Source organism: Adlercreutzia sp., from assembly GCF_056795635.1.
This window is the reverse complement of the sequence record NZ_JBQIIT010000002.1, coordinates 226,688-283,419: the sequence shown is the minus strand read 5'-3', so window position 1 is coordinate 283,419 and position 56,732 is coordinate 226,688. Positions and strand designations below refer to the sequence as shown.

The following is a 56,732-nucleotide window of genomic DNA, read 5'->3' as shown; positions in this document are numbered from 1 at the left end:
GTGGTCAATGCCCTGCGCATGCGCCCCGACCGCATCATCGTGGGGGAGTGTCGCTCCGAGGAGGCCATCGACATGCTGCAGGCCATGAACACGGGGCATGAGGGCTCGCTCACCACGCTGCACGCGAACTCGCCCCGCGAGGCGGTGGATCGTCTCGTGACCATGGTGCGCTTCGGGGTCGATCTGCCCCTCGATGCCATCGAGGCTCAGATCGGCAACGCCTTCGATCTCGTGGTGCAGACGGCCCGGCGTCCCGGTGGCGAGCGATGCGTCTCGGAGATCGCCTCCATGGCCTTCGACTTCGAACGGCGCCGGTGCGCGCTGACGCCGCTCTACCGGCGGGAGGCAGGCCGGTCTGAGGGCCGGTGGCTTGGGTGGCCGTCCTGGATCGACGAGCTCGCCTGGACGGGTATTGCCGATAAGAAGGAGGTGAAGGCATGGATCCGCTCACTGGATATACGGTTGTCGGCGTAGCGGCTTCGGGCGCGGCGGGCTTTCTGCTCGGGCGCGACTGGCTCGAGCGCAGGGATCGGCGCCTGCGGGCCCGGGTGCTGCTCGCGGGCGATGACGCGGGGCCGGCCTCGCGGCTGGAATGGCGTTTGCGCCATGGTGTCTCGCCGTTTAGGCCCCTGGCCCGAGGGCTCTTGCGCCACGGGACACCGGCCCGGTGGGTCGACGGCGCCGTGGCCCTTTGCCGAGCGCGTGGTATCGACGCTGAGCCCGAGGCGGTGGCGTCGTGCGCTTTGGCCTCTGCCGCAGGATCGGTGGCTCTGGGATGGGCCCTGACCGGCTCTCCGGTTTTCGGGGCGGCCGTGGCCGGAGGCGCCGCGGTCGTTGCGGGCGGTATCGCTCGGGCCGATGCCGAACGGCGTCAGAATGCCCTGCGCGACGAGGTGCCCGATGCCCTCCGATCGCTCGGCGTGTGCTTTCGGGCCGGGCTCTCGCTCATGCAGACCCTGCGGCAGACGGGCACCGAGATGAAGGGCCCGCTGGGAGCACTGTTCCTCTCCTCGGCGCGCATTTTGGAGACGGGCGGCGTGGCGAGCGAGGCCCTCGCGGTCTTCCGCCGCCGCACCGATGTGCCAGAGCTGGCCTTCGTGGCCGTCGCCCTCGATGTGCAGCACACCTGCGGCGGCAGCCTCGCCCCCGTGCTCGACGCCGCTCGGGAATCGGTGGAGGGGGAGATCGAGCTGGCGCGTTCGTTGCGGGTCCAAACGGCCCAGGCGAAGCTCTCGGCCCGTATCGTCACGGCGATGCCCTTTGTGCTCGTCGCGCTGTTCTCCCTCATGAGCCCGGGCTTTTTGGGGCCGTTTGTGGAAAGCGTCCCCGGCATGGCTCTGCTGGCCATGGCCCTGGTCATGCAAGCGGCCGGGGTACTCATGGTTCAACGGATGCTCGATGTAGACGGGAGGTGAGGTTTGTGGATTGGATCAACGGGGTCTATGGGGCCGGTGCGCTGCTCTCGGCCGGGGCGGTCGGCTGGTGTTTGTGGCGGTGTGGGTGCACCTGGCAGCGCCGCGTCCGCCATCGGGCCGCTGTCCGTCCGGACGACAGCCAGCCCGCGCGCCGCGAGGAGCGGGGGAGGTCCGAGCCCGTGGACGAGCGCATCGTCGCCTATGCGGCGCATCTGTCGCAGCGCATGGGCAGCCCGCTCGCTGTGCCCTGGGCGCCGGCATTCCTGCGCGGCCGCCCCTCCGCCCAGAACGCCGCGATTGCCGGCATGGCAGGGCGCCTGACCGATGGGGGCTGCTGGGAGGCTCGGGTGCGCCTGGCCGTCGGGGGCCTGCTGGCGGGATTGCTGGTCGGCGGCGCGATCTCGCTTGAGCTGGGCTGCTGCTTGGCAGCCGCCGGAGCGCTGGCGGGGTGGCAGGCGCTGCCCTGGGCCCTGCGCCATCGTGCTCGCAGCCGGGCCGAGGCCATGGAGCGCGATCTCTCCGAGATGCTCGACGTGGTGGCCCTCGGCATGCGCAGCGGCATGTCCTTCGACCGCAGCCTCGAGCTGTACACGGGGCATTTCCGCACGATGCTCGCCGATGCCCTCGCCGATGCCCACCGCCAGTGGTCCTGCGGCCTGGCATCGCGCGACGAGGCCCTGCGCGCCGTTGCCGCCTCCTATGACTCGCCGCTCTTCGGGCGGGTGGTGGAGAACGTCGTTCGCTCCCTGCGGTTCGGCGCCACGCTGGCGGACAACTTGGAGGACGCGGCGCGGGAGGCCCGTAGCGGGTACAAGGCCCGCAAGCAGGAGCAGGTGGCGAAGGCCCCGGTGAAGATGATGGTGCCCACGGGCGTGCTCATCTTGCCGGCCATGCTCATACTCGTGCTCGGCCCCGTGCTGCTGGAACTGGCGGGAGGCTTCTGATGGGCCCCCGCGACAATGAACGACATGATGGTAAACGACATACCAAGAGAAGGGACATGACCGATGAAACTATGGAATACCGCGACGCATCGCATGGGGCATCTCAAGAGAACGGTGGACGAGGGAACGCGGGCCCTGTGTGCGAGCTTGCACGGGAAGCTGGCGAGTACCCGGGGCCAGGGCACCACAGAGTACGCCATCCTCGTCGGTGTGCTGGTGGTTATCGCCATCCTCGCCATCACGCTGTTCCGCCCCAAGCTGCAGGAGCTGTGGGATGCCATCGCCAGCGGCATCAACGGCCTCTGATCGGGGAGGCGGGCCAGGGCACTGTGGAGTACGCCGTGGTGACCGCTGGTGTGGTCTGCGTGATCGTCGCCCTGGGGGCTCTCTGGCGCATCCTGTCCGCGGGGCTCGTCGTCGATCACGCGCTCATGGCCGCCTCCCATCATCTGGAAGGGGCCCTCGGATGGGCGTTCGATATCTTCAGCTATTAGGGCGCGCTCTGGCGTGGACGACGGCCTTCGTGCGATTCGGCTCCGCTGCGCCGGGTCACGGTCGGGAGGGTCGCCCTGGTCGCCGGGAGGATGGCCAGGCTACCGTGGAGGCCGCCTTCGCGTTGCCGGTGCTGTTTCTGCTCGTGCTTCTGCTCGTACAGCCGGGCATCGTGCTCTACGACCGCATGGTCATGGCCTCGGCGGCCGCCGAGGGGTGTCGGCTGCTCGCCACCGGGGCTGGAGACGAGGCGGCGGCCGTGGCCCTCGTCAAGCGGCATCTCGGCTCTGTCCCCGAGCAGGACAACTTCCATGTGCACCGCTCCGGCTGCACCTGGGAGGTGATCTGCGAGGGAGGGGGTGCGGCGGATCGGTCACGGGTGACGGTGCGCACTGAGGTGCGGCCGCTTCCCCTGCTGGATATGGGGGCGGCTCTGCTCGGGCTGGTCAACGAGCGCGGGAATCTGGTGGTGGAAGTGACGGCCGAGGCGCCCACGCGGGCGTCGTGGGCCCAGCGGTCACTGGGCGGTGCGAGCCCAGAGGAGAAGGCAGGTGCATGGTGCGATGAAGGTTGACCGATTGATGCGGGACGAGGAGGGCTTCACCACGGCCGGCATGGCCGTGGCCCTGCTCGTATCGCTGACCCTGCTGTTCTCGGCCGCCCAGGTGTACCGGGTGAACACGCGGGCAGCCGAGATCCAGGATGTGGCCGATGCCGCGGCCCTGGCTGCCGAGAACCAGGTGGCGGAGTTCATGGTGGCGGTGCGCGTCGTTGACGGGGCGGTGCTCTCCATGACGCTGCTGGGGACAGCCTCCTACGGCCTGGGTACTGTGGCTCTGTGCATGCCGCCCACAGCCGAGCTGGGAGCCCAACTCATTTCAGCGGGCCAGAAGGTGCTCAATGCCCGGGATGCCCTCGCCGAGAGGGCGGCGTCCGCCCTCGACGGCCTGCAGCGCGCCCTGCCCTTCATGGCCGCCGCCAGTGCGGCATCGGTGGGCCGCGCCAACGGAGAAGGTCGGGACAGCGCCTACTATGCCGTGGCGCTGCTCCTTCCCTCGGAGGGGGCGCCCATCGCCGTGGGGACGAACGGTGCCGAGGCGGCTCTGGAACAGGAGGTGCAGGAGGGGCAGGACGGCCTGGCCGAGGCGGCGGCCCGGGCCGAGGAGGCGGCGCGGGCTGCAGAGGAGGCTAAGGAGCGTGGTTTTCGGCGGGATTGCGGTGATGCGCCGGACTATTGCATGTACGAGCGGGCCCAGCACCTTGCCGGGTTGGAGGGGGCCGCGAACCCCCATTACACGTCGGTCGATGCCTGGTCGTTCTCCGTGGCCCTCGAACGGGCCCGGGCCTATTACGCCGCGCGTCTGCGCACCGAGGCGCCCGAGGGCCCCTCGGTGGATGAGAAGGCCCAGTCCGCGCTGCGGCGCATGTTCTACCGCTATGCGGTCACGGTCGTGCGCCAGGCCTGCGATGAGGCCGGAGAGGGCGACGAGGTTGTCTTCCCGCGCCTGCCCCGCAATACCGAGCAGATGCGCGAGACGACGCTGTACACCGACCCGGCCTATCCGGTGACCACCGATGGCGAGTTGCCCGTCATGCACGCCTGGGAGGGCTGTCCCGAAGCCGGTCTCGTGGACTACTACGGGTCGGTGCGGACTCTCGAAGAGGGCACCTTTGCCGAGTGTCCCGCCTGTCGCTTCACGGCATCGTCTCTGGGAGCGGTGGCTGCGGCCTCCACGGCCATCGAGAATGGCTTCGAGTACCACTACGATGCCGTGGCCCAGGCCGCTGAAGATTACGAGCGGGCCCGGCGCGAGGCCGAGCCGCTGACTGAGGCTGTGCGCGACAAGGCCCAAAGTATCTTCGATCAGGTTCTCGAGGCCGTGCGCGGGGCTGCGTCCATGCGCATCGAAGCGCGCCCTCCCGGGGCGGCGGGGTGCATCGCTTTGGTGGTGTCCCCGGGTGAGGGGAGCTCGGTCCCGTGGGGCGGCTCCTTCGTCGCGGGAAACGGTCTAGGGTCCCGGGCGGCCGTGGCGGCGGCAACGCTCATCGAGGACGGCGACGAGGGAGCCTCGGTGGTGGGGGATCTGCTCGACGGCCTTGGCGGCGACGGGTCCGCTGCGATCGGTGCGGGGCGCATCGTGCTCGACTGCTGGTCCTCTCTGCTTGGGGCCTATGGCGCCGGACAGGCAGCTCTTATAGAGGGTGTGGAGCGGGCCTTAGACGGGCTACCGCTGGTAGGGTCGTCGGGCCTCGGGCCGTGGGCGGCCGAGGTGCTGGGCGATGGTCTGGCGGCCGTGGGCCTCCAGCCGGCCGACACGGCGCCGCTCAAGCCGGTCCTGGTCGATTCTGGCGCGGTGGCTTCCGCCGATGACAGTCCGCTTTCCGTGCGCTATCTGGCCGTGCGCGAGGAGATGCTCGGAAGCGCCCCCTCGTCCGGCAACGTGTTCGGTTCTTTGGCGGATCGAATCGAGCGGGAGGCCTTCGACCGTCTCGACGGGCTTGAGATCGAGATAGCTTGCATCGAGCTGCCCATCGTCGGCCTCTCGCTGCCTCTGACCGTGGCTCTGCCGCCGGTCGTGACCGAGGGCGCTCAAGGCCTTGTCGAACGGGCTGTAGACGTGGTGCGCTCGGCAGCGGCCACCCTTGGCCTCGATGGATCATGGGAGTAGGGAGATGCCGTGGGCAGGATGCATTTGAGGGAGGAGAAGGGGCAGGCGACGGTGGAGCTGGCGGTCATGCTACCAGTGGCCATCATCGTCGCGGTGGTGGTCGTGAACGCGCTCACGTTCTTCGGAACCTGCGCCTCCTTCGATCGGGTGGCACGACAGACAGTATGCGCGTGGGCCGCCGCGCCCGCGGCCGGAGAGGATGCGGGCGACGTGGCGGCCCTGGTGGCCGACGAGTTGGAGGAGCGCTTCGCGGAACCTCATACGGCCGTTTCGGTGAGGGTTGAGACCGCCTCGGCGGGATTGATGCGCTTCACGGCCCGCATCGAGTACTTCCCGACGCTCTTCGGTCTCGGTTTGCGTAGCGAGGTGTTCGGCGTAGCGCTCCCGCCTCTGGTTCACGAGGTTGATTTGGTGGTCGATGCCTACAAGCCGGGCATCTTGTTCTAAGGAAGGTGATGGCATGACAACGCAAGTCAGGCGACTGCTGAGAGCCACGGGGTTTCTCGGTGCCGTGTTTCTGATCTTGGCGGTCGCCGCAGTCGTATCGGCGCCGGCGGCTTCCGACGGGACCTCCCTGCTCTCTGGCCGCGCCTTCGCCGACGAGGTGATCGCCCGTGTGGCCGCCGGCACGGCCGAGGGCGCGGCGGCCTCTCGCGATGATGCGGACTCGCTCGGGCCGATAGACGACGACCTGGGCCGTCAGGCCGCCGATGCGCCGCCGTGGTTCGAGCAGGAGGTGCTCTCCCTGGCCGAAGCCTACGATCTACGGGCTCTGGACGACTGGTCCGTAGTGGGCTTCACGATGGCGGGGGAGGTGGCGACGGTTCGGCAGTGGGCCGTCGCCTCGTTGGAAGAGCGCGGTTGGGCGCTCGTGGAGACGGGCGAGGGCGCGACTCTCGCCGGTATCAAGGAAGGAGGGACGTGTCCATGGCTCTTGCTCAGTTGCACGCCCGTAGGCGACGAGGTATGCATCGTCGTCCAGGTTCCAGCTCCGTAGGCGATGGGGCGCCTGCACCCTTCGGCGGCATATGGGTCGTGGCCGCCAGCCCGCTCATGCGCTTGCGTGGCTTAGCGGGGCGGGCGCCCGATCGGACGGTGATGGCGCTGCCCCGTTGTCGCGATGTGCATACGCTTACCATGCGCCACCCTCTCGACATTGCCTTCGTCGATCGCGCGGGCCGGGTAATCGAGGTGCACCGGCTCGTGCTGCCCGGCACCCGCCTGCGCAGCGATCGGGCCTTCGGGGCCATTGAACGCTTCGCCCGGCCCGGCCCCTGGTTCATGCGCGGCGACAGCGTTGAAATTCCCGGTTGCAAGAGAAGCGGCCCTCGATGGGCCGCAGAACGGAGGTGGCGATGAAGATCTGCCCCACCTGTAAGAGCAAGTTGTTCGACGACATGGATACCTGCTTCGGGTGCATGTACCGCTTCGGCACTGATCCCGAGCGGGAGCGGGAGGCCGAAGCCCTCTCGTGGCCGCCCTCCCTGGAGGATGTCAACGAGGGGGCGGTGTTCGAGGAGACAGTGCCCTGGCCGGCGGCCTCCGGGCCTGTGCTCTGCCCCGCCGCGCCGCCGGTTTCTCCGCCAGGAGATGCGGTTCGGGGCGAGCGCGTCATGGGGGTGCCCGGTCTCGTGCTCCGTGTGCTCGCCGGCGACGGCGCTCCCGGCGCCCCGCTGCTCACCATAACGATCGAGCCGGCCTGAGGGGCCGGCTCGCAGAGGCCGTTTGCAGGGGGGCGTTGCTGGGGAGCACTCTTGAGAGGGGGCCTAGCGTGTCATCTCGTCGAAGAGCTGCTCCGCCTCGCGGGTCAGGCGCTCCTGGATGGCGAGGTAGGCGTCCAGGAGGCGGTCGCCGTCCTCGGTCAAGGTGGATCCATGGGCGCCGTCGCGCACGAGGAGCTGGATGCCCAGCGTACCCTCGGTGTCCTTGATGACGCGCCATGCCTTGCTATAGGCCATGCGCATAGCCTTGGCGGCGGCGTTGAGCGAGCCGTGCTCTCTCACTCCGAGGCAGAGCTTCGCGATGCCCGGGCCGAACGCCGATTTCTCCTCCGCATCGGGGTTGGATACGGTGAGGCGCACGACGGGGGTGAGCGATTGCAGCTGGCCCATGACTATCTCCCGTTCTGGATGGCTATCGCCGGCAGAAAGCCTCGGCCGCTGCCTCGATAGCCTCCACGTCGTTGTCGATCACGTCGGTAAATCGTACCTCCATGGTGTCGAGGTTGGCAAGTCCTGCCGGGATATCGCACCGGCCCGTTTCCTCGGCGATGCGCTCGTTGAGCTGACAGCCCGTCAGCGATGCCACCTCGGCGGGCAGGGCCTCTCCTGGAGCCATGCCATGGAGGGCGCGATACACGTTGTCGCCGAACTTCGCCCAGTGGGCAGTCGAGGCGATGAGCACCGGGTTCTCGCCGCGCAAGTTCTGGGCGGCGGCGTAGGCCACGGCCGTGTGGGGATCCAGCAGGTAGCCGTGCTCGTCGAGTACCTCCTTGATGGTGGCGAGGCACTGGGCGTTGTCGATGGAATCGGCGCTGAAGTTCTCGCGGACGCGGGCGAAGGTGTCGCTGTCCACGCGGAAGCAGCGCTTCTCGTTCAGGTCGGCCATCCACCGGCCGATGGCCTCGCCGTCGCGGCCCGTGAGCTCGAACAGCTGGCGCTCGAGGTTGGAGGACACGAGAATGTCCATGGAGGGGGAGGCGGTGAGGATGAACGCGCGGTCGGAGATGTCGTAGGTGCCCGTGTTGATGAAGTCGGTCAGCACGCGATTGTCGTTGCTCGCGCAGAGCAGCATGCCGATGGGCGTGCCGATCTGCTTGGCGTACCATGCCGCGAGGATGTTGCCGAAGTTGCCCGTGGGCACGCAGACGTCGATCTCGTCGCCGGCCTCAATCTTGCCGGAGGCCACGAGCTCGGCGTAGCTGGAGATGTAGTACACCACCTGGGGCAGCAGGCGTCCCCAGTTGATGGAGTTGGCGCTGGACAGGGCGACGGCATCTTCGGCGAGCAGCTTCTCGGCGAAGGCCTCGTCGGAGAAGGTGCGCTTAACGCCGGTCTGGCAGTCGTCAAAATTGCCGCGCACGGCCCAGACGCGCACGTTGTCGCCGGTGGTGGTGACCATCTGCTTGCGCTGGATATCGCTCACGCCGCCATCGGGGAACAACACGCCGATGGAGGTACCGTCGACGCCCTTGAAGCCCTCGAGGGCCGCCTTGCCCGTGTCGCCGGAGGTGGCCACGAGGATCATGAAGTCGTGGTCGAGCTTGCCGGCTTCGCGTAGGGCGCTCGCGCTGGCGGAGAAGAAGTGGGGCAGGCACTGGAGCGCCATGTCCTTGAAGGCGCTCGTAGGGCCGTGCCACAGCTCGAGGATGTGGGTGTTCTCGTCGAGGGAGGTGATGGGGCAGACGGCCTCGTCGTCGAAGTTGTCGCCATAGGCGCGACCCATCAGCTCATCGATGACCTCATCGGGCAGATCGATGTTGAAGGCCTTGTATACGGCGGCAGCGCGCTCGGCGTAGGGCAACTCGGCCAGGGCCGCGATCTCGGCCACCGACAGCGAAGGCAGCTCTTGGGGCACGTACAGGCCTCCACCGGCCGCCAGGCCGTTCACGACGGCTTCGGTGAAGGGAACCGGCTCCCCGGCCGCTCCGCGCGTGTCCACGTACAGGTTCTGGCCGAACGAGGCGGCCCGGTCGATGCATTGTGCCATGACTCATCCTTCTCTGAAAGACGTTAACAGGGTCAAGAATACCATGGGGCGGACCGCCGTAGCGCAGCCGTGAGGTGAACGATGGGCAAATAGGGAGGAAAGAGGATGTCGCCCTCGGGACAGCGCAGTTTGCTGCGGCTCTCTTCCCAGGGCGTCTTTGTCATCGGCTGGTGCGGGCCGGCGAAGCTCTGCGTCCGGGCCTTCTCTTCGGGGGGGTGCCGGCAACGGGACTCGGCCGCTGCGCAGTGCGGAAGCGTCTCAGGATGGCCGCTTGCCCCGACAAGTCGCGCCGCTGGCCCAGAAGTATGCAAAAGCTAACTTTATAGGTTTACAAAGGCTAACTTTATTCTACAATATGTTGTTGCATGTAGCTAACATTGATAGGAGACGTTATGAGCCAAGCAATGGTCGCGGAAAGCGCTTGCTGTAAGACCGGGAGTGCCGGAGCAGCGTGCCAGCCGATGCCGCTCGCCTTTTTGCGCAGCGGCGATACGGCGAACGTCGTCCGCGTGCGCGGAAAGGGCGAGGTGCATCACCATCTCGAGAACCTGGGGTTCGTCGAGGGCGCGGCTGTGTCCGTCGTTTCCGAGCAGGCGGGGAACTTCATCGTGCAGATCAAGGGGGCAAGCGTCGCCCTCGATCGTAGCGTGGCATCGAAGATCATCGTCGCTTGAGGCAGCATGGCTGGTGAGGCGCTTGCGGTTGAGGGCTGTCCCGGGCCTTGGCTGCTGCATCTCCTGTCGCGACCGTTTCAGAGGAACACAGAAAGGAAGGACTATGGCAGAGGATAAGACCCTACGCGATGTGGCCGTGGGCCAATCGGCCACCGTGCGTCGCCTGGTGGGCGAGGGTGCCGTGAAGCGCCGCATCATGGATATGGGCATCACGAAGGGCACGGAGGTGCTCGTGCGCAAGGTGGCCCCCCTGGGCGATCCCATCGAGGTAACTGTGCGCGGTTTCGAGCTGTCGCTGCGCAAAGACGAGGCGGAAAACGTGCTCGTCGCCTAAGGGAGATCGCATTCCTCCCTCTCGCGCCTCGGGCGCATTTTTTCTCCCCAGTAGTTAACTAGAACTAACTTTATTGTCCCGCGGGTGCCCGGGAGAGCGCCGCGGAAAGGACGCGGGACGACGTCATTAGGAGAAGGAAAGGCTGACCATGGCAATCAACATCGCCCTTGCCGGGAACCCCAACTGCGGCAAGACGACCATGTTCAACGATCTGACCGGCGCGAACCAGTATGTGGGAAACTGGCCCGGTGTGACTGTTGAGAAGAAGGAGGGCCCCTGGCGGCACGACAAATCGGTGACCATTACCGACCTGCCGGGCGTGTACTCGCTCTCGCCCTACACCCCCGAGGAGATCGTCACCCGCGACTATCTCATGAGCGGCAAGCCCGATGTGGTGGTGAACCTGGTGGACGCCACCAACCTCGAGCGCAACCTCTACCTCACCACCCAGATCATCGACCTGGGCATTCCGGTGGTCATCGCCCTGAACATGATGGATCTCGTGGAGAAGAACGGCGATACCATCGACGTAGCCGGCCTCTCTGCCCGCCTGGGCTGCCCCATCGTGGAGACGTCCGCTCTCAAGGGCCGCGGCACCGCTGAGGTCATCGAGGCCGCCCGCGCGGCCGCCGCGGCCGGTGCTGCTCCTGCGACCACCCTGCGCTTTTCCAACGACGTGGAGGAGGGCCTGGCGCACATCGCCGCCATCGCCGGGGACCGTATCGCTGGCCGCCATGGCCGCTGGTACGCTATCAAGCTCTTCGAAGGCGAGCAGCTCACCGTGGACAAGCTGAATCTGCCGGCCGCCGAGATCGCCTCCATCGCCGCCATCCGCGACGCGGTGGAAGACGCCGAGGACGACGACGCCGAGTCCATCATCACCAACGAGCGCTACGATGGCATCACTGCCGTTTGCGACGCCTGCGTGAAGAAGTCGCCGAGGGCCATGACCACCACCCAGAAGATCGACCGTGTGGCCACCAATCGCGTCCTCGGCATTCCGATCTTCGTCGTCATCATGTTCCTCGTGTACTACATCTCGGTGTCCACCGTGGGCACGCTCGTGACCGATTGGGCCAACGACGGCCTGTTCGGCGACGGCTGGCTCTACACCGGCACCGAGCAGTACGACGCGGCCGTCGAGGAGTTCGAGGGCATCTTGGAAACCGCCGAGGGCAGCGCTGCCTTCGAGGCCGGCGAGCTGGAAGAGCCCGACCCGGCCGACTACGGCCTCTACCACGTGGGCGTGCCCGTGGTGGTGGGCGGCTGGCTTGAGTCCGTCGGCGCGGCACCGTGGGTGCAATCGCTCGTGCTCGACGGCATCATTGCCGGCGTGGGTGCCGTCATCGGCTTCGTTCCGCAGCTGATCGTGCTGTTCATCCTGCTCGGCTTCTTGGAGGGCTGCGGATATATGGCCCGTGTCGCCTTCATCATGGACCGCATCTTCCGGCGCTTCGGCCTGTCCGGCAAGTCCTTCATCCCCATGCTCATCGCCTCGGGCTGCGGTGTGCCCGCGGTCATGGCCACCAAGACCATCGAGAACGAGAAGGACCGCCGCATGACCATCATGACCACCACGATGATCCCCTGCGGCGCGAAGCTGCCCATCATCGCGCTCGTGTTCGGCGCGCTCGCCGGCGGCGACTACGAGGCCACCTGGTGGGTCGCCCCGGTGTTCTACTTCCTGGGCCTGGCTGCCATCATCCTGTCCTGCATCATCTTGAAGAAGTTCCGCGCCTTTGCCGGCGAGGTGGCCCCCTTCATCATGGAGCTGCCCCAGTACCATCTGCCCACGGTGAAGAACGTGCTTCTGTCCATGTGGGAGCGCGTGCGCAGCTACGTGGTGAAGGCCGGTACCATCATCTTCCTGTCCTCTATGGTCATCTGGTTCCTGCTGAACTTCGGTTTCTACGAGGGCGCCTTTGGCCTGCTCGATTCCGAGATGGACGATTACATCCAGTACAGCCTCATGGCCGGTCTGGGCAACCTGCTCGCCTGGATCTTCGCGCCGCTCGGCTTCGGCAACTGGGAGTCCGCCGTCACCTCCATCACGGGGCTGGTGGCCAAGGAGAACGTCGTGGCCACCGTGGGTGTCATTACGAGCCTTGGCGAAGTGGGCGAGGCCGATCCCAGCCTGTGGGCGTCGTTTGCCGCCATGCTCGGCGGCAGCAGCGCCGCTATCGTGGCCTTCTGCGCCTTCAACCTCTTGTGCGCCCCCTGCTTCGCCGCCATCGGCACCATCCGCCGCCAGATGATGTCCGCGAAGTGGACCTGGGCCGCCATCGGCTACATGACCGCCTTCGCCTGGTGCGTGGGCCTCATGCTCTATCAGTTTGTCGGCTTGGCCACCGGCGAAGTCGCCTTCAACCCCTTCACGGTCCTGGCCGTTGCCGTGGCCGCGGGCACGCTCTTCCTGCTGTTCCGCCCTGTCGCCAAGCCAGGCGCGGCCGCGCTGAAGACAGCGGCCGACAACGCCTAAACGTCCGTTTCCCGCCAGGTGCCCGCGCCATCCCACGCTGTGGAAGTGGTCGCGGCGCCTGCCGGGGCGGCATGATCGCAAAGGATTCGCCATGCAAGAACTCATTCTCAATGGACCCACCATCGCCGTTCTGATCGTCATCGCGGCCCTCGCGGTGCTCGCCATCCGCCGCATGACTCGTCGCGGTCTGTGCGATTGCGGCGACCGGTGCGAGGGAGGCTGCCACGGCTGCGACGGATGCGCGGCAGCGGAATCGATGGCGGCCGCCATAGGGGAGGCGGTGCGGAAGGGGTAAGTGACGCGGGGTCGCGCGGCCCGGGGCTGCGGCCGGCGCCACGGACTGCGGGACCGCACGCAGACGGGGAAGCACGGCTCCCCTCGCAGGTCAAGCAACCGCTGGCAAACCGTTGGCGAAAACAATGTGAACGAGGCTCGGAACTCTGTGTCCGAGCCTCGTTTTTTGCCGGGGGCCGTGATACCATGACATGACGTATCTGATAAGGAGAGCGCTGTGGTGAAGACATCCATGTCCCACGAGGACTACCTCGAGGCCATCGTCATGCTGGGAGGCACGACGGATGTCCCCGTGCGCTCGGTGGACGTGGCCAACAAGCTGGGTGTCTCCAAGGCCTCGGTGAACAAGGCCATCTCCGCCCTGAAGGAGCAGCAGCTCGTCATCCAGCCCCATTACGGCGATATCACCCTGACCGAGGAGGGCTACGCCTACGGTCGTTCGGTCCTCGGCCGCCATCGCATGCTCTTCGACTTCCTCACCCAGGCCGTGGGCATCCCGCCGGATGTGGCCGAGGACGAGGCCTGCCAGATGGAGCATGCCATCAGCGACGAATCCTTCAAGAAATGGGAGGCCTTCGTCAAGGGCCTCAACTTGTAAACGGCCCCAGCGCCCGACCGACCCATCCGCTTTCGACTGACTACCCGCCCCAGAAACGAACCCCGGCAGCGAAAGGAAGTTCCGCCCCCGTGCCACGCCAGGCCAACATCGTCTCCTTCGACGCAGCGCGCCGCGCCGCTGCGGGCACTCGTGTGCCCGGGTGCGGGTCTGCGCGCCCCGCCGGCCGCACCGCGGCGGCTGTTCTCGACGGAGCCGGGGAAGTGCGCGTGCGCTCGACTGGCCGGCGGCCCGCGGGCTCGCCGACCGGGGCCGAGTGCCCCGCCGGCCACGCTGTCGTTGGCACCGCTGCGGCCTTCCCGGGTGCCCGTCCGGCGTCTTCCGCGGCCCCGCTGCGCACCGCGGGGGCCGCCCGGCCCCACAACCCCACGCCGAGCTGGTACGACGGCGGCACCTCGGCGCGGCCCCGTCCCGATGACGGCTTCCTCTCTGGGGCCGCCGGCCGGGCCGAGGACGAGGCCGGCGAGGAATACGAGGCGCGGCTGCTGGCCGCCCTCGAGGAGCGGGAGCGCGGTCCTTTGGGCCGTCTGGCCGCCAAGCGCCGGGAGCGCACCAAGGAGCGGGCCGGCAAGGAGTACTTCCGCCAGTACGAGGCCGGTAAGGCCTCCGACGCCGCCCAGGGCGGTCCCCGAGCAGCGGTGTACAAGGGGGAGATGGGCTCGTCCCACAAGCGCTCCTCCCGCATGCAGCAGCAGGCGGCCTCGGGCTCGGCCCGGCGCAGCCGTGCCGCCATGGCCACGGCTGAGAAGCCGTCGCTGTTCGCGCGGCCGCCCCTCATGGGGCTGGCGGCCACGGCCCTCTGCGTGGCCTTCGCCGTGGCCTTCCTCTACGGGCCGGCCCAGCAGCTCTACGTGGACATGCGCGAGCGCGACCGCCTCTCCGCCGAGTACGAGGCCGTGGTGGAGCGCAACGAGGCCCTCGGCGCCCAGGTGGACGCCCTCCAGACCGATGCGGGCATCGAGGATGCCGCCCGCACCCAGCTCGGTTGGGTGCGCGAGGGCGAGCACGCCGTGTCCGTGGGCGGCCTGGAGACGAGGGAGAAGCCGGAGTTCCGCGGCAACATCCTCTCCGAGGACATCGAGCTGCCGGACACCTGGTACTCGAGCATCCTCGATCCCATCTTCGGCGTGAAGTAGCGCGTTCGGGCAAAGCTGCCCGAACAGAAGGGAGAACTTTCATGACCTGCGAAAACGGCCGTTACGGAGCCCTTGATATCGGAACGGTCACCTGCCGGTTGCTCGTGGCGGATGTGGAGGGGGGCTCCCTGACCGAGGTGGCCAAGGAGTACGCCATCACCGATCTGGGCGTGGGCGTGGATGCTGCGGGGCGCCTCTCGGAGGAGGCCATGGGCCGCGTGCTCACCTGCGTCGACCGCTATGGTGAGGTGCTCGCCCGCTGCGACACCCCCGACCATCCTCTGCGCCGTCTCATTGCCGTGGCCACCTCAGCGGCCCGCGATGCCGCCAATGCCGACGAGTTCGCCGCCCGCCTCGCCGAGCGCGGCGTGACCCTCACGGTCATTCCCGGTGAGAAGGAGGCGGCTCTCACCTTCGCCGGCGCCTCGGCCGACTTCCCCGACGAGAACCTGCTCGTGGTGGATATCGGCGGCGGCTCCACCGAGCTCATCGCCGGCCGCGCGGGCGCGGCGCCCGTGGCCTCCCATTCCTTCAACGTGGGCTGCCGCCGGCTGACCGAGCGCTTCCTGCGCGACGACCCCCCTGCGCCCGACGCGCTGGCCGCGGCCCGGGCATGGGCGCGCGAGACCATGGCGCCCTACTTCGAGGCTCTGGCCGAGGATGGCTTCGCCATCGATCGGGTGGTGGCCGTGGCCGGTACCGCCACGAGTGTGGTGGCCATTCGGGAGGCGTTGGCGGTCTACGACTCGTCCCGGGTGCACGGGGCTCAGGTCACGGCCCCGGAGCTGCGGGCCATGGGCGAGCGCCTGGCGGCCGTGCCCCTCGAGGAGCGCCGGGCCACCGTGGGCCTCGACCCCAAGCGGGCCGGCGTCATCGTGGCGGGGCTCGTCATTCTGGAAGAGGTGCTGGCCCTGGCCGGCGCCGACGGCTACACGGCGAGCGAGTCGGACATTCTACGGGGCATGATCTGGGAAGCGGCCAAGGGCTGCGCCTAAGAAGAGGGCCGTGCGCGCGAAAACACAGAAGAGAAGTTGGTAGGAGCGGTGGGACTCGAACCCACAAGCCTTGCGGCGGCGGATTTTAAGTCCGCTGCGTATGCCCATTCCGCCACGCTCCCACAGGCGATAGATCGCGTCGGCCATCATACCACGAAACGGCCCCGGGCTCGGTTTCCGGGCTCCTTAATCTCCCGTTAATCAAAACCTTAGGCAAAAGTTACTCGCCCGCGCGGGCGGGCGGAGGTACCATGGCATGGTGAGAACACCGTATCGCTTGGTGCGGAGAGGGGGTCGCCATGAGGATGCGCACGGTCAGCCTGCGGGTGATCTCCGTTCTGGTGCTCACGGTCGTCTTCGTCATCGCCACGGTCGTCTTCACCCTCTTCGACATTCGCACCCAGACCGAGCACATGGAGGCCTCCCTCGTGGAAGAGGCCCGCACCTTCGCCCGCGAGATGGACGCCGTCTGGCAGTTCATGGACAATTCCCAGTACACCATCAACAATACGAGCGACGGCACCTACGAGTTCAAGGGGCTCCACTGCGCTGTGGTGGGCAAGAGCGTGGGGGCCATCTTCTCGGCGGGGAACAACTACGCCATCCGCTACACGAACTTCGAGCCCCGCCGCGCCCAGGACAAGCCCGATGCTTTCGAGGCCGAGGCCCTCACCCTGTTCAACGCCGAGAAGGACGTCACCGAGTTCTACCGCATCATGGACGGCGGGACCGATGGGGACGGGCGCGTGCGCACGGCGGCCGACGACGGAGCGGCCCAGTTCCGCTACGTCCAGGCCCTGCGGGTGAACGAGAGCTGCCTGGAATGCCACGGCGAGCCGGCCGGGGAGATCGACATCACCGGTTTCGCGAAGGAGGGCTGGACCCTCGATTCCATCGGCGGCGCCATCAGCGTGGTCATTCCGCTGGACCAGCAGTACCGGGCCCTGCGCCAGAACGTCGTGCGCGATGTGGGGTTTTTCCTGCTGCTGGCCACGTTCATCGGCCTGGTGGTCTTCGGGCTCATGACCGTCTTCGTGCTGCGGCCCCTCGAGGCCATGAAGCGGGCCTTCGGGGAGGTGGGCGAGGGACGGCTCGGCCATTCCATGGACGATGCGGGCACAGCCCGGGAGGTGTCCAGCCTCATCGAGCGGTTCAACGCCATGGCCGGCGAGCTGCGGGTGACCTACGAGGGGCTGGAAGAGCAGGTGGAAGCTCGTACCCAGGATCTGCGCCGAGCCAACGAGGAGCTGGCCGCCCAAAGGGACAGCTTGGAGGCCTTAAGCGAGAAGCTGGCGAAGGAATCCCAGTTCAAGAGCGATATGCTCTCCATGGTGAACCACGAGCTGCGCACGCCGCTCACTTCCATCATCACCCTGTCCCAAATTGCCCTGGAATCGGGCGGCACCGATGCCGAGGAACGCTCCAGCTGGGAGGAGGTGCGCAAGTCCAGCTCGGTGCTGCTGGGCATGATCAACAACATGCTCGACATCGCCCGGTCGGACGCGGGGGCCATGGCCGTGTCCATGGAGCTGATGGACCTGGGCGATATCGTGGCCTCGGTTCAGGGCACCGTGGGGCCCCTGGCCCTAGGGGCACGGGTGGGCCTGACCACCGCCGTGGCCCCGGACGTGCCCCTCGTGAACGGCGACTACGAGAAGATGCTGCGCATTCTGGAGAACCTCGGCACCAACGCCGTGAAGTTCACGCCGCCCGGCGGCTCGGTATCCATCGGGGCGACCCGGGATGCGGCCACGGGCGATGTGCTCGTGACCGTGGCCGACGACGGCATCGGCATCGCCGAGGAGGATCGCGAGCGCATCTTCGACCGCTTCTTCCAGGTGGACAGCTCGCCCACCCGCATCTACAGCGGCAGCGGGCTGGGTCTGGCGCTCGTGCGGGAGTACGCCGCGGCCCAGGGGTATACGGTGACGGTGAAAAGCGTGCTGGGGGAGGGAAGCGCGTTCACCGTGCGCATTCCCGCCTCTGCCGTGGTAGAGTTGGACGAGGACGAGTAAGCGGGTCGGGCGGAGGGAAGGACCGGCGCGGCAGCGAGGGAAGGAAGCCGACGATGTACAAGGTCATGCTCATCGACGACGAGGAGAGCCTGCAGGTGGCCATCGAGAAGCTGCTCGTGAAGAACGGCTACGAGTATTGCGGGGCCACCGACGGCGAAACGGGTCTGGATATGCTCGCCACGGAGAAGCCGGACCTGCTGCTTTTAGATGTGATGCTGCCGGGCATGAACGGCTTCGACCTCTGCGCGAAGATCCGGGCCGCGGGGCGGCGCATTCCCATCATCTTCCTGTCGGCGAAGACCGACATCGTGGACAAGTCCATCGGCTTTCGGGCCGGAGGCGACGACTACGTGACCAAGCCCTTCGACGCCACGGAGCTCATCCTGCGCATCGAGGCCCACATCCGCCGCCACAAGGACACCATCGAGTTCGCCCGCTGCACCAACCGCGACGGCACGGTGACCATCGGCGACTTGGAAGTGCGCTTCGACGAGTATCAGGTGCTCGTGGGAGGGCGCCCCGCGAACCTCACCACTAAGGAGTTCGAGATCGTGGCGTTTCTGGCGACGCACCCGGGCAAGGTGTTTACCCGCAGCCAGATTCAGGAGTACATCTGGGGCGAGGGGGAGGCCGACGTGCACTCCAATTCCATCACGGTGTTCGTGCGGAAGATCCGCGAGAAGATAGAAGAGAACCCCAGCGAGCCCAAGTACCTGCTGACGGTGCAGCGCGTCGGCTACAAAATGGCCGATACCCTGGGGTAACAAGTTTTGCGACTAAAACACCTGAAATCGGTACAAGTTTTGCGTCCAAAATAGCTAAAGTTGGTGCAAGTTTTGCGACCAAATGGGGTAAATGCATGCAAGTTTTGCTGTTATCCGAGGTCAAGCTATCCTAGGAGACTTGCCGTGCTGAAGCGAAAAGCCTACGATGCCATTGCGCGCTGGAAAGCCGAAAAAACAACCTAGGGTCTCCTTGTGATGGGCGCCCGGCGGGTAGGGAAGACAACCACCATCCGAGAGTTCGCGCGTGTCCATTACGAGCAGGTGGCCGAGATAAACTTCTTCCAGAACGCCACCGCCGTCGAGACCATCGACGCCGCTGTCGATGCCGAAGATCTCCTGCTGCGCATCTCCGCCTTGAGCCGCGTGGAAATGAAGGAGGGCGACACCCTCATTTTCCTCGACGAGGTGCAAGAATGTTCGGATGTGCTCACGTTGGTAAAGTTCCTGCTCGAGGGAACTTCCTACGATGTGATCCTCTCAGGATCGTTGCTGGGCCTCGATGCCTTCCCCGCGCGGTCGCTGCCCGTTGGCTATCTGCAGATCATGGATATGTATCCGCTCGACTTCGAGGAGTTCTGCTGGGCGCGCGGCGTTCCCGCTGCGGTGCTCGAGCGAGCGCGTCAGGCGGTGTGCGATGGAGAGGAGGTCCCCGACTTCATTCACGAGATGCTCATCGACGAGTTCTACCGCTACCTCTTGGTTGGGGGAATGCCCGATACCGTGCGGGCGTTCGTCGACTCCAACGATCTGGTCAAGACGCGCAACAGCCAAAGGGCAATCGTCGATCTTTACGAGTGCGATATAGCGAAATATGTGGTCGACAAAACCGAGGCGCGGCAGATCGAGATGGTGTACGAGTCGGTTCCCGCGCAACTGAACAAGCCGAACAAGCGCTTCAAGTACACGCGCCTTGGCAAGAACCTGCGTTTCGCGAATTTGGAAACGGCGTTCGATTGGCTGGAAAGCGCCGGCATCGTGCTGCAGACGGAGCGCGTGACCGAGCCGGTCTTTCCCCTGAGGCTTTCGGCTGATAGAAATGCGTTCAAGCTGTACATGAACGACGTGGGGCTGCTGACCTCGCAGCTTATGGGGGAGGTGGACATAGAGATACTGAACCGCAAGTCGAGCATCAATTTCGGCTCGGTTTTCGAAAACGTCGCTGCTCAGGAGTTGCGCTGCCACGGGTTCGATCTGTTCTACTACAACACGAGCAAGGTCGGGGAGATCGATTTCGTTCTGCAGGATCGCCAGGGCGGCATCACGCTTTGCGAGATAAAGTCGGGCAAGGATTATCGCCGCCACAGCGCTCTGAATAACTTGCTCGGCACGAAGAACTATCAATTCAAGCGAGCGCTCGTGTTCTGTGAGTCCAATGTCGCGGAAGAGGGGCCGATAACGTACTTGCCTATGTACGCCATGGGGTTTATCGGAGAGGCGCGGTAGGGTGCCAAATCCTAAAATGAAACGTCGACAAATCCTAAACCGCCCCGTTCAAAGCCTATGGCAGTGCTCTCTTAATTTCCAGTTAATATCAACTTAACCCAAAGCTTAGGTGCGGCGTATCGCCATTAACAGGGGGCTTCGGCACAATGGGATCATCGAAAGGATCAGAGGAGGACCTTTCAACCGAGGCTGGACGAGAGCGCCGATCCCTCCCCGCCGCTCTCGTCCGCCCTAAACCCGAGGGAGAGAGAGGAGTATGACATGACCGAATCGAAGACGGATAGGGGTTTCTCGCGCAGGAGCTTCATCAAGGGAGCCGCCGCGCTCACCGCCGCCGGCGCCCTGGCCGGTTGCGCGCCAGCAAAAGAGAACTTGTCGGAGACTGGCGGTGAGGCGACGAAGGAAATTCCAGAAACGCAGGTATACGCAGGTTGTTGCCGTTCCCAATGTCTCAATGCCTGCCACCTCAATGTGCATGTGCGCGATGGGCAGATCGTACGCACTACGGCACGAGATCTGCCGAATCCTGCCTGGAACAGAATTTGTCCCAAAGGCCTATCGCATCCTGAGCGTGTTTACAGCTCTGAGCGCGTCAAATATCCGATGCGTCGCGTTGGCGCACGAGGCACGATGGAATTCGAGCGCATTTCATGGGATGAAGCGATCGAGGAAATAACGACTAAGTGGAAGTCGTACTCTGATGAGTATGGATCGCAGTCCATCGCGATGTTCACGGGTAGCGGAAACGGCGGTTTATGCGGCGGTTCGCCTCAGCCGGGGTCGGGGATGCTCTATTTCCAGAATTTGGTTGGGTTTTCGACTATGAGACAGGATCGCGACAATAGTATCATTGACCGTATGACCAAGATGCTTGGCGGTGGAGTGTGGGGCGGCGGAATAAACCCCGAGAAGTTCGGCGATGCGAAGACGCTTATCATCTGGGGTTCTAATCCGGTTATCTCAGAGAAGCAGCTTACACATTTCATTTTGGAGGCCAGGGAAAGCGGCACGCAGGTAATTAGCGTCGACATTACTTACAACACCATGGTATCCAAGTCGGACAAGTTCATCCCTGTTTTTCCAAGCTCCGATGGGGCGCTGGCCCTTGGTGCGCTGTACGAAATATTCGAGCAGGGATGGCAGGACGAAGAATTCATTCGCGATCATACAGAGGCTCCATTTCTCGTCAAAGACGATCATACCTTTCTGCGCATGAGTGAACTGGGTGTTGAGCCCACTGTTGTCAAGAACGCAAAAGGCGAGGAGGTTCCGAACGATCCTTTTGCCGTATGGGATGAAGAGGCCGGTGCGGCTGTCTCGTTTGAAAAGGCCGTTCGTCCGACGCTCGAGGACGTGCCCCCCATCAACGGCATATCCGTCGTGACTGTCTATGAGCTCATAAGAGCTGAAGTGGGAAAATGGACCGTTGAACGTGCTTCGGAGGCGTGCGGTGTCCCTGCTGATGAGATTAGAGAACTCGCTCGAATCTATGCCCAAGAAGGGCCGGTGATGGGGTACTTGCAATTCGGGATCAATCAATACAACAACGGCACTTACAGCTATGGATGCATTTATGCGCTGCATCTCATTACGGGTAATCTGGGGAAACCTGGTGCGGGTGCCGGAATGTGCAGCGTAGCTGCTATGGGAAATTCGGAAGGAATCTACGCGACGCCCGATAAGGACGGTAACCTTCCCCAGGGCCCAGGGCCGGTGTTGAATTGGAATACCATCTATTCCATTCAGCAGACGGGTAAGCGTCTCGGAGAGCCCTTTCCGCTCAAGAGCTTTTATGTGACATGCTCGAATCCCATTGTCTGTCAAACGGAGCATCTGACGAATGTGAAGATGTTCGAGGAGATCGAATTTGTCGTTGTGCAGGAAATGACGTTTACCGAAACAGCTCGGTATGCCGATATCATTCTGCCGGCTTGCCATTGGTTCGAATGTGTGGATATTCACGTTCGAGCGCTTTGGATGCCCTATCTCAAGTGGAACGAAAAGGCCATCGAGCCGCTTTACGAGAGCAAGCCTGATTTTGAAATCTACAAACTGCTTGCCGCGGGAATGGGCTATGGCGACCAGTTCAATTGGGACGAAGAGGAGCATATTCGAAAATACCTCGATATAGACTCCATGAGGGCGCAGGGTATCACATTGGAAGCTCTGAAAGAGCAAAAGGCAATGTGGCAAGGGCCTCAAGTGGATTACGCCTTTGAAGGCGGCATCTTCGGGACTCCCACCAAAAGGGCGCGCTTCTACCAGGAAAATCCCGCTCCCGACATGAACTGGGGACAGGAGTTCGATCCGGAGAAGGAACGGCTCTTTCTTTACTGGGAGCCTGCCTTGGAAGCCCATCCGTCGCTGCCTTTGCGGGAAAAATACCCCTTTAGCGTTTGTTCTGATCATATGAGAACGCGAACCCATACTCAGTGGTGGGACGTCCACTCTCTCAAAGAATTCGAGCGTCAGCCTATCGTGCGCATCAATCCTTTGGATGCGGAGGAATATGGGATTGCCGAAGGAGACAAGGTCAAACTCTACAACGATCGAGGACATGCGGTCCTGGTTGCCACGATAAATGCGGGACAGCAACGAGGGGCACTCTCGTGCCCGCGTAGCTATCAGGCGTGGGAATTTATCGATGGCAATACAGCCGACATATCTTTCAGCGAATACAATCAAGCTTGCGCAGATCAGTCTTACAACGATGTTGCTGTCGCAATTGAGAAGATGTAAGGGGGAATGTCGCGATGACTCATTATGGAATGGCAATTGATCTGGTGCGCTGCATTGGGTGTCAAGCCTGTGCCGAGGCATGCAAGATATCCAATAATCTGCCAAAAGAACTTGTGTATAACGTCGTCTACACCAAATCGAATGATATTTGGGATGATTTTGGCACGGCGGTGGCGCGAGGAGCGGTGGCAAACGATAACGCCGGTGGTGAATTCCCCAACTGCATACTGTCCTTTTTACCTGTGCAATGCCAGCATTGCGCCGAACCTTCTTGTCTTTCGGTGTGCCCGACGGGAGCTACGCAGAAACGCGAGGATGGCATCGTTTGGGTTGATTCCGAGCTTTGCATTGGCTGCGAGAGCTGCACTAAGGCTTGTCCCTACGACGGAGTGCGCACACTTATCAGCGACAATCCCGAGCATTATCTTGAAATGGCGGTAGGCGAGTTTGACGCGCCTCCCCATAATCCGGGCACGGTAGAGAAGTGCACCTTCTGCTATAACCTTATCGATCGCAATGACGTACCCGCCTGCATGCAGCTGTGTCCGGGGCGCGCCCGCTACTGGGGCGATTTGGATGATCCCGATTCAGATGTGTCGAAGGCCATTGAGGGACGCGAGACGGCTTTCTTGAGAGATGATGCGGGCACGCAGCCGAGTGTGTACTACTTAAAGTAGGGATCGGGGTCGAGACGGTTCAAGATCCTCCAGGTAAATGAGGCAAACGGGCACCCGATAACGGTGCCCGTTTTGGGAAGGGATGTGAAGCAATGGAAAACCAAGACAGTTTGAGGTTTATTGTCGGTCGGGCAGATGCGTGTGAACTTCTTGCAACCACTTTTTCCTTTCCAACTCGCGTCTTGGCGGGTGCCGTTGTTGATGGGGCGTATGGCGGTGATGTGGCATCCTGCCTCGGTGATATGGGGATTGGCTCAAAGGCAAGAGAGATCGAGGGATTGTTGAGAAAAATATGCAAGGACAACGTCGAAGATCTGTTTCATCGTCTTCGGCGGGATCATACGGTGCTCTACCTCCTTCCCGGTGGAGAGGCGGCGGTGTGGCCTTACGAGGCAGCATTTCGCCATGGGAGCCTCGGTCATGATGGTTTGCCCGTGCTGTTTCGCTCGCCGTGTCAGCTCGATGTGGAGCGGCATATGCGCGAGGCGGGGGTGATGCCCGCGGATGCTCGCCGCGAGCCCTCTGATAGCGTGTGGAATGAGCTCTCGTTCCTGTCGTATTTGTATGGCAGCCTGGCGGCAGCGTTGCATGAGGACCGCGATGATGACGCGGCTTTGTGGCGTGCCCGGATTGCGGCATTTTGGAATGAGCACGCATCACGGTGGCTGCCTGATTTCATGAAGCAGACCCAGGAGGCGGTCGCACGGCTGTCCCGCGGTGCCGAGTACGGAGTCTTCGCCGCTCTAGGCCAGGTAGCGCTCGCGGCCATCGCTGAGGACGTGGCTCCTGTGATGCCCGCTTCTTAAGAGAAGAGGTGTGTCCCAAGGCAGGGTGTCTCGCGGGCGTTTGTCGCTAGTGGAAGTTGGGCGCTGTTTTCACGTGAATGCCCATAGCAAGGGGGCGAGATCGAGGTGGATTTCCCCATGGTTCTCGTCGGGACAGCGAGCGGGGCGCGGCTCCCCGGCGGCGCGGCGACGGTGCGCGGCGGGCACCGGGTGCGGTTCCCCCACGTCATTTCTACGGTTTCGGGATGCTAGGCTGTGCCGGCATTGGCGGCCCGGTTCTGCGGAGGTGCGGGAATGGCATATAGGACAAGCTTTGCCGGCATGGCGTTTCAGCTGGAACGACTGCATCCTTGGAATGTGGTACAATTAGGCCATATTCCTAAGGAGGCATTGATGGCTACCTGCGTTCCCGTGAGAGACCTGAAGAGTACGGCCGAGTTCGCTGCTCTCGTTGAGCGCGAGCACGATGTGGCGGTGACGAAAAACGGCTACGAGATCATGCACTGTCTCAGCGAGCATGAGTACCGCATCGTCCAAGACGAGGTGGCGCGCGCTCGATTGCTCTCCCGCATGCTGCTTGCGGAGCAGGAAATGGAGGCCGACGCCTACGGCGACTACGACGAGTTCGCGGCCTCGCTCAGGAATGAATATGGCCTGTAAGAAGGTCATTCTCGATGAGGCGCAGCGGGAGTACCGCACCATCGCCTCCTATTTGGCCGAAGTTCTCAAGAGCCCGCAGGCGGCAGCCAACTTCATGGATACGTTCGACAGGCAGTTGTCCCTGATTGCGGAGACCCCCGAGATATTCGCCCTGTCCCGCGTGCCCGAGTTGGCCGCGCGGGGATACCGCACGGCTCTGGCGAACAACTACATCATGCTGTACAAAGTGCATGAAGGTATGGTTGTCGTGGCCCACGTATTCCACCAAACCCAAGACTACGCTCGCCTCGTGTAACGCCATCAATCTTACATTCTTGTCGGTGGCCCGATCGGGGTCCCGCGAGGCCGAGGACTGAAGGTTGCTCCGGGAGCTACTCCGCTGCGGGTGGGATGAGACTCTGCCCCGGCCGAGTTGCGACTTTGCGGCGAACAGGGCACGGCTCCACAGCGGCGCGGCGACGGTGCGCGGCGGGTGTCAGGTACGGTTTTCCCACGTCATCTCCACGGTTTCGGGATGCTAGGCTTCTCTTGACGTAATAGAGAATCGAGAGAAGGGCGGCGCAGGATGCTTCAGAGGATGGTTGATTTCTCCAATGGTTGGATGTTCAATCTGGTCATGACCGATGAGTCGATTTGCCGCGATGTCATCAAGGCGGTGCTGGACATCGATGTCGTGCGCATCGACTATCTGAACGCCGAGCAGGTCGTCGATCCATCGCCTGAGAACCGCGGCATTCGCATGGACGTGTACGCCAAGGAGAGCGGTTTTCCCGAGCGCGTGTACGATCTCGAGATGCAGGCGCAGCCGGAACTGCGACTGGGAAAGCGGTTTCGCTACTACCAGTCGGCCCTCGATGTGCGCGAGCTTCCCTCGGGCGGCGACTACGACCAGCTGCCCGAGAGCTTCATCGTCTTTCTGTGCAGCCAAGATCCCTTCGGCTACGACGTCCCGCTCTATCGTTTCGAGCGCACGTGCGATCTGGTTCCCGAATTGCCCCTGGGCGATGGGTCCCATTGGCTCGCTCTTAATGCGAGGGCCTGGGAGGCTGCAGAGGGCGAGGCCTTGGCCGATCTGCTAAGATATATGCAAACGGGCAGGGTCTCGGGGCCGCTTTCGCGCAAGATCGATGCGGCGGTCGTGAAGGCCAACGAGAATCGGAAGTGGGTGGAGCAGGTGTGGTCGGTCAGCACCATCGTGGAGAACGCCGAGCGCCGAGAACGCATTCGGGGCCGCATGCTTCAGGAAGAGGCTCGGGGAGAAGGTCGCGAAGAAGGTCGCGAGGAAGGTGAGGCCCGCTTCGCCTCCCTGGCTTCGCAGCTGATCGAAGCGGGGCGCCTCGATGATTTGAGCCGCGCTTCGGCCGACCCCGCCTATCGCCAAAGCCTCTATCAAGAGCTGGGCCTGTAGCGCCCGGGGAGCGGACGCCTCCCAGGCTCTCGCGTTCTTAGTCGTGCCATCAATCTTACATTCTTGTCGGTGGGCTGATCGGGACCGCGCGGGGGCGGGGGCCGTGGTATTATGATTCGATGCTGAAACGATCGACCTACGGCAAGAAAGCGCTATGAAGAATATCTCAGACATCCTCGCCGGCGTCGATGAGACGCCCACCAGTTTCGAAGCCTATCTCAGGAGCTATGCCGATCCGGTCGGGGAGCTCATCAACAGCTACATTCCCCATGGCACCCACGGGGACATGGACCGCTACCTCTACGGGCCGCTGTACCAGTACAGCGAGAACGCTGGCAAGCGCCATCGTCCGCTCATCTGCTACGCGGCCTGCCTGGCCGTCGGCGGCAACCCCGATCGCGCCACCACGTCGGCGGCGGCCATCGAGCACTTCCATTCCGCGGCTCTCATCCACGACGACATCGCCGACGAGGCGGAGCTGCGCCGCGGCGAGCCCTGCCTGCACCTCACCGAGGGGTTGGGGTTGGCCATCAACATGGGCGACCTGGCGCTGTCCATGGTCAACGGCCCCGTGGTGAACGACCCGCTGCTCGACGACGCCACGAAGGTGCGCGTCATTAGCGAGCTCATCTCCATGACCTGCCGCACGGTGGAGGGGCAGGCCCTCGATCTGGGCTGGGCCCGCGACGGCCGCTACGACATCACACCCGAGGACTACCTTACCATGGCCATCCACAAGACCGCCCACTATTCCGGGGCCGTGCCCCTGGCCGTGGGTGCCATCGTGGGCGGTGCCAGCGAGGAGGCGGTAGATGCCCTGCGCAGCTACGGCCTCGATACCGGCCTGGCCTTCCAGATCCAGGACGACCTGCTGAACCTCGTGGGCACCGACGAGGCCAAGAAGAAGGACTTCCGCAGCGATATCACCGAGGGCAAGCGCACCCTCGTCGTCGTGCACGCCCTCCAGAACGCGGCGCCGGAGGCCCGCGAGCGGCTCGTCGAGATCCTCTCCTCCAAGGAGCGCGATCCGGAGGTGCTCGCCGAGGCCGTGGCCATCATGGAAGGGGCCGGGTCCGTGGAGTATGCCCGCACCTACGCCGAGGAGCTCAGCCAGAACGCGAAGGCGCGGCTGGTGGCGGCCATCGAGCCGTCGCCCTACCGCGATCTGCTCGTGTCCATGGCCGACTGGTTCGTGAACAGGTTGAAGTAACATGGAGCCTATCAAGCGCAACGACACCGGCGCCGCCGTCGAGGACGTGCAGCAGCGCCTCGCCCGCATCGGGCACCTTGCCGAAGACGCCGTCTCGGGCACCTTCGACGATGCCACGGCCCAGGCCCTGGCCGCGTTCTGTGCCACGGCCTCGCTGCCGGCGGCCGACGAGGTGACCGAGAAGGTGTGGTCGGCTCTGGTGGACGCCTCGTTCAACCTGGGTGACCGCACCCTGTACCTGCGCATGCCCTACTTCCACGGCCATGATGTCTACGAGCTGCAGCACGCCCTGGGCGCGCTCGGGTTCTTCTACGGGGGCGACGACGCCATCTTCGGCGCCCATACCGAGGATGCCCTGCGCCGTTTCCAGCTGAACATGGGGCTGCCCTCCGACGGCATCGCTGGGGCCTATACCTACGGGGCTCTGCGCAACCTCGCCCACTCGTGGGTGGGGAAGGAGGCCACTCACAGCCCGGCGCGCCACCTCGGCTTCGCCCGGGCGGCCGACGTGCTGGAGCGCAACGCCGTGTGCCTGTTCGGTACCGACGATTTCTCGCGGTCGGTGGCCTCGCGCATGTCGAACCTGGCCGTGGCCACGAACCCGGCCTCGAAGATCATCAGCGCCGACAGCCTGTCGGTGCCCCCCGACGCCTCCATGATGCTCGTTCACGTGCTGCTCTCGGCCGATGACGCGGAAGCGGGCGTGCCGCTCGTGTCCTACGAGGACGAGGACAGCCTGGCGCTGCGTCTGACCTCAGCCGCTGATGTGGCTCGCGATGCTCCATGGCCCCGCGTGTCGGTGCTGCTGCCGGGAAAGGTGTGGCTGGAAGCGGGTCCCGAGCGCTCTGCCCAGCACTATGCCATCACCTTGCTGGACGCCCTCTGCTCGGCGCTCCAGGAGTAGGTCGGGGTGTGGTCTGCCCCTTCTTGCCCGTTGACGTTTGAACTAGACCCCGAAAGTGGGACGGTTAAATAAAGTTCCTAAGCGGCCCCGATCGAATGACCTCGGTACTGCACCGGGGTCATTCCCTTCAAGCGCGTTTGGTAGCGCCGGGTGTTCCAATAGACGATGTAGGCGTCGATCTGCTCCTTGAACGATTCGAACGACTCGAAGGGCCGGCCCTCGGAGGGATCCGGACAGGCCGTCGAGCATCTCCATGGTCTGCGCGAAGTTCGGGCTCCTCGCCACCGACCAGGCGACGATCTCGTTGCTGTAGAGGTCCATCACCGGCGACAGGTACGCCTTGGCCCCCGCCACCTTGAACTCGGTGACATCGGTGACGAGCTTGGTCATCGGGGCCTCTGCCGCGAAGTTGCGATCCAGGGCGTTCTTGGCAGCTTTGCCCTGCTCGCCACGATAGGAGTCGTATCTTCTGCGCCTTATCCGGCAGCGGAGCCCCTCTTCGCGCATCAGCTTGAGCGCGGTCTTGCCGCTGACGGCGAGCCCGTGCTCAAGCTGAGCGCCATGGAGACCTGCCGGTATCCCATGCCGTTCGGGGTGCGGGAGAACGCCTCGCGCACCAAGGGGCGCACGTCCGCCCATCTGTCTTGCTTGGGGTTCCTGCCGCCCGCGTAGCGATAGTAGGTGCTCTTCGGAAGTCCGAGCTTGTCGAGCACAAGCCCGAGGGGGTATTCATGCCTCAGCGAGTCCGCCGCCTCTGCTCGATCTCTTCCGCCAAGGCGTTGATTCGTTTTTGGATTTCGAGCTCCAGCTCCAGCTCGCGCACGCGCGCCTCCAGCTCCTCCTCACGGGAGGAGAACGCGGGCTCCGGCTTCTTCGGGCGGCCCCTGGGCTTGGGGAGGAGGGCGTCGGGCCCTCCCTCGCGATAGAGGCGGCGCCATGCGTTTATCTGGGTCGACGACTTGAGACCGAACGCCTCCATGGCCTCCGGCTTGGTCGTCCTCCCCTCGACGACGGCCCGCGCCGCCCGCACCTTGGTCTCGTGGTCGTATCTTCGATGCGCGGTCACGAACAGGGCCTCCTTTCCGAGCACCCTGTAAGCATACAGCCATCTTTTGACGGTGCTGTGGGGTATCCCGAGCAGCCTTCCGACGATCTTGCTCGCGAAGCCCATCTCGAAGTACCGCACCGCCTCGGCCCTGACATCCATTCCGTGCTTCAATGCATCACCCCTTAAAAGCGAGTGGGACTGGAAACTTTTGTTTCCAGTCCCACTATCGGGGTTCAGCTCACTCGGGAGCGGCGTTTCCGCATGCGGGGGAGCGCGGCCGCTTGATCTCGTGCATCTCACCGATGGAAACAAAGCGGAAAAGTTCGCGGTGCTACAATGATGCGGTTTTAAGTAATGGTTTCCCAGTATTCAAAGGGGGTTTCGGTGACCCGTCCCATGACCATGGCGGAGAAGATTCTCGCCGCCCACGCGGGGCTTGACGAGGTGGAGCCCGGCCAGCTGATCGAATGCGACCTGGATCTGGTGCTCGCCAACGACGTGACGGCTCCCATCGCCATCAAGACCGTCCGCGAGATTACCGATACGATATTCGATGCCGATCGCGTGATCCTCGTGCCCGACCACTACGTGCCCAATAAGGACATCAAGAGCGCCGAGCAGGCCAAGATCGTGCGCGATTTCGTGCGCGAGCAGGGCATTTCCCACTACTACGAGGTGGGCTGCATGGGCGTGGAGCACGCGCTTCTGCCCGAGCAGGGCGTGGTGGGCGCCGGCGACCTCATCATCGGCGCCGACAGCCACACCTGCACCTACGGTGCCCTGGGCGCCTTCTCCACGGGCGTGGGGTCCACCGATGCCGGCGTGGGCATGGCCTGCGGCAAGGCCTGGTTCAAGGTGCCCGAGACCATCAAGTTCGTCATTGACGGCACGTTGGCTCCGGGTGTGACCGGCAAGGACGTCATCCTGCACATCATCGGCATGATCGGCGTGGACGGCGCCCTGTACAAGGCCATGGAGTTCACCGGCAGCGCCATTGCCGCCATGCCCATGGACGAGCGCCTGTCCATCTCCAACATGGCCATCGAGGCCGGCGGCAAGGCGGGACTCATTCCCGTGGACGAGGTGACCCGCGCCTACATGGACGGCCGCACCGAGCGTCCCTATACTGCCTACTATTCCGATGAGGACGCCCAGTTCGCCCAGGTCATCACCATTGATGCGGCCGATATCGTGCCCACGGTGGCCTTCCCGCACCTGCCGAGCAACACGCGCCCGGTGGCCGAGGCCCGCCATGTGCGCATCGACCAGGCGGTCATCGGCAGCTGCACCAACGGCCGCTTGGACGACATGCGTCAGGCCGCTGCGGTGCTTAAGGGCCGTACGGTGCACCCGGATGTGCGCTGCATCGTGATCCCGGCCACCCAGCAGGTGTACCAGCAGTGCATCGCCGAGGGGCTCATGGACATCTTCATCGATGCCCACTGCGCCGTGTCCACGCCCACCTGCGGGCCGTGCCTCGGCGGCTACATGGGCATCCTCGCCGCCGGCGAGCGGGCCATTGCCACCACCAACCGCAACTTCGTCGGCCGCATGGGCGACCCCACGAGCGAGGTGTACCTGTCCTCGCCGGCCGTGGCGGCGGCCAGCGCCGTGGCCGGGCACATCGCTCTGCCGGAGGATTTGGAGCCGGTCGCTTGCGCGGCCGAATAGGGAAGGGAAGCCTCATGCAATTCAAGGGAACCGTGCACCGCTACGGGCGCGACATCGACACCGACGTCATCATTCCGGCTCGCTACCTGAACACATCCGACCCTGCCGAGTTGGCGAAGCACTGCCTGGAAGATCTGGACACTACGTTCGTAGAGCGGGTGCAGCCCGGCGACATCATCGTGGCCGACGAGAACTTCGGCTGCGGCAGCTCGCGGGAGCATGCGCCCATCGCCATCAAGGCGGCGGGGGTGGACGTGGTCGTCGCCAAGTCCTTCGCCCGCATCTTCTACCGCAACGCCATCAATACCGGGCTCGCCATCATGGAGTGCCCCGAGGCGGTGGACGCCATCAATAACGGCGATGTGGTGAGCGTGGATGCCGATGCGGGCATCATCACCGACGAGACCACGGGCGCGACCTTCACGGCCCAGCCCTTCCCGCCGTTTTTGATGGAGATCATCAACGCCGGTGGCCTGGTGCCGCGGTGGCAGAAGAAGTTGGGAAAGGATGCGTAATATGACGACTAGCTATAAGATCTGCCTGCTGCCCGGCGACGGTATCGGGCCGGAGATCATCGCCGAGGGCGTGAAGGTGCTGGACGCCGTGGGCGCGAAGTACGGGGTGACCTTCGAGTACGCCGAGGCGCTCATCGGCGGCGCGGCCATCGACGCGGCCGGCGAGCCTCTGCCGGCGGCTACGCTGGAGGCGGCTCGCGCATCGGATGCGGTGCTGCTGGCGGCCGTGGGCGGCCCGAAGTGGGACACCACCGATCCGACGGCCCCTCGTCCGGAGCAGGGTTTGCTCGGCATTCGCAAGGCATTGGGGCTGTACACCAACCTGCGCCCGGTGCAGATCTTCAACGCCCTGGCCGATGCGTCCACCCTGCGCCCCGAAATCGTGGACGGCGTGGACATGATGATCGTGCGCGAGCTGACCGGCGGCTTGTACTTCGGCCGTCGCGAGCGCTTCTACGACGAGCCGGCCGCCGGCGTGGACGGCGCTCCGGGCCAGCGGGCTTACGACACCCTGGAGTACTCCGAGTACGAGATCGAGCGCATCGCTCGCCAGGCCTTCGAGATCGCCCGCAAGCGCCGGGGCAAGGTGACCAGCGTGGACAAGGCCAACGTGCTGGAGACGAGCCGTCTGTGGCGCGAGATCGTGCATCGCGTGCACGATGCCGATTATGCTGATGTGGTGTTGGAGGACTTGCTGGTGGACAACACCGCCATGCAGCTCATCAGCCGCCCAGCCGACTTCGACGTGGTGGTGACCGAGAACATGTTCGGCGACATCCTCTCCGACGAGGCGGCCCAGATCACGGGCTCGCTGGGCATGCTGGCCAGTGCCAGCTTGGGCGATGGGGTGGCCCTCTACGAGCCGAGCCACGGCAGCGCCCCCGATATCGCCGGGCGCGGCATCGCCAACCCCCTGGCTCAGATCCTGTCGGTGGAGATGATGCTGCGCTACAGCTTCGACATGGCCGATGCGGCCGACGACATTCGCCGCGCGGTAACCGCCGTGCTGAACGAGGGGTGGCGCACCGGCGATATCAAGGGCGCCGAGACGCCGGCCGACCAGGTGGTGGGCACGGCCGCCATGGGTGACCTCGTGGTAGCGCACTTGTAGTTCTCGCGACGAAATCATGGTTTCCAAGGGCGGCTTCGGAGTCGCCCTTGCGCAATAAGCGGCCCATGGAGTACAGTGGCCCGCGCGAAACGCGGCGGTCGAAGGGAGGGATGGCCACGGTCTCGGAAAAGGGCATCGGAGCGCTGCGCGGCGCTCTCACACCGGCGGCCTGGGCCGTTCTCATCGCCTATGCGCTCTATCGGCTCGTCGCCTACACGAGCTACGTGACCAACTTCGGCTTCTTCGCCGACCCGCTCGGCTACGTCTCCGACCTGCCGTTCATGATCGGTGCGGCCCTGGGGAATTTCACTTCCTGTGCCATCGTGTTCGCGCTCTACGCGACGGGCCGCTTGCGTCGCTGGGGGCTCGACTGCCGCAGCGCGCTGCTCATCGTGGCCCTCATCTACTTGGTGGTGGCCTTCGCTCCGGCACCGCTGCTGGAAGAGGGGGTCGCCACGTCCCTTCTCGGCGTGCTCTGGGGCCTCACGGTGACCGTGGTGCGGTTCGCGGCTATCGAGTTGCTGCGCGCCGAGCGCTCGCCCATGGTGCTCATCGTGCAGCTGGCCGTCGCTGCCTTCCTGTTCGCCCTGGGTTCCTACGGTTTGCGCTTGCTGCCGCCCCTGTGGTCCACCCTGTTCGAGGTGGCGGCGGCCCTCGTGCTCGTACCGCTCTTCGGATTCCTGCGCTCGCGTCTCTCTCGTTTGCCCGATGACGATGAGGGTGCCGTCCCGGCGGCCGATGACGGGGAGGGTCGGGCCGTCGCCGGGCAGGAGGATGCCGCCCACGTCGGCCCCGCCGGCCTCGCCCGGTTCCGCCGCACCCTTGCCGAGAGTTCCACGCCCATTCTGGCCGCGTCCTTCTTCGAGCTAGTCTGCGGCTTGGTGAACATGTACGCCTCCTGCGCCCACGCCTCGTTCGCCATTTCCGCCCAAGTGCCCCTGGAGGGGTCGCTGGTGTGCAGCGTGCTCGTCATCGCCTTCGTGGCCCTCACGGCCCGCGTGCCCCACAGCCGCTTCATGTACCTGGTGGTCTTCCCCGGGGCGATCGCGGTCTTTCTGGCGCTGCCCTATTTCGGGGAGGTCTGGGGACGCTCCCTCGGCACGGTCATCTACTCGGCCTACAGCTTCACGGCCATGCTCTCCATGTTTTGCGTGATTCGCGCCTGCCGCCGCACGGGGGACGAGGTCTACGGCATTGCCGCGTTCATGGCCGCTGCCACCCGCCTGTGCCTCATGGTGGGCCTAGCGCTCGGATGGCATTTCGGGAACCTCCGGGAGGGGAGCACGTTTCTGCACCTGTCCATCGTTTGCGTCACCTGCGTATACGTGCTCGGTATGGTGCTCTTGCTCTGGGGCTTCCGCAGCTCGCGGGAGAAGCGGGTGGTGAAGGTGGTGGAGGTGATCGTCGAGCAGCCGCCGGCCACCTTCGAGGAGTTTCGCGCCGCCCGGGTGGAGGAGCTCACCGAGCGCTACGATCTGTCGCCCCGCGAGCGCGATGTGCTCGTCGGCCTGGCCCAGGGAAACACTGCGGCGAGCATCGCCGAGGGCCTGTGCATTTCCACATCCACGGCCCAAGGCTACATCAAGAGCCTGTACGTTAAGTTGGGCGTGAATAAGAAACAGCAGGTCATCGACTTATTTCAAAGATAACCAATTTTTGGGGGAGCGGGAATTCCCCTTCTTTTCTAGACTTCGCGTTGCACTGATCGTTCCGTGCGGCCGCGTCATCGGCGCGGCGCCCGCTTGCTCAAGGGGAGGGGCGGGTCGGGCACGGCGATCGCGAACGAATCCTTAGAAAGGGAGGGATTTCGTATGACGATTTCACGTCGTGACTTTCTGAAGATCGGCGGTGCCTCGTGCATCGTCGCCGGTGCCGGCGCGGCCCTGGCGGGCTGCAGCCCCGCGGGCGACGAGGCGGAGGCCCCGCTTGCCGAGACCGGTGAGGCGGCCCTGGTGGGCTACGCCCCGGTGAACTTCACCGATGAGGTCGATATCCTCATCATCGGCTCCGGCTACGCCGGTCTGGCCGCCGCCATGGCTCCGGCTCTGGCGGGCAAGAAGATCATCATCGCCGAGAAGCAGGCTCAGATCGGCGGCGACTCCGCCACCTCCTGCTGCTTCATGTTCGCCAACGGCACCGAGCTGCAGCAAGCGGCGGGCAACCCCATGACCATCGACGAGTACTGGGAGGCCAGCGCCGAGAAGCTGAGCGCCGGCTGGGACCAGTACGAGTGGTTCGGCGAGTGGGTCAAGGGCAAGACCTACGCCAACACCCGCTTCGTGGACTCCGCCATCAACGACTTCGGCGCGAAGTTCCAGGAGCCCTGCACCGAGGCCGAGCTGCCCCGCCTGTTCGGCTCCGTGATCCTGCCGGCCGACGGCATCGGCTCGGGCGGCCCCAACATCCTGCAGCCCATCGCTGCGAAGCTGGGAGAACTCGGCGTGGAGACCCGCTGCGGCCTGCGCGCCACGGCCCTCATCAAGGATCCCGAGGGTGCGGTTATCGGCTGCCGCTTCGAGGACACCACCTCCGGCAAGATGACCGACATCAAGGCTGCGGCCACGGTGCTCGCCACCGGCGGCTTCGCCGACAACGGCGAGATGGTCATGGAGCACCTGCCCGCCTGGGCCAATCACGCCCAGCTGGTGCACGGCTGCATCGGCGAGGGCCACAAGATGGCCGAGGCTGCCGGCGCGCAGATGTTCGGCATGGACTCCTCCTTCGAGCGCTGCAACCTCATGGGAGACATCCCCAACTGCACCACCTGGGGCTATTGGACGCCCGTGGTGCTGGTGCTGCCCAACGGCAAGCGCTTCATCGAGGAGGCCCAGTCCCACGACGCCGCCCAGGCCGCCGTGGACGCGGGCTACCGCCAGTGGTGGTCCATCTTCGACCAGCGCGCCTTCGATGCCCGTGCCATCGGCCATTCCGTCGAGGGCAACATCAAGAGCCATGAGGACGTGTACGTGAAGGCCGACACCCTGGACGAGCTGGCGGCTGGCATGGATGTGCCCGCCGACGTGCTGAAGGCCACCTTCGCCCGCTATGACGAGCTCGTGGCCGGCGGCGAGGACACCGACTTCGGCAAGAAGGCCTGGCTCGAGTCGCTGCAGCCGCCCTACCACGCCCTGAAGCTGAACGTGTGCCGCTACAAGACCTCCGGCGGCGTGATGTGCGGCCCGAACAACCAGGTGCTCGACACGAACGACGAGGAGATCCCCGGTCTGTACGCCGCCGGCGCCGTGGCGCTCCAGTCCTTTGCGAGCGTGTCCGCCTGCATGTCCACCGGCTACTACACCGGCGAGACCCTGGCCGCCCTCTAAGGAGCCTCCCCCTTTGCGGGCGCCCCGGTGCCCGTATGAAGCGGCCGTCCCGTTCGCGGGGCGGCCGCTTTTTTGCACGAGTTCCTCGTTGCGCATTATTCTGAGTTGCGGTTAAATGGGGCGGTACCCCGAGAGAGATCGAGCGAAAGGACCCGAGCATGACGACGATGAAACTGGCCGTTCCCACCATGGGCGAGGCGACGATGGAGGCCCAGCGCGCCGGTCACTTCGGCCACTGCGACTGCTTCACCGTGGCCACCGTTACCGACGGCGCGGTCACCGAGGTGACCTGCGTGGAGAATCCGCCCCATGAGGAGGGCGGCTGCCTGCGCCCCGTGGGGCTTCTGGCCGATGCCGGCGTGGATGCCATCGTGGCCGCCGGCATGGGCGGCCGTCCGCTTGCGGGCTTCAACCAGGCGGGCATCACCGTGTACTTCGACAACGTGCATCCCGTCGTGGGCGATGCCGTGGCCGCCGTTATCGCCGGCGAGGCCCCTATCATGGACCCCTCCCAGGCCTGCCAGCACCACCACTAGGCCGTTTGATCACCGCGGCAGCCCGAGGGGCGCGTACCAGTTCCGGTGCGCGCCCCTTTTCTATGGTCGTCCCTCCTCGCCGGCGGTGCTGCGGAACAGGGCAAGGGTGCGGGGGCCGGCGCAGAACACGTGGGGCTCGTTGGCGCAATCGGGGCGCTCGCAGCGGGCGTAGCCCTGGCGCACGAGGCCCATGAGGTCGGTGCGGGCGCTCGAGTAGGACACCTCGTGCTCGGCGGAAACCTCCTCGATGGTCGTGGCGTGGAAGGGGTTCTCGGCCATGGCGGCAACGATGGCCTTCTGGCGCCCGTTCAGGAACGCCGCCCCGGCGATGCGCTCGCGCACTCGGGCCAGGCTCCGTTCGGTGCCCGCGATTCTCTGCCGCAGCTGGCGCAGCTCGTTGGCGAACACGAGGAGGTTGTAGTGGGTGAACTCCGTCGCGTCGAAGCCCTCGCCGCAGTCCCGGGGCGCGAGCGCACCATCGTAGTCGGGGAGTCCCAGGCCGTAGCTGCCCTGCTGCCAGGCGACGATGGCGGCCAGGGTGGAGGCGCAGGCGAGCAGCCCCAGGTGGTGCTTCTCGAGAAAGGCCCGGCGCAGCAGCAGGGCCGTGGCGGCGTTGCCCGCGGCGTAGGGGGTGAGCGAGATCAGGAAGTAGCGGGCCTGGAGCTCGGCGACGATGGGGTTGAGCGCGGGGTCGTTGAGGATATCGCAGATGGTGCCCTTGGTGTTCTGGGGCGTGTAGTAGTCCAGGTTGAGGTACTGCTCGCGGTTCCGCTCGATGGCGGCGAGCACGGGGCCCTGTTGCCCTGAACCCGGCGGCGGCGTCTCGAAGATGCCGTTGATTCGATCGAGGTCGGCGGGCGTTATGGGCCCGGGTCCGAGGGGTTCCACGGAGAAGAAGGCATCGATGAGCTGGAAGAGGGCCGCATCGGCGGGGTTGCGCGGCGCGCTGCGCGTGAGGTAGGCGTTGAGGCTGGCGCGCCCTTCGGGCCCATAGCCGTCGATGGCCAGGGCTGCGGCGAACTCATCGATCATGAGGGCGGCCTTGCGCGAGAGGGGCAATGCGCTCAAGGTGCGGTGCTCGGTGGTCTGCGAGCTGCCCTGGGTCTTGAGGAGAGCCAGGGCCCGTTCCATATCGTGGGGCGGCGCGATCCAGGCCGATATGCCGTCGGAAGTGGGCACGTAGGGGCGGAAGGGCAGCGTGAAGCCGCCGTGGCGGCGCAGGGCCGTGATGAGCTTCCAGACCGCCTCCTTGGTGGCGCCGGCGGGCAGCACGAAGTTGTCGAGGCCCTCCCAGCTCAGGTACGACTGATTGGCCGCTTCCCAGAGTGCGCGGAATTCCCTCGTGAGAACCACCGATGTCGACTTCCCCGCGTCTATGACGCCCTCCCTTTCCGAAGTCGGGCGCGAAGAGCCACGCGCCTTTCGAGCAGTTCCATTGTATGAATCGGGTGCCCGTGCGCAGGGCGCCCAGCCCCCGTTCTCAAAAGTTGAGAGCCCGTTGACGGTGCGATTCCCCCTTGGCTATAACAACGGTGCACGCCGATGGGGCGTGGACGAGCGAGGATGCGAAAGGAGGGGAGAGATGGGAAACGAGAGCGAAGGACGCCGAGCGGAAGGCCTTGGCCTCACCGGAGCCGCTGCCGGGAACCCGACGACCGCCGGGACGCCGCGCCGTGGGATGCGGAGACTGCTCGCGCTGATCGTGGCCGGCGCCGTGGCGGGATGCCTGCTGGCGGCCGGCTGCGCACCGCAGCCGCGCAGCGCGCAGCCGGCGGCCGAGAGCGAGGCCGAAGAGGCAGCGCAACCGGCCGCGTTCACCTGGAGTGCGGATGCCGATTGCGCCATGTGCCACGACAAGGAAGCGGCGAGCCAGCAGGATGCGGCCTGCGGGGCGGCGCAGCACGGCGACGTGGCCTGCGTCACCTGCCACAGCGACGAGGCCGGGCTCGCGACGGCCCATGAGGGCGCCGCAGCCGATGGCAAGGGCGCGACGGCCCTCGTGCAGACGGCGGTGGCCGAGGAGGTGTGCGCGGGCTGCCACGACGTTGCCGCCTTGGCCGAGGCCACGGCCGATTCAACGGTGCTCACCGACAGCGAGGGCACCGTGGTGAACCCGCACGCCATTCCCGAGAACGGCGATCACGAGGCCACCGAGTGCACGAGCTGCCACAAGATGCACTCGAGCACCGGCGTGGAGAAGACGGCCACGCGCTACTGCAAGTCGTGTCATCACACCGACGTGTACCAGTGCAACACCTGCCACGCCTAGGGCGGGCGGGAGCCATGCCCGGCGAAGGGGAGCGGCCAGAGCCGGCCCCTGAGGGCGACCATCAAGGAAAAGGAGTGGGAATCATGGAGAAGAAACTAACGCGCCGCAGCTTTTTGGCTGGTGCCGGCGTCATGGGAGCGGCCATGGGCTTCGGCCTGGTCGGCTGCGCTTCCGGCGGCAGCGAGGCCCCGGCGGCCGACGATGCCCTGTCGACGACGGGCGGCGAGGGCGGCAATGCCGTCGAGTGGGCCCGCGAGGCCGACGTCGTGGTGCTCGGCTACGGCGCTGCCGGTGCCGCCTGCGCCATCGAGGCCGCCGACAACGGTGCTTCGGTGCTCATCGTCGAGAAGGAATCGCTGCCTGGCGGCTCCATGGCTCGCTGCGGCGGCGCCATCATGGGCGCGGGCACCCGGGTGCAGAAGGAGCTCGGCTACGAGGACGGCCCGGAGGACATGTACCAGTGGGTCATGACCTGCACCGATGGGGCCTGCCCCGACTACATCGCCCGCACCTATGCCGACCGCTGCGGCGCGAACGTGGACTGGCTGGAGGACCTCAGCAAGGAGCATACCGATCAGCAGCTGTTCGAGTACGCCCGCGCAGTAGGCGGCCAGGGCGCTACGAGCGGCTCCTCGGGCGGCGCCGGCTGCCTCGATGCGACGGGCTGCGAGTACGAGAAGTTCGGCTTCTCGAAGGAGACGGCCGCGCCGCGCACTCACTGGGCCACGGCCATGCCCGACAACACGGCGAACTCGGGCCCCGAGCTGTTCCTGCCTCTCTACGAGGCCATCAACGCGCGGGCCGAGCAGATCGAATCGCTGTTCGACACGAAGTTCATGCGCTTCGTCCAGGATGAAACGGGCGCGGTCATCGGCGTCGAGGTCGAGGGAGCCAACGGCACCGAGCGCATCAAGGCCAATAAGGGCGTCATGCTGGCCACGGGCGGTTTCTGTGCGAGCGAGGAGATGCAGCAGAAGTTCGTGCCTGAGGCCGTGGGCAAGAAGTGCTACATGTCCGATGCCTGCCAGGGCGAGGGCATCCTGGCGGCCATGGCCATCGGCGCCGACCTGGCCCAGATGTCCTATTACTATCCCATCGCCAAGGCCCAGCAGTACCACTACAACGTGCAGTACAACGACGTGTTCTACCACTGGGACATGGACGACGAGGGCTACATGGAAGTGCCCGAGGACAACATGGCCGAGACCCATGGCGGAGTGGTCATCAACGATAAGGCCCAGGTGCTCGACGTATGGGGCGAGGTCATTCCCGGCCTGTACGCCTCCGGCAACGACGTGGGAACGAACATCTTCGGCAAGCCCGGCAACTATCCCGGCTGTGGCTGCTACGTGTCCTTCGCCGTGTGCTTCGGCCGCATCGCCGGCGCCGAGATGGCCGCTGCCTAAGCGCTTCGCAGCGCGCGATACTTCCTGCGCCCCTCCGGTCGCGGCCCCTTCCCTCCCATGACCGCTGCCTGAGGTCGGCGAAATCAGCGGGACGTGCGCCAGTTTTGGTGCACGTCCCCTTTCTGCGTTACAATACCCGAAGTTTACGCTCGCGGGCGCACCGGCCGCCCGCCCATCACGAAGGAAGTGCCATGGCCATTAACGCTCCCGAGGGAACCCGCGATCTTCTGCCCGATGAGGCGCTGTTCTGGAACCAGTTCAAGCAGACGGCCGCCGAGGTATTCGGCGCCTACGGCTACCTGCCCATCGACACGCCCCTCATGGAGCAGACCGAGCTCTTCGTCCGCGGCATCGGCGAGGCGACTGACGTGGTGTCCAAGGAGATGTTCACGGCCATTTCCGGCGAGAATTTGCGCCGCTGGGTGGAGGAGGGGAAGGCCCCGAAGGCGAAAAGCCTCCTGTCGCTGCGCCCCGAGGGCACGGCTGGCGTGGTGCGCGCCGTGGTGCAGCACGACTTGGTGCCTCAGGGGGCGGCACCCGCGAAGCTCATGTACGCGGGCCCGATGTTTCGTGCCGAGCGCCCGCAGAAGGGTCGCCAGCGCCAGTTCAACCAGGTGGGTGTGGAGTGCCTGGGGGCCGAGGAGCCCACGATCGACGCCGAGGCCATCATCATGCTCATGCGCTTCTATGAGAAGGTGGGCATTCCGGCCGATGCCATGCGCCTGCTGCTGAACTCCATGGGCTGCGAGGCGTGCCGTCCGGCCTACCGCGACCAGGTGAAGGCCTATATGGACGAGCACGCCGGCGAGCTCTGCGAGACCTGCCTGACTCGCGCCGAGGTGAACCCGCTGCGCGCCTTCGACTGCAAGAACCCCGATTGCGCGGCTGTGATGGCCGACGCGCCGAAGATCACCGATCACCTCTGCGACGACTGCCGCGAGCACTACGCTGCCGTGAAGGAACTGCTCGACGGCGCCGGCGTGGCCTACGAGGAGGACTACAAGCTCGTGCGCGGGCTCGATTACTACACTCGCACGGTGTTCGAGGTGCAGGTGGATAATGGCATGGGCGCCCAGAACGCCATCGGCGGCGGCGGGCGCTACGACAAGCTGGCCGAGGAAGTGGGCGGACGAGCCACCCCGGGCCTCGGCTTCGCCCTCGGCTTCGAGCGCTGCGTGCTGGCCCTGGAGGCGGCTGGCGTGGCATTCCCGAAGGCCCAGCGCTGCGACCTGTTCGTGGCCTGTGTGGACGATTCCGTGCGGGCCCGGGCCTTCGCGCTTGTGCAGGAGTGCCGCGACGGCGGTTTTATTACCGAGATGGATCACCAGAAGCGCAGCCTGAAGAGCCAGTTCAAGCTGGCCGACAAGCTCGGGGCGGCCCGGGTGGCCGTGCTCGGCCCCGACGAGCTGGCCGCAGGCGAGGTCACCCTGCGCGACATGGGCACCCACACCGAGGTCAAGGTGCGCCTGGAAGAAGTCGTCGGCGAGCTGGGCCGCGCGATTCTGTAGCGGCTCGCTCGACGCAGTTCAATACGCGAGAACGTCGAAGGACGAACTACCTCCGCCTTCTCCTTTCTTGACGGGCAAGTATACTTGCAAGTATACTTGGATTGCAAGTATAGAGGAGGTGCGCTATGCCGCAGTTGTCTTTGTATCTGGATGAGCCCACGATGAAAATGCTGCGCGAGAAGTCGTCGCGAGCGCATCAGTCGATGTCGAGATATGTGACGGGGCTCATTCGCGAAAGCGGGGAAGGACGGGGCTGGCCGGCGGGTTACTGGGACAACGTCTACGGTTGCCTGAAGGACCCGACGTTCGTCGCTCCCGAGGAAGAGGGAGACCTCGACGAGATCGCTCTGTTCGCTTAGGAGGTCGCCGTGTACTTCTTCGATTCCGATGTGTGCATCGAGATTATGCGAGGGCATCTGCCGCGGGCCCAGGAGATCATGCGGAGAAGCTCGCCGGATTTGTTCGGCGTGCCGGCCATTGTCGAGGCCGAGTTGCTGTACGGTGCCGAGAACAGCAGCAATCCCGAGGAGGGGCGCTATTTCGTGGAGAGCCTCCTGTCACCGTTGCGCATTATCCCCTTCGATTCCCGATGCGCTGCCTGCTACGCCCGAATCCGGGCCGATCTGAAGCAGCAGGGCTGCATGATAGGGCCGAACGATCTGCTGATTGCCGCGACAGCGCTCGCCCACGGCGCGACGCTCGTGTCGAACAACGTGAGAGAGTTCAGTCGCGTTGAGGGATTGCTCCTGGAGTCGTGGGCGGAGGTCGATTTCTAGGAGGAAATTCGTAGCAGTTGGTTCCTCGAGAGCTTAGCCGAAACAGTCTCGAGAATTTAGTAGAATCATCCTCGAGAATTTAGTAGAATCATCCTCGAAAATTCAGTTGAAACTGCCTCGAAAATTTTGTGCGCAGTGTAGCACCTGATGATGAGGAGGCCTTTGCCATGACTATCACCCCTGTTGGCTATCGTCCCCGATTGCTCGACTCTGTCCTTGATCGCCGCTTGGGAACCTTTGCGGCGGTAGAGGTGAAGGGGACGAAGTTCTGCGGAAAGACGTGGACGAGCGAGGCCCATGGGAGAAGCATCGTGCATTTAGACGACGATGCGGTGCGCTCGATGGCGGAGGTGGACGTCACGCTTGCCTTGGAAGGGGAGCAACCCCACGTCATAGATGAATGGCAAGACCTTCCCAAGGTGTGGGATGCGGTGCGCCGCAGGGCCGACGAGTCGGGCAATCGTCCCGGCGAGTTCATCCTCACGGGCTCCTCGTCGGTGGACTACTCCTCGGTGTCTCACAGCGGTGCGGGGCGCATCGCCGAGGTGTTCATGCGGCCGATGAGCCTTGCCGAAAGCGGCGAGTCGGACGGCAGCGTGTCGCTCGCCGATCTTTTCGAGGGGCGCTTCGACCAGGGCGCGGCCGTCTCGGATGTGCGCGACCTCGCTCGGTTCATTTGCCGCGGTGGGTGGCCGGCACTAGTGGGGCGTGGCGATACGACGTCGGACCTAGCAGCACAGTACCTGAACGCCCTGTTCACGGTCAGTGCCGAAAAGGCGGGCATCAACGGACGCGAGGCGCGTCGAGTCGCCGTGTCGCTCGCGCGCAACATGGGCAAGGCGGTGACCTATCGGACGATTTACGAGGACGCTTTCGGGGCGCGGAGCGAAAAGGAGCCCAGCCCAAGCATGTACCAGCAGGTGGTCGCTCCTTTCCTGCGGTTCTTCGAGCAGCAGTACTTCACCGAGGATCAGGAAGGCTGGGACGCGCCGGTGAAGGCACGCTCTCGGGTGCGCACCAAGCCCAAGCGGACGTTCGTCGACCCCTCTCTGCCTGCCGCGCTGTTGGGGCTGTCCCCCGAGCGGCTTCTGGCCGACGGCCAGGTTTTCGGCAACCTGTTCGAGGAGCTGTGCCTGAGGGATCTGCGCGTGTACGCTTCCGCTTTGGGCTGCATTCCCGATCCCACGTTGCGTTACTACGCCGATGCCGACGGGCTTGAGGTCGATGCCGTGCTGGAATTGCCCGACGGCCGATGGGGGGCGTTCGAGATAAAGCTTTCGGAGGAGAAGGCCGAGCAGGGGGCTGCGGCGCTCCTGCGCCTGCGCGACAAGATCGCGGCCAATCCGGCGGCTCGCAGCCCCGAGCCGTCGTTTCTCGTGGTGCTGGTGGGGAAGTCCACCTTCCGCCGTCGGCTGCCCTCGGGGGTCATGGTGGTGCCGATTACCTGCTTGAGACCGTAGAGGGCGTGCAGCATTCGGATTGAGCGCGCGCCGAAGCTCGGTGGCGACTCGGTTTTCGCCCGTTCCGCTCTTAGGCGAATCTTATGGCCCGTGGTTTTCTTTCGGGTATTTGACGGGTTGGGCGCGGGTGCGGGGGCTTCCTGTATAGTGTCACGAAACCTATGGCGGGGCGGGAAGTCGCCCCCGGGAAATGAAAGGGGCTGCTGGCTTGGGCGCGGCGAGGGGCCGCGCGGCGGGTAGCCGTTTGGAGAGGATGATTTTAGTGGCACAATCTGGTTTGGATTCCCTGCTGGAGGCTCTGCGCCAGTCGGGCATGAACACCGACAACGTGGGCGGCGGCGCTTCGGCCGGTCCGCAGACCCCTGGCTCGGGCTCGGCTTCGGGCTCCGGCGGCGCAGGTTCCGGCTCGACCGGCGGCTCCGGTGCATCGGGCTCGCGCGGCGGCGTGGGCGGTTTCGGCGGCTTCCCCTTCGGGGGCTTCGGCGGTTTCGGCGGCGGCGCCGCTGGCGGCCGCGGCCAGGGCGGCTCCGGCAACGGCGGCAACGGCGGCAATGGTGGCCCGACGGTCGATTTCGAGTTTCTGGCCAACGACTTCCACCTGCCTTCTAAGAAATGGCTCGTGGTGCTGATTTTGGTGGCTCTGCTCGTCATCGCGGGCGCCTACTGGTGGTTCCACCCGTCCATCAACATTCACTCCACCGACTTCTGGGGCTTCGTCTTCGTGGTCATTCTGCTGCCGCTGTTCCTCATCTTCTGGGTGCGCAGCAAGCAGTACGCGACCGGCACCAAGGAGGTCACCAAGAACGCCGGCAAGGCCAAGACCTTCCGCATTCTGTCCCTCGTGCCGGTGGCGGTGGTGGCGCTCGTGGCCATCGGCGCCGTCATGTCCATGGCCATCTTCCCGGGCAACGCCGAGAAGTACTCCAACGTGCTGAAGACCGACACGCTGGAGTTCGCCCAGGACATCAAGGAAGTGAACTATTCCGAGATCCCGGTGATCGACCGCGACTCGGCCATTCTGCTGGGCAACCGCGAGATGGGCTCCATCCCCGAGTACGTGAGCCAGTTTGAAGTGTCGAGCCTGTATTCTCAGATCAATTACCAGGGCACTCCCGTGCGCGTGAGTCCGCTCGGTTACGCCGACCTGTTCAAGTGGTTCACCAACCGCGACGGCGGCATTCCGGCCTACGCTCTGGTGAACATGACCACCCAGGACGCGGAGATCGTGCGCCTCGGCGATTCCCCCATCTACTATTCCCAGAGCGAGCCTTTGGCCCGCAACATCGACCGCCACGTGCAGCTGAAGTACCCCTTCTATATGTTCGGCGAGAAGTCCTTCGAGATTGACGAAGAGGGCCATCCCTGGTGGATCTGCCCCGTGCGCGACTTCACCATCGGGCTCTTCGGCGGCGAGACCATCAGCCGCGTGGTGCTCTGCGACGCCACCACCGGCGAGACCCAGGACCTGTCCCTGGAAGAGTGCCCCCAGTGGGTTGACCGCGTGTTCCCGGCCGAGCTGCTCATCCAGCAGTACAACTGGTGGGGCTCCTACAACAACGGCTGGCTGAACTCGTTCCTCGGCCAGGAGGGCGTGGTGCGCACCACCCCGGGCACTGACGGCACGCTCGGCTACAACTACATCGCCAAGGACGACGACGTGTGGGTGTACACCGGCGTCACCTCGGCCACGGCCGACAACTCCATCATCGGCTTCGTGCTGGTGAACCAGCGCACCCAAGAGTCGCACTTCTATAGTGTGGCCGGCGCCACCGAGGACTCGGCCATGGAGTCGGCCGAGGGCCAGGTGCAGAACTTGCGCTACACCTCCACGTTCCCGCTGCTCATCAACGTGGGCAACCAACCCACCTACTTCATGGCCCTGAAGGACGGCGCGGGCCTCGTGAAGAAGTTCGCCATGATCGACATCCAGCGCTACCAGAACGTGGCCGTGGGCGATACGGTGGCCGATACCCAGAAGGCCTATGAGGCGCTGCTGGCCACCAACGGCGTGGTGTCCGAGGATGCCAGCGGCACCACCGACGTGAAGACCGTGAAGGGCACGATCCGCTCGCTCAACCAGGCGGTCATCGAGGGCAACACCCACTTCTATGTGACCCTGGAGGACGAGGACGGCAACATCTTCGACTTCGCCCTGCCGGGCCTGCTGGATATCGTGGGCTACAAGGTGGGCGATACCATCAACTTCACCTACGTGGAATCGGCCGGCTCCAACGTGAGCCCCGCCTACGAGATCTTGGGCGGCGACGGCAAGGCGACTGAGAATGCCTCCGGCGAGCCCGCCGACGACGTGGTGCAGCAAGACGGCGCGGCCCAGACCCCCGAGGAGGTAGCGGCCGGCGACGACACGAAGCCCGCGGCTGACGACGCGGCCGGCGCGAGCGCGGGCGAGGGGCAGCCCGCAACGGACGGGGCGGCTGCCGCCGATGCCGAGGGCGCAGAGGCCCCGGCGGGGGATACCCAAAAGTAGCGACGGCCATTATCGTGCGATCAAGGGTCGGGCTAATGCCCGGCCCTTTTGTTTTCCCTGTTCAAACCCATGGTTTATAGGGGGGTTTAAAGCTTTAAACTTCTTTTTTCCGCTCGGTCGATGCGCTTGCTCGATGCAGCGTCCATAGTGCGTCGTGCAGCGAGGGAGCTGCAACGGTCGGGGCGAGGGAGCCCCGCCGAACCAGGGGCAGCCGTAAGGCTGCACCGCCCGAGCAACGGAATCGGGCGGATAAAAAGAGAGGGAAAGGGAACCACCATGGAACACGGAATGAACGTTTCTCGCCGCGATCTGTTCAAGTTCGGCGGCCTGGCCGCCATCACCGCCGCCGGCGCCGGCGCGCTTGCGGGCTGCGCTCCGCAGCAGCCGATGGCCGCCACGGGCGGGGCCGGCGCAGAGGACGGCTCCACTTACACGGGCCCGAGCTTCCTGCAGAAGCCGGCCGACATCACCGAGTTCGCCGATGAGCGCGAGTACGACGTCGTCGTGGTCGGCGCGGGCGAGTCGGGCCTGGCCGCCATCCACGCCGCCCTCGAGGCCGGCGCCACCGTGGGCGTGCTCCAGAGCCTGTCCATCGTGCAGACCGCCGGCAACATGGGCGCCTCCATCGATCTGACCAAGACGAGCGAGGCCGGCATCAAGGCGGCTCTCTCCTTCATCAACTACAAGAGCGACTACCGCGCCAACCTGGGCCAGGTGGAGGCCTGGGCCCGCAACTCCCAGGAAGCTCTGGCCTGGTGGGCCGAGGCCGCGGCCAAGGGCGGCAGCGAGTCCAAGCCCTACGATTACACGGTGAACTGCAACGGCCACGACGTGTACTTCCACGCCAACACCTACTTCCATGACGAGGGCCACCAGAAGGGCGCGCTCGTCATCGGCGACGCCGTGCAGGCCGAGGGCGCCGAGATCTTCTTCGAGACCCCCTGCGTGCAACTGCTCAAGGAGGGCGACCGCGTGGCGGGCGCCATCGGCGAGGCCGCTGACGGCAGCCACATCCTGCTCCGCGCCACCAAGGGCGTCATCATCGCTGCCGGCGACTACGTGGGCGACTCCGAGATGCTCGAGTTCTACACCCCCGACGCCAAGGGCCTGCACCAGGCCGTGGACTTCCGCAACGGCACCGGCCTGAAGGCCGCCATGTGGGTGGGCGCCCAGATGTGCCCGGCCTCCCACACCAAGATGGTGCACGGCGAGGGCCCGAAAGTGCGCTTCGAGATGCCCTATCTGTTCCTCGACCGCCACGGCAAGCGCTTCATGGACGAGGGCTGCTGCCGCATGGGCTACCTGAACGAGTTCACCAACAAGTACCTGGCCGAGGTCGATTTCATGGAGTCCACTGCCGTGAAGTTCTTCTCCATCGTGCCGACCAACTGGCAGGAGCACTACGACGCCTGGGAGTCGTTCTCCGACATCTCCATCCACAATGCCTACCGCAACGTTGATCCCGAGGCCTGGATCAAGGGCGATACCCTCGAGGAGCTGGCGGCCAACATGATCGCCTACGCCGACGAGGAGGGCTGGGCCCACGACTACACCGTGGAGGCCATCGTGGAGTCCATCAACCGCTACAACGAGCTGGTGGCCGCCGGCGAGGGCGACGCCGACTTCGGCAAGCGCGACGAGTACATGGTGCCCATCGAGGCCCCCTGCTACGCCGTGCCGCGCGGTGCCAACAACATCGACGCCCTGGTGGACGGCCTGTGGTGCGACGGCAACTTCCAGTGCCTCGACGTTGACATGAAGCCGATCGAGGGCCTGTTCGCCGTTGGCAACGCCTCCGGTCCCTTCTTCGGCAACAGCAACTACCCCATGGACATCGAGGGCCTGTCGGTGGGCCGCGCCATCACCACGGGCTTCGTGACCGGCCGCTACGTCGCGGGTCTGTAAGTTATCCCCTGTTCTGCCGCCCCTGTTCCCTCCCCACGGTGCGGCGGAACTCTCCCTCAAAGCCGGCGATCTTCGGGTCGCCGGTTTTGCCGTGTATAATCACCTTGCATAAGGAGGGGTGTCCATGATCGAGAAAGCGGAATCGAGGGAAGACCGCCGCGCGCTTCTGCGAGGCGGCCGTCGCTACGTCATGGCCTACGGGTGCGCTCGCGCCTGGGCCACGCTCACCTTCACGGGATCGGCCGCCAGCGCGACGGGGACCGCGACGGGCGGTCCGGCCGTGGCCGCGGCAGCGCCCTGGTCCTTCGACCCGCACCTCACCTTCGATGTGGCCTACATCGCCGTGAGCATCCTGCTGGTGCTCCTGTTCCGCCGTTTCATTCCCCTGAACGAGAACCGCCTGGTGAAGGCTGTGTCCTTCGGCTGCATGCTGGCGGCATCGGTGGCCGTGGTGGTGGCCCAGTGGATACCCGAGGGGTCGTTTCCGCTCATGATCGGCGGGTCGCTGGCGGCGGGAGCGGGCTACGGGCTTTTTCTGCTGCTGGCCGCCGAGGTGCTCTGCTCGTTCAGCCTGCTGCGCATCTTCCTGTTTCTGTCGGGCGCCATGATGCTGGGGGCGGTCATCACGTTCTTCTGCCAGGGCATGGCCCCGTGGCAGGCGAGCGCGGCCCTGCTGTCCCTTCCCGTGCTGGCGGCGCTGTACCTGTGGGGCGCCTACGAGCGCATTCCCGCCGCCGACCGGCCCCGGCGCGGCGTGCCGAAGTTCTCCTATCCGTGGAAGCTGTTCATCCTGTACGGCCTGTACGCCTTCGCCTACGGCATGCGGGCCCATCAGCTGGTGGCGGGAGCGGGGCGCCACTCGTCGCTGTCCACCTTCATCCTCATGGCGGTGCTTTTCCTCACGGCCTACTTCGCGTCGCGGCGCTTCAACATCGGCCTGTTGTACCGCTCGCCGGTGGTGCTCATGGTGTGCGGGCTTCTGCTCGTGCCGGCCGAGAGCCTGTTCGGCTCGGCCGCGTCCAGCTACCTCATCTCCATCAGCTACTCGCTCATGTCCTTCTTGGTGGCGCTGCTGCTCTACGACATCGCCAAGCGCCTCGGCGTGGCCATCGTGGCGTTTCTGGCCGTAACCAACGCCGAGCAGCTGCTCCAGGTGGTCGGCGGCCAGGTGCCGGGCCTGCTCGCCCAGGGAGGGCTGCCTGCGGCCACCCAGGATTTGGTGGTCACCATCATGGTGGCCGTGCTCATTCTGGCGGCCACGCTGCTGCTGTTCTCCGAGAAGGAGCTGGCCAGCAAGTGGGGCGTGTCCATCCTGGAGGAAGGCGGCCTCATCGAGCGCACGGCCGAGGAGGAGCGCGTGGGCGAGCGGGTGGAGGAGCTTTCGCGCACCTACCGGTTGAGCCCGCGCGAGCAGGAGGTGCTGGCGCTTCTGGCCGAGGGGAAGACCGGGCGCATCATCCAGCAGGAGCTGTTCATCGCCGAAGGCACCTTCAAGGCCCACACCCGCCACATCTACGAGAAGATGAGCATCAACTCCCGCAAAGAGCTCTTCGAGCTTTTGGGCGTTGAGAAGTAGGGGGACGCTGTACCGTCCAGGGCATATTTTCTGAAAAGTGGGGAAAATACCCTTGACGCGGGGAATAAGCGCCCTATACTAATCGGGCTGCCCTTTTTGGGCGGCGGACGAACAGATATGTTCCGCTACTTAAGACAGCAGGTACCGCGCCCGTCGCAAGACGGAGCATCGGTTTAATCGCGCAAGCGGCCCGCCGAGGTGGTCACAAGAATCGCTTCCGTGAATTCGTGCGGCCTCCGTCTTATGGGCGGGGGCCGTTTCTCTTCTCAAGGCAGGCGGCCCACCCAACCAAGGTGCGGAACCCGGAAAGCTTTGAGAAGGAGGTGTACGTACAACATGCCCAACGCTCAGAACAAGGAGATGCTCGCCAGCATCAAGGAGGATCTCGACGGCGTTTCCGCCATGTGGGTCGTGGACTACCGCGGCCTGACCGTGAAGGAGATGCAGCAGCTGCGTCGCGACATTCGCGAGACTGGCTCGGTGCTGAAGGTCTACAAGAACACGCTGGTTCACCTGGCGCTGTCCGAGGCCGAGCTGCCGACGCTCGACGATGTGCTCGCCGGCCCCAGCGCGTTCGTGTTCTCCGGCAACGACGTGGCCGCTTCCGCGAAGGCCCTGAAGACCTTCGCCAAGGCCAACCAGAACCTTGAGATCAAGGGCGGCCTGATGGAAGGCGCTGCCGTGTCGGCCGCGGAGGTGGAGGCTATCGCTTCTCTGCCCTCTCGCGAGCAGCTCATGGCCCAGATCGCCGGTGCCATCTCCGGCGTCGCTCGTGGTCTGGCCACCACCATCAACGGTGTGCCGCGTGGCCTGGCCCAGGTCGTCAAGGCCGTGGCCGAGCAGAAGGAAGCTGCCTAACAGCTCGGGCGGCCTGAGACGGGTCGCGTAGCAACGAAGAAAACTTTGGCCGGCACGAAGAGGCGCCGGCCCCCTTTGAAAGGAAACTAACATGGCTGTTACTCGTGAAGAGATCATTGAGGCTCTGAAGGAGATGTCCCTGCTCGAGGCTTCCGAGCTCGTGAAGGACATCGAGGAGACCTTCGGCGTGTCCGCCGCCGCTCCGGTGGCCGTGGCCGCCGCCGCTCCGGCTGAGGGTGGCGCTGCCGCCGAGGAGAAGTCCGACTTCGACGTCGTCCTCGAGGGCTTCGGCGACAACAAGATCGCCGTCATCAAGGTTGTCCGTGAGATCACCGGCCTGGGCCTGAAGGAGGCCAAGGAGGTCGTCGAGGGCGCTCCGAAGCCGGTGGCCGAGGGCGTGAACAAGGAGAAGGCCGAGGAGATCAAGGGCAAGCTGGAAGAGGCCGGCGCCGCTGTGACCCTGAAGTAAATTCGCTTTCGCGAAACTTCTCCAGTCGAGAGACTGTCAAGAACCCCGCTTTCGAGCGGGGTTCTTTTTTTGTTTTGGGATGGCAGAGGGCAGCGTCATTCCGTTTCGCGTGGAGACGCTGAATCGTTATGGCTATCTGAGCGTCAGCAGGTTCTCGTCGGTGAGGAAATCGACAAGCCTCAAGTGGGTTATGCCGTCCCGGCTCATGGTGAGGGGATCCATCGAGATGACGTATTTGGGATACTCGTCGCCAATGGCCCGAAAGGCGCCAAACTCCCTTTCCCGGGTGTCCTCATCGGCCATGAGGTAGGCCACTTGCAGGTAGCAGCGCTTTCCGTCGCGCTCGGCAATGAAGTCGATCTCCCCCTTGTAGGTTTTCCCGATGTACACGCGCATGCCCCGCGAGAGAAGTTCGTTGTAGACGGCGGTTTCCATCACGCAGTTCCACTCGTCCTTGACGCGGTTCTTCCTTACATGGAAGAATCCCAAATCGCAGACGTACTCCTTGGCCTCGAACGAGAGTATTTTCTTGCCGCGGATGTCGAATCGCTCCACCTTGCTCACGATATAGGAATCTTCAATGGACTTCAGCAGGTCATACACGGTGGGGGCCGATACTTTGCGAGCCGAATCGGAGAGGACGGCGGCGATGTTGTTGCCGGATATGGTAGCCGATGAGTTGGCAATAAGATAGTCGAGCACATTCTCGAGCGTGGCGGGCGACGAGGTCTTGCTTCGCTGGATGATGTCGCGCAGCACGATGGAGCTGTAGAGGTTGTCGAGCACCACCCGGCGTGATTCGTCGTCTTTCTGATCGCAGACGAGCGGGAAGCCTCCCCATTGCAGGTAGTGCGGCAAGAGCCCGCTGGGGTCGAGGTGCCCCTCATGGGCGTTGGAGCGAAGCTCGTCTTCCTTGAATTGGAGGAACTCTCGGAAATTGAAGGGCATCATGCGGAAAGCGAGGGTGCGCCCTCCCAGCTTGGTAGCGAGCTCCCCGGAAAGAAGCTTGGAATTCGAGCCAGTGAGAAAAATGCTCGCGCGGCCGGTGTTGTTGAGCGAATTGACGACAAGCTCGAAGTTGCGCACGTTTTGGATCTCGTCGAAGAACAGGTAGGCTTTCTGTCCGTCAAGACCCTCGAGCTTTTCCGTAATGAAGGAGAAGAGGTGGTCGGGGTCGAGGAGCTCTCGGTTCGCGTAGTCGTCGAGATCAACGAAGATGATCGAATTGTGTGGGGCGTCCTGTCGGTGGATTTCGTCGGCTATCTGGCGTAAGAGCACCGATTTGCCGCAGCGACGAACCCCGACGATTATCTTAATGAGAGGAGAATCGTAGAAGGGACGGATGCGGTTGAGGTAATTCTCACGCAGTATCATGCGGTCTCCCAACGGGATAGAATTAAAGTTGCTTAATTCTATCAGAAAAATCTTCAAAGCATTAAACAAATTTAATTCGACTGCCTCTGTATCGACGCTACCCAATTCTGTGTGGAAAGGGGACGGGGGCTTTCCGTAGTATGCGACCATCGCGCGAGGAAGAGATGGAAGAGGCGCGGGACTGGGAGGGGAGAGCGCAGCGGCTGCGGCCGGCGCGCTGTTCGGTTTTCGGCTCGGCGCCATAGGAAAGAAGGGGGAGTTATGGGCGAGACCGACAAGTACGCCATCGAGAACCTCTCAACGGATCAGGGTCCCGTGGAATTCATGCGGGACGGCAAGCTGTGCCGCCGCACCTTCATCAAGGGTGTGGGCTGGATCACCGTGGCCAGCGCCCTCGGTTTGGCCGGCTGTGCGCCGCAGGCCGAGGAAGAGAAGCTGTCCAACACGGGAAGCGGCACCGACGAGGGGGCCGCGAAGCTGGCCGCCACTGAGTACTCCTATGCCTGCTGCAGCTACAACTGCACGTCGCGCTGCCTGCTGAAGGGCCATGTGCGCGACGGCAAGCTCGTGGCCGTGGAGCCCGGCGAGATGCCCGGGCGCCCCGATTACGCCAATGCCTGCCTGCGCTCCATGTCGTTCATCGAGCGCGTGCAGAACGAGGATCTGCGCGTCATGTACCCCATGAAGCGCACCGGCGAGCGCGGCAGCGGTGAGTTCGAGCGCATCAGCTGGGACCAGGCCATGGACGAGATCGCCGCGCGCCTGGAGGAATCGAAGGAGAAGTACGGGCCCACGGCCTGTTCCTTCTACTCCTTCACCGGCAACCAGAGCAAGCTGGCCATGCAATCGGCCACCCGCTTCGCCGGATGCTACGGCGCGACCACCTGGGACATCGAGGGCATCATGGGCGACCACGGCGCGTCCATGGGCATGAAGATGGTCTACGGCGTCATCCGCGGCGCCCATGACACCCGCGACTACGAGCAGAACTCCAACATGGTGGTCATCTGGGGCCGCAATCTGGCAGATACCCACACGAGCGAGCTGCGCTATATCGTGCGGGCTCGCGAGCGGGGCGCGAAGATCGTCTACATCGACCCGCGCTTCTCCTCCACCGCCACCATCGCCGACCAGTGGATTCCCATCCGGCCCGGCGGCGACTCGGCCCTGGCCCTGGGCATGATCAACTGGATCATCTCCAACGACCGCCACGACAAGGAGTTCCTTTCCAAGCACAGCTGCGGCAGCCTGCTCGTGCGCGACGATGACGGGAAGTACCTGCGCGGCGAGGGCGACGCCTACATGGTGTGGGATCCCGCCCAAAACAAGGCTGTGCCGGCCGACACTGAGGGCGTGGACGCTCCCATCGAGGGCGCCTTCGAGGTTGACGGCGTGAAGGTGAAGCCGGCCTTCGTGCACCTGAAGGAACGGGCGGCGGAGTACCCCCTGGAACGCGCCAGCGAGCTGTCCGGCGTGCCGGTGGACGTCATCGAGACCTTCGCCCGAGAATACAGCGACGCGAAGCCCGCGGGCATCCGCATGGGTCAGGGCATGCAGCGCACCTACAACTCCTACCAGTCGTTCCGTACCGTGGCCGTGCTGGCCGCTGTGGCCGGCTACGTGGGCGTGCGCGGCGGTGGCGCCTCCCATGCCGGCGGCACCAAGGCGAACAAGCCGGTGCCCGGCGAGACGGCGCCCGAGTTCCTCTACGACGAGTGGGCCAACACGGGCGAAAACAAGGCGAACATGGTGAAGAGCTCGCTCATCTACCAGTGCGCCGTCGAGCACGATCCCGTGCGCTGCGACTTCATCTGGTTCAACGTGTCGAACTTCCTGAACCAGAGCCCGGACGCGCACCGCATCATCGACGAGGTGTTCCCGAACATCTCCACCATCGTGGTGGCCGATCCCTGGTGGACCTGGACGGCGAAGTACGCCGACTACGTGCTGCCTGCCACGAGCCTGTGGGAGTACTGGGATCTGTACGACCGCGCGCCGTGGGTGTTCCTCGTGAAGCCGGCCATCGAGCCGCTCGGCGAGAGCAAGTCGGACTGCGAGATGATGACCATGCTGGCCGAGCGCGTGGGATTGGGCGAGCTGTGGAGCAAGACCCCCGAGGAATGGGTGCGCTCCTGGCCGAATCCCGACAGCTCCGCCTTCGAGGGCTTCAACTTCGACGAGGCCATCAAGGTGGGCATGTGGGGTATGCCCACGGGCATCTACGACGAGCCCCTCATCGTCTTCGAGGATCAGCAGTACCAGACCCCCACGGGCCGCTTCGAGTTCTACACCGAGGACATGGTGGAGTTCGACGAGCAGGTGCCCCTGCACACCCCGGCCATCGAGTACTCCAACCCCGAGCTGGCGGCGAAGTACCCGCTCATGCACCTCACTTACCACGACCGCATGAACGTGCACACCCAGCACTGCGACTGCCCGGCGCTCCATGCGGTGCAGATGGAGCAGACGCTCCAGATCAATCCCGTGGACGCCGAGGCCCGCGGTATCAAGCACGGCGATGTGGTGCGGCTGTTCAACGACCGCGGCGAGGCGAAGATGACGGCGTTCGTGACCGAGGGCATCATGCCCGGCGTGACCGCGGCCCAGGCCGGCTGGACTCCCGATCGCGTGATCGGCGGCAGCCATCAGTACCTGAGCCACCTCACCTTGAGCCCTGCCGAGGAGCATTACTCGCAGACCAACAGCGCGTTCAACGACATCATGATCGAAGTTGAGAAGGCTTAGAGGAGGGAATCATGGCTGAGAAGCAATATGGAATGCTCGTGCGCACGAACCGCTGCGTGGGCTGCCAGACCTGCGTCGTGGGCTGCCATCTGTTGCACGAGTGCCCCGAGGATGTGTACCTGGGCTATCTGGAAACCGTGGGCCAGGCGGAGAACTACCTGGTAGAGGGCACCTACCCGAACGTGTCGGTGACCTTCCGCCCGCATCTGTGCAACCACTGCGCGGCCCCGGCCTGCGTGGCGAACTGCCCCACCGGCGCCATGGCCAAGCGCGAGGAAGATGGCGTGGTGGAAAGCGACCCCAACGTGTGCATCGGTTGCGGCACCTGCGTGCAGTCCTGCCCCTACGACGCGCCTGTGGTGGCCGACGCCCTGGGTCTTGCCATGAAGTGCGACTTCTGTCGCCCTCGCGTGGAAGCCGGCGAAGAGCCGCTGTGCGTGTGCAGCTGCCCGGCCGAGGCCCGCGTGTTCGGCGAGATCAGCGATCCGGAAAGCGAGGTGTCGAAGCTCATCGCCGAGCTGGGTGCCGAGCCTCTGCTGCCCGAGGAGGGCACCGAGCCGTCGGTGTATTACTGCTAGTTTGACGGCTCGGGCGCGCGGGGCGTCCTGGCCGAGCGAGTTCCGCGGCGACCGGAAGTGCCCAGTGGGCACTTCCGCAAAGCGAGGACTGTTTGAGCGAATCAGGATGCCCGCGCCCCAACTGGCGAAGATGCGCCTGATAGAATAACCAATCTATGCGCGGCGAGCGCTTTCCCGCCTCCCTCCCTCGGGGAGGCGCTCGCATAGGAGGAGGGGCGAACGTGGATTCCAAGCTCATGCAATTTATCGATGCCGAACGGTTCCCCGCGGTGTTCACCACCGAGGAGCTGCTGGCCCAGGGCGACCTGCCTGTGGAGCGCCGCAGCTATCGCAAGGGGGAGCTGATCTTCCAGGCCGAGGAGCGCCACCCCTGCACCTACCATGTGGCCAGCGGGCTCGTGCGCCTGTACCTGTCTTCGGCCGAGGGGGCCGTGAAGACGCTCTTCTACCATGCGGCGGGCACCCAGTTCGCCTTTCAGGGGTTCAAGCGCGACCGCATGACCCGTTCCACGGCCGAGGCGGTGACCGATTGCGAGCTGTACGCCATCGACTTCGCTGAGCTCATCGCCTTTTGCGATAACCACACCGAATACTACATGGCCTACATCGAGTACTTGTTCTCCATCATGAACTCTCAGACCGAGGAGATCGCGAGCCTGTCGTTCCAGACGGGCGTGCGGCGCCTGGCTTCGCTGCTGTACGCCTTGAGCAGCGACGGTCAGCCGGTGGTGTCC

General features: G+C 64.7%; 55 protein-coding genes and 1 tRNA gene (2 of these 56 running past the window's edge). 49 read left to right on the top strand and 7 right to left on the bottom strand.

Translation table 11 applies throughout. From position 1 onward, the window contains the following. The 11 genes from ACTOXK_RS02280 to ACTOXK_RS02230 all read left to right on the top strand — a co-directional run. A protein-coding gene (locus tag ACTOXK_RS02280; protein ID WP_482277946.1) for a TadA family conjugal transfer-associated ATPase crosses the window boundary here: on the top strand, positions 1-474 show its final stretch. 858 nt of this gene lie to the left of the window's left edge; 474 of the gene's 1,332 nt are visible here — the last part of the coding sequence; the start codon falls outside the window, past its left edge; it ends in the stop codon at positions 472-474. Then, entirely contained in the window at positions 438-1,415 is a 978-nt protein-coding gene (locus tag ACTOXK_RS02275; RefSeq protein ID WP_482277945.1) for a type II secretion system F family protein, read from the top strand. The genes ACTOXK_RS02280 and ACTOXK_RS02275 overlap by 37 nt, the downstream gene beginning before the upstream one ends. 5 nt (positions 1,416-1,420) lie before the next feature. Next, positions 1,421-2,359, top strand: a complete 939-nt coding sequence (locus ACTOXK_RS02270; protein ID WP_482277944.1) for a type II secretion system F family protein — start codon at positions 1,421-1,423, stop codon at positions 2,357-2,359. Positions 2,360-2,422: 63 nt separating this feature from the next. After that, positions 2,423-2,665, top strand: coding sequence for a hypothetical protein (locus ACTOXK_RS02265; protein ID WP_482279379.1), 243 nt, complete (start codon positions 2,423-2,425; stop codon positions 2,663-2,665). Between the two features lie 23 nt (positions 2,666-2,688). Beyond that, entirely contained in the window at positions 2,689-2,853 is a 165-nt protein-coding gene (locus ACTOXK_RS02260; RefSeq protein WP_482277942.1) for a hypothetical protein, read from the top strand. Continuing rightward, positions 2,826-3,425: a TadE/TadG family type IV pilus assembly protein gene (locus ACTOXK_RS02255; protein ID WP_482277941.1), complete on the top strand. Its 600-nt coding sequence runs from the start codon at positions 2,826-2,828 to the stop codon at positions 3,423-3,425. The genes ACTOXK_RS02260 and ACTOXK_RS02255 overlap by 28 nt, the downstream gene beginning before the upstream one ends. Before the next feature lie 7 nt (positions 3,426-3,432). After that, entirely contained in the window at positions 3,433-5,520 is a 2,088-nt protein-coding gene (locus ACTOXK_RS02250) for a molybdenum cofactor biosynthesis enzyme (RefSeq protein ID WP_482279381.1), read from the top strand. Between the two features lie 18 nt (positions 5,521-5,538). Then, complete coding sequence (locus ACTOXK_RS02245; RefSeq protein WP_482277952.1) at positions 5,539-5,967, top strand: hypothetical protein; 429 nt, start codon at positions 5,539-5,541, stop codon at positions 5,965-5,967. Between the two features lie 13 nt (positions 5,968-5,980). Beyond that, positions 5,981-6,517, top strand: coding sequence for a hypothetical protein (locus ACTOXK_RS02240; protein ID WP_482277939.1), 537 nt, complete (start codon positions 5,981-5,983; stop codon positions 6,515-6,517). After that, positions 6,448-6,879 (top strand): DUF192 domain-containing protein, encoded by a 432-nt coding sequence (locus ACTOXK_RS02235; RefSeq protein WP_482277938.1) that lies wholly within the window; start codon positions 6,448-6,450, stop codon positions 6,877-6,879. Before ACTOXK_RS02240 ends, ACTOXK_RS02235 begins: the two co-directional genes overlap by 70 nt. Next, complete coding sequence (locus ACTOXK_RS02230; RefSeq protein ID WP_482277937.1) at positions 6,852-7,223, top strand: hypothetical protein; 372 nt, start codon at positions 6,852-6,854, stop codon at positions 7,221-7,223. Before ACTOXK_RS02235 ends, ACTOXK_RS02230 begins: the two co-directional genes overlap by 28 nt. A gap of 63 nt (positions 7,224-7,286) precedes the next feature. Here ACTOXK_RS02230 and ACTOXK_RS02225 read toward each other — a convergent pair whose 3' ends face one another. Both ACTOXK_RS02225 and thrC read right to left on the bottom strand, forming a co-directional pair. Further along, a complete protein-coding gene (locus tag ACTOXK_RS02225; RefSeq protein WP_482277936.1) occupies positions 7,287-7,631 on the bottom strand; it encodes a winged helix-turn-helix domain-containing protein in 345 nt (114 codons plus the stop codon). Positions 7,632-7,653: 22 nt separating this feature from the next. Further along, on the bottom strand, positions 7,654-9,228 hold the full coding sequence (thrC, locus tag ACTOXK_RS02220) for a threonine synthase (protein WP_482277935.1): 1,575 nt from the start codon (positions 9,226-9,228) through the stop codon (positions 7,654-7,656). Between the two features lie 392 nt (positions 9,229-9,620). Here thrC and ACTOXK_RS02215 point away from each other — a divergent pair, with 392 nt between their 5' ends. The 7 genes from ACTOXK_RS02215 (at position 9,621) to ACTOXK_RS02185 (ending at position 15,756) form a co-directional block, all read left to right on the top strand. After that, complete coding sequence (locus ACTOXK_RS02215; protein WP_242370030.1) at positions 9,621-9,902, top strand: FeoA family protein; 282 nt, start codon at positions 9,621-9,623, stop codon at positions 9,900-9,902. Between the two features lie 103 nt (positions 9,903-10,005). After that, positions 10,006-10,236 carry a FeoA family protein gene (locus tag ACTOXK_RS02210; protein WP_482277934.1) on the top strand — a complete coding sequence of 77 codons (231 nt, stop codon included), beginning with the start codon at positions 10,006-10,008 and terminating at the stop codon, positions 10,234-10,236. 148 nt (positions 10,237-10,384) lie between these two features. Beyond that, positions 10,385-12,715, top strand: a complete 2,331-nt coding sequence (feoB, locus tag ACTOXK_RS02205) for a ferrous iron transporter B (RefSeq protein WP_482277933.1) — start codon at positions 10,385-10,387, stop codon at positions 12,713-12,715. A gap of 91 nt (positions 12,716-12,806) precedes the next feature. After that, positions 12,807-13,010, top strand: coding sequence for a hypothetical protein (locus tag ACTOXK_RS02200; protein ID WP_482277932.1), 204 nt, complete (start codon positions 12,807-12,809; stop codon positions 13,008-13,010). A 216-nt stretch (positions 13,011-13,226) separates the two neighbouring features. Continuing rightward, positions 13,227-13,607, top strand: a complete 381-nt coding sequence (locus ACTOXK_RS02195; protein WP_482277931.1) for a metal-dependent transcriptional regulator — start codon at positions 13,227-13,229, stop codon at positions 13,605-13,607. Between the two features lie 89 nt (positions 13,608-13,696). Then, positions 13,697-14,761 (top strand): FtsB family cell division protein, encoded by a 1,065-nt coding sequence (locus ACTOXK_RS02190; RefSeq protein WP_482277930.1) that lies wholly within the window; start codon positions 13,697-13,699, stop codon positions 14,759-14,761. Positions 14,762-14,802: 41 nt separating this feature from the next. Then, positions 14,803-15,756 carry a Ppx/GppA phosphatase family protein gene (locus ACTOXK_RS02185; protein ID WP_482277929.1) on the top strand — a complete coding sequence of 318 codons (954 nt, stop codon included), beginning with the start codon at positions 14,803-14,805 and terminating at the stop codon, positions 15,754-15,756. Between the two features lie 37 nt (positions 15,757-15,793). Here ACTOXK_RS02185 and ACTOXK_RS02180 read toward each other — a convergent pair. Next, a tRNA-Leu gene (locus tag ACTOXK_RS02180) sits at positions 15,794-15,878 on the bottom strand. A gap of 177 nt (positions 15,879-16,055) precedes the next feature. On the opposite strand from ACTOXK_RS02180, the gene ACTOXK_RS02175 reads away from it, so the two are divergent. From ACTOXK_RS02175 to ACTOXK_RS02125, 11 genes are all read left to right on the top strand, one after another. Beyond that, the gene (locus ACTOXK_RS02175; RefSeq protein WP_482277928.1) at positions 16,056-17,771 is read left to right on the top strand and encodes a sensor histidine kinase; all 1,716 of its coding nucleotides are present in this window, start codon (positions 16,056-16,058) and stop codon (positions 17,769-17,771) included. A 53-nt stretch (positions 17,772-17,824) separates the two neighbouring features. Continuing rightward, entirely contained in the window at positions 17,825-18,535 is a 711-nt protein-coding gene (locus ACTOXK_RS02170) for a response regulator transcription factor (protein ID WP_482277927.1), read from the top strand. Between the two features lie 216 nt (positions 18,536-18,751). Beyond that, positions 18,752-19,999 (top strand): ATP-binding protein, encoded by a 1,248-nt coding sequence (locus tag ACTOXK_RS02165; RefSeq protein ID WP_482277926.1) that lies wholly within the window; start codon positions 18,752-18,754, stop codon positions 19,997-19,999. A 261-nt stretch (positions 20,000-20,260) separates the two neighbouring features. Next, positions 20,261-22,738: a molybdopterin-containing oxidoreductase family protein gene (locus tag ACTOXK_RS02160; RefSeq protein WP_482277925.1), complete on the top strand. Its 2,478-nt coding sequence runs from the start codon at positions 20,261-20,263 to the stop codon at positions 22,736-22,738. A gap of 14 nt (positions 22,739-22,752) precedes the next feature. After that, a complete protein-coding gene (locus ACTOXK_RS02155) occupies positions 22,753-23,415 on the top strand; it encodes a 4Fe-4S dicluster domain-containing protein (protein WP_482277924.1) in 663 nt (220 codons plus the stop codon). A gap of 92 nt (positions 23,416-23,507) precedes the next feature. After that, a complete protein-coding gene (locus tag ACTOXK_RS02150) occupies positions 23,508-24,221 on the top strand; it encodes a TorD/DmsD family molecular chaperone (protein ID WP_482277923.1) in 714 nt (237 codons plus the stop codon). Between the two features lie 372 nt (positions 24,222-24,593). Beyond that, the gene (locus tag ACTOXK_RS02145) at positions 24,594-24,860 is read left to right on the top strand and encodes a hypothetical protein (RefSeq protein ID WP_482277922.1); all 267 of its coding nucleotides are present in this window, start codon (positions 24,594-24,596) and stop codon (positions 24,858-24,860) included. Continuing rightward, entirely contained in the window at positions 24,850-25,155 is a 306-nt protein-coding gene (locus ACTOXK_RS02140) for a type II toxin-antitoxin system RelE/ParE family toxin (RefSeq protein ID WP_482277921.1), read from the top strand. The genes ACTOXK_RS02145 and ACTOXK_RS02140 overlap by 11 nt, the downstream gene beginning before the upstream one ends. 270 nt (positions 25,156-25,425) lie before the next feature. Further along, entirely contained in the window at positions 25,426-26,268 is an 843-nt protein-coding gene (locus ACTOXK_RS02135; protein ID WP_482279271.1) for an Rpn family recombination-promoting nuclease/putative transposase, read from the top strand. A 154-nt stretch (positions 26,269-26,422) separates the two neighbouring features. Next, positions 26,423-27,478 (top strand): polyprenyl synthetase family protein, encoded by a 1,056-nt coding sequence (locus ACTOXK_RS02130; protein ID WP_482277919.1) that lies wholly within the window; start codon positions 26,423-26,425, stop codon positions 27,476-27,478. Position 27,479: 1 nt separating this feature from the next. Next, entirely contained in the window at positions 27,480-28,382 is a 903-nt protein-coding gene (locus tag ACTOXK_RS02125; protein ID WP_482277918.1) for a peptidoglycan-binding domain-containing protein, read from the top strand. A gap of 42 nt (positions 28,383-28,424) precedes the next feature. On the opposite strand, the gene ACTOXK_RS02120 is transcribed toward ACTOXK_RS02125, so the two are convergent. Together ACTOXK_RS02120 and ACTOXK_RS02115 are read right to left on the bottom strand one after the other, a co-directional pair. Beyond that, the gene (locus ACTOXK_RS02120) at positions 28,425-29,021 is read right to left on the bottom strand and encodes a DDE-type integrase/transposase/recombinase (RefSeq protein WP_482277917.1); all 597 of its coding nucleotides are present in this window, start codon (positions 29,019-29,021) and stop codon (positions 28,425-28,427) included. Positions 29,022-29,118: 97 nt separating this feature from the next. Continuing rightward, positions 29,119-29,601 (bottom strand): transposase, encoded by a 483-nt coding sequence (locus tag ACTOXK_RS02115; RefSeq protein WP_482277916.1) that lies wholly within the window; start codon positions 29,599-29,601, stop codon positions 29,119-29,121. Between the two features lie 213 nt (positions 29,602-29,814). On the opposite strand from ACTOXK_RS02115, the gene leuC reads away from it, so the two are divergent. From leuC to ACTOXK_RS02085, 6 genes are all read left to right on the top strand, one after another. Beyond that, the gene (gene leuC, locus ACTOXK_RS02110) at positions 29,815-31,101 is read left to right on the top strand and encodes a 3-isopropylmalate dehydratase large subunit (RefSeq protein ID WP_482277915.1); all 1,287 of its coding nucleotides are present in this window, start codon (positions 29,815-29,817) and stop codon (positions 31,099-31,101) included. A 14-nt stretch (positions 31,102-31,115) separates the two neighbouring features. Next, the gene (locus ACTOXK_RS02105) at positions 31,116-31,616 is read left to right on the top strand and encodes a 3-isopropylmalate dehydratase small subunit (RefSeq protein ID WP_482277914.1); all 501 of its coding nucleotides are present in this window, start codon (positions 31,116-31,118) and stop codon (positions 31,614-31,616) included. Position 31,617: 1 nt separating this feature from the next. Then, entirely contained in the window at positions 31,618-32,727 is a 1,110-nt protein-coding gene (gene leuB / locus ACTOXK_RS02100) for a 3-isopropylmalate dehydrogenase (RefSeq protein WP_482277913.1), read from the top strand. Positions 32,728-32,837: 110 nt separating this feature from the next. Beyond that, positions 32,838-34,376 carry a response regulator transcription factor gene (locus ACTOXK_RS02095; protein WP_482277912.1) on the top strand — a complete coding sequence of 513 codons (1,539 nt, stop codon included), beginning with the start codon at positions 32,838-32,840 and terminating at the stop codon, positions 34,374-34,376. A gap of 162 nt (positions 34,377-34,538) precedes the next feature. Next, the gene (locus ACTOXK_RS02090; protein WP_482277911.1) at positions 34,539-36,050 is read left to right on the top strand and encodes an FAD-dependent oxidoreductase; all 1,512 of its coding nucleotides are present in this window, start codon (positions 34,539-34,541) and stop codon (positions 36,048-36,050) included. Positions 36,051-36,208: 158 nt separating this feature from the next. Next, positions 36,209-36,586 (top strand): NifB/NifX family molybdenum-iron cluster-binding protein, encoded by a 378-nt coding sequence (locus ACTOXK_RS02085; protein ID WP_482277910.1) that lies wholly within the window; start codon positions 36,209-36,211, stop codon positions 36,584-36,586. Between the two features lie 60 nt (positions 36,587-36,646). On the opposite strand, the gene ACTOXK_RS02080 is transcribed toward ACTOXK_RS02085, so the two are convergent. Further along, the gene (locus ACTOXK_RS02080; protein WP_482277909.1) at positions 36,647-37,939 is read right to left on the bottom strand and encodes a hypothetical protein; all 1,293 of its coding nucleotides are present in this window, start codon (positions 37,937-37,939) and stop codon (positions 36,647-36,649) included. Between the two features lie 229 nt (positions 37,940-38,168). On the opposite strand from ACTOXK_RS02080, the gene ACTOXK_RS02075 reads away from it, so the two are divergent. The 11 genes from ACTOXK_RS02075 (at position 38,169) to rplL (ending at position 51,301) form a co-directional block, all read left to right on the top strand. Beyond that, positions 38,169-38,855, top strand: a complete 687-nt coding sequence (locus ACTOXK_RS02075; RefSeq protein WP_482277908.1) for a cytochrome c3 family protein — start codon at positions 38,169-38,171, stop codon at positions 38,853-38,855. A gap of 83 nt (positions 38,856-38,938) precedes the next feature. Then, a complete protein-coding gene (locus ACTOXK_RS02070) occupies positions 38,939-40,261 on the top strand; it encodes an FAD-dependent oxidoreductase (protein ID WP_482277907.1) in 1,323 nt (440 codons plus the stop codon). Positions 40,262-40,452: 191 nt separating this feature from the next. Then, on the top strand, positions 40,453-41,769 hold the full coding sequence (hisS, locus tag ACTOXK_RS02065) for a histidine--tRNA ligase (protein ID WP_482277906.1): 1,317 nt from the start codon (positions 40,453-40,455) through the stop codon (positions 41,767-41,769). A gap of 125 nt (positions 41,770-41,894) precedes the next feature. Continuing rightward, entirely contained in the window at positions 41,895-42,128 is a 234-nt protein-coding gene (locus ACTOXK_RS02060; RefSeq protein WP_482277905.1) for an antitoxin, read from the top strand. 9 nt (positions 42,129-42,137) lie between these two features. Next, positions 42,138-42,545 (top strand): type II toxin-antitoxin system VapC family toxin, encoded by a 408-nt coding sequence (locus ACTOXK_RS02055; protein WP_482277904.1) that lies wholly within the window; start codon positions 42,138-42,140, stop codon positions 42,543-42,545. A 167-nt stretch (positions 42,546-42,712) separates the two neighbouring features. Continuing rightward, on the top strand, positions 42,713-44,005 hold the full coding sequence (locus ACTOXK_RS02050) for an ATP-binding protein (RefSeq protein WP_482277903.1): 1,293 nt from the start codon (positions 42,713-42,715) through the stop codon (positions 44,003-44,005). Between the two features lie 253 nt (positions 44,006-44,258). Further along, a complete protein-coding gene (locus ACTOXK_RS02045; RefSeq protein ID WP_482277902.1) occupies positions 44,259-46,493 on the top strand; it encodes a Tat pathway signal sequence in 2,235 nt (744 codons plus the stop codon). Between the two features lie 288 nt (positions 46,494-46,781). Continuing rightward, on the top strand, positions 46,782-48,398 hold the full coding sequence (locus ACTOXK_RS02040) for an FAD-binding protein (RefSeq protein ID WP_482277901.1): 1,617 nt from the start codon (positions 46,782-46,784) through the stop codon (positions 48,396-48,398). Positions 48,399-48,522: 124 nt separating this feature from the next. After that, positions 48,523-49,974 (top strand): helix-turn-helix transcriptional regulator, encoded by a 1,452-nt coding sequence (locus ACTOXK_RS02035; RefSeq protein ID WP_482277900.1) that lies wholly within the window; start codon positions 48,523-48,525, stop codon positions 49,972-49,974. A 336-nt stretch (positions 49,975-50,310) separates the two neighbouring features. Further along, entirely contained in the window at positions 50,311-50,832 is a 522-nt protein-coding gene (gene rplJ, locus ACTOXK_RS02030; protein ID WP_290072531.1) for a 50S ribosomal protein L10, read from the top strand. Positions 50,833-50,923: 91 nt separating this feature from the next. Then, positions 50,924-51,301 (top strand): 50S ribosomal protein L7/L12, encoded by a 378-nt coding sequence (gene rplL / locus ACTOXK_RS02025; RefSeq protein ID WP_482277898.1) that lies wholly within the window; start codon positions 50,924-50,926, stop codon positions 51,299-51,301. Positions 51,302-51,433: 132 nt separating this feature from the next. On the opposite strand, the gene ACTOXK_RS02020 is transcribed toward rplL, so the two are convergent. Continuing rightward, complete coding sequence (locus tag ACTOXK_RS02020) at positions 51,434-52,675, bottom strand: ATP-binding protein (protein WP_482277897.1); 1,242 nt, start codon at positions 52,673-52,675, stop codon at positions 51,434-51,436. A gap of 261 nt (positions 52,676-52,936) precedes the next feature. Here ACTOXK_RS02020 and ACTOXK_RS02015 point away from each other — a divergent pair, with 261 nt between their 5' ends. From ACTOXK_RS02015 to ACTOXK_RS02005, 3 genes are all read left to right on the top strand, one after another. Next, positions 52,937-55,420: a molybdopterin-dependent oxidoreductase gene (locus ACTOXK_RS02015; protein WP_482277896.1), complete on the top strand. Its 2,484-nt coding sequence runs from the start codon at positions 52,937-52,939 to the stop codon at positions 55,418-55,420. A gap of 11 nt (positions 55,421-55,431) precedes the next feature. Continuing rightward, positions 55,432-55,998, top strand: coding sequence for a 4Fe-4S dicluster domain-containing protein (locus tag ACTOXK_RS02010; RefSeq protein ID WP_482277895.1), 567 nt, complete (start codon positions 55,432-55,434; stop codon positions 55,996-55,998). A 221-nt stretch (positions 55,999-56,219) separates the two neighbouring features. After that, a protein-coding gene (locus ACTOXK_RS02005) for a Crp/Fnr family transcriptional regulator (RefSeq protein ID WP_482277894.1) crosses the window boundary here: on the top strand, positions 56,220-56,732 show its 5' portion. The gene runs 165 nt beyond the window's last position; 513 of the gene's 678 nt are visible here — the first part of the coding sequence; it begins with the start codon at positions 56,220-56,222; the stop codon falls past the right edge of the window.

Coding starts and splice junctions, on each gene's coding strand:
- ACTOXK_RS02275 (WP_482277945.1), top strand. CDS start 438: ATGGATCCGCTCACTGGATATACGGTTGTCGGCGTAGCGGCTTCGGGC.
- ACTOXK_RS02265 (WP_482279379.1), top strand. CDS start 2,423: ATGAAACTATGGAATACCGCGACGCATCGCATGGGGCATCTCAAGAGA.
- ACTOXK_RS02255 (WP_482277941.1), top strand. CDS start 2,826: ATGGGCGTTCGATATCTTCAGCTATTAGGGCGCGCTCTGGCGTGGACG.
- ACTOXK_RS02250 (WP_482279381.1), top strand. CDS start 3,433: ATGCGGGACGAGGAGGGCTTCACCACGGCCGGCATGGCCGTGGCCCTG.
- ACTOXK_RS02245 (WP_482277952.1), top strand. CDS start 5,539: ATGCATTTGAGGGAGGAGAAGGGGCAGGCGACGGTGGAGCTGGCGGTC.
- ACTOXK_RS02240 (WP_482277939.1), top strand. CDS start 5,981: ATGACAACGCAAGTCAGGCGACTGCTGAGAGCCACGGGGTTTCTCGGT.
- ACTOXK_RS02235 (WP_482277938.1), top strand. CDS start 6,448: ATGGCTCTTGCTCAGTTGCACGCCCGTAGGCGACGAGGTATGCATCGT.
- ACTOXK_RS02230 (WP_482277937.1), top strand. CDS start 6,852: ATGGGCCGCAGAACGGAGGTGGCGATGAAGATCTGCCCCACCTGTAAG.
- ACTOXK_RS02225 (WP_482277936.1), bottom strand. CDS start 7,631: ATGGGCCAGCTGCAATCGCTCACCCCCGTCGTGCGCCTCACCGTATCC.
- thrC (WP_482277935.1), bottom strand. CDS start 9,228: ATGGCACAATGCATCGACCGGGCCGCCTCGTTCGGCCAGAACCTGTAC.
- ACTOXK_RS02215 (WP_242370030.1), top strand. CDS start 9,621: ATGAGCCAAGCAATGGTCGCGGAAAGCGCTTGCTGTAAGACCGGGAGT.
- ACTOXK_RS02210 (WP_482277934.1), top strand. CDS start 10,006: ATGGCAGAGGATAAGACCCTACGCGATGTGGCCGTGGGCCAATCGGCC.
- feoB (WP_482277933.1), top strand. CDS start 10,385: ATGGCAATCAACATCGCCCTTGCCGGGAACCCCAACTGCGGCAAGACG.
- ACTOXK_RS02200 (WP_482277932.1), top strand. CDS start 12,807: ATGCAAGAACTCATTCTCAATGGACCCACCATCGCCGTTCTGATCGTC.
- ACTOXK_RS02185 (WP_482277929.1), top strand. CDS start 14,803: ATGACCTGCGAAAACGGCCGTTACGGAGCCCTTGATATCGGAACGGTC.
- ACTOXK_RS02175 (WP_482277928.1), top strand. CDS start 16,056: ATGAGGATGCGCACGGTCAGCCTGCGGGTGATCTCCGTTCTGGTGCTC.
- ACTOXK_RS02170 (WP_482277927.1), top strand. CDS start 17,825: ATGTACAAGGTCATGCTCATCGACGACGAGGAGAGCCTGCAGGTGGCC.
- ACTOXK_RS02165 (WP_482277926.1), top strand. CDS start 18,752: ATGGGCGCCCGGCGGGTAGGGAAGACAACCACCATCCGAGAGTTCGCG.
- ACTOXK_RS02160 (WP_482277925.1), top strand. CDS start 20,261: ATGACCGAATCGAAGACGGATAGGGGTTTCTCGCGCAGGAGCTTCATC.
- ACTOXK_RS02155 (WP_482277924.1), top strand. CDS start 22,753: ATGACTCATTATGGAATGGCAATTGATCTGGTGCGCTGCATTGGGTGT.
- ACTOXK_RS02150 (WP_482277923.1), top strand. CDS start 23,508: ATGGAAAACCAAGACAGTTTGAGGTTTATTGTCGGTCGGGCAGATGCG.
- ACTOXK_RS02145 (WP_482277922.1), top strand. CDS start 24,594: ATGGCTACCTGCGTTCCCGTGAGAGACCTGAAGAGTACGGCCGAGTTC.
- ACTOXK_RS02140 (WP_482277921.1), top strand. CDS start 24,850: ATGGCCTGTAAGAAGGTCATTCTCGATGAGGCGCAGCGGGAGTACCGC.
- ACTOXK_RS02135 (WP_482279271.1), top strand. CDS start 25,426: ATGCTTCAGAGGATGGTTGATTTCTCCAATGGTTGGATGTTCAATCTG.
- ACTOXK_RS02130 (WP_482277919.1), top strand. CDS start 26,423: ATGAAGAATATCTCAGACATCCTCGCCGGCGTCGATGAGACGCCCACC.
- ACTOXK_RS02125 (WP_482277918.1), top strand. CDS start 27,480: ATGGAGCCTATCAAGCGCAACGACACCGGCGCCGCCGTCGAGGACGTG.
- ACTOXK_RS02120 (WP_482277917.1), bottom strand. CDS start 29,021: ATGGGCGGACGTGCGCCCCTTGGTGCGCGAGGCGTTCTCCCGCACCCC.
- ACTOXK_RS02105 (WP_482277914.1), top strand. CDS start 31,116: ATGCAATTCAAGGGAACCGTGCACCGCTACGGGCGCGACATCGACACC.
- leuB (WP_482277913.1), top strand. CDS start 31,618: ATGACGACTAGCTATAAGATCTGCCTGCTGCCCGGCGACGGTATCGGG.
- ACTOXK_RS02095 (WP_482277912.1), top strand. CDS start 32,838: ATGGCCACGGTCTCGGAAAAGGGCATCGGAGCGCTGCGCGGCGCTCTC.
- ACTOXK_RS02090 (WP_482277911.1), top strand. CDS start 34,539: ATGACGATTTCACGTCGTGACTTTCTGAAGATCGGCGGTGCCTCGTGC.
- ACTOXK_RS02085 (WP_482277910.1), top strand. CDS start 36,209: ATGACGACGATGAAACTGGCCGTTCCCACCATGGGCGAGGCGACGATG.
- ACTOXK_RS02075 (WP_482277908.1), top strand. CDS start 38,169: ATGGGAAACGAGAGCGAAGGACGCCGAGCGGAAGGCCTTGGCCTCACC.
- ACTOXK_RS02070 (WP_482277907.1), top strand. CDS start 38,939: ATGGAGAAGAAACTAACGCGCCGCAGCTTTTTGGCTGGTGCCGGCGTC.
- hisS (WP_482277906.1), top strand. CDS start 40,453: ATGGCCATTAACGCTCCCGAGGGAACCCGCGATCTTCTGCCCGATGAG.
- ACTOXK_RS02060 (WP_482277905.1), top strand. CDS start 41,895: ATGCCGCAGTTGTCTTTGTATCTGGATGAGCCCACGATGAAAATGCTG.
- ACTOXK_RS02050 (WP_482277903.1), top strand. CDS start 42,713: ATGACTATCACCCCTGTTGGCTATCGTCCCCGATTGCTCGACTCTGTC.
- ACTOXK_RS02045 (WP_482277902.1), top strand. CDS start 44,259: ATGATTTTAGTGGCACAATCTGGTTTGGATTCCCTGCTGGAGGCTCTG.
- ACTOXK_RS02040 (WP_482277901.1), top strand. CDS start 46,782: ATGAACGTTTCTCGCCGCGATCTGTTCAAGTTCGGCGGCCTGGCCGCC.
- ACTOXK_RS02035 (WP_482277900.1), top strand. CDS start 48,523: ATGATCGAGAAAGCGGAATCGAGGGAAGACCGCCGCGCGCTTCTGCGA.
- rplJ (WP_290072531.1), top strand. CDS start 50,311: ATGCCCAACGCTCAGAACAAGGAGATGCTCGCCAGCATCAAGGAGGAT.
- rplL (WP_482277898.1), top strand. CDS start 50,924: ATGGCTGTTACTCGTGAAGAGATCATTGAGGCTCTGAAGGAGATGTCC.
- ACTOXK_RS02020 (WP_482277897.1), bottom strand. CDS start 52,675: ATGATACTGCGTGAGAATTACCTCAACCGCATCCGTCCCTTCTACGAT.
- ACTOXK_RS02015 (WP_482277896.1), top strand. CDS start 52,937: ATGGGCGAGACCGACAAGTACGCCATCGAGAACCTCTCAACGGATCAG.
- ACTOXK_RS02010 (WP_482277895.1), top strand. CDS start 55,432: ATGGCTGAGAAGCAATATGGAATGCTCGTGCGCACGAACCGCTGCGTG.